The sequence below is a fragment of the uncultured Streptomyces sp. genome (assembly GCF_947488945.1).
In the GTDB taxonomy this organism is placed as follows: Bacteria; Actinomycetota; Actinomycetes; order Streptomycetales; family Streptomycetaceae; genus Streptomyces.
Genome location: NZ_CANLBS010000011.1, coordinates 1 through 57,671, shown reverse-complemented (window position 1 = coordinate 57,671; position 57,671 = coordinate 1). Strand labels below are relative to the sequence as shown.

Sequence of the window (57,671 nt, the reverse complement as noted above, 5' to 3'; positions counted from 1 at the left end):
GGGAGACCTTCACGCCCGTGTCGAGGCCGGAGGCGACCTCGACCGCCCAGGCGGCGGCCCCCGGCAGGTACTGGGCCTCGCGGGCGGCGAACGGGGCCCCCACGGCGTACGCGGCGGCGGGTGTGCGGGGCAGTGTGTCGGCGACCGCGTCGAGGAACGCGCCCACCAGGTGCACCGGCTCGGGCAGCAGCAGCGGGGTCGTGTCCGGCAGCGGGACGGCGTGCCCCTCGGGCGGCAGCGCGGCGGCGACGGCCCGCAGATGGGCGACGTCCTCGGCGTCGCGCGGCCCGGCCCGCCAGGCGTCGTGGCTGCCGGCGGTCAGGCCGGGCAGCAGCCTGCCGCGCGCCACCAGGCCGAGGGCGTGCAGGGCGGCGGCCCCCCAGCAGCGGGTGGCGGGGTGGACCGTGGTCCGCTCGCGGGCGGCCGCGAGCAGCGGCAGCGCGTCGGCGACGGACAGCAGCAGCGCGGGGACCGCGCGTCCGCGCACCCCGTCCGCGCCGTGCCGCCGCACGACGGTGATCTCGCCGACCGCCGGATCGTCGGGCCCGGGTGCCTCGGCAGCGCCCGCGGCCGGCAGGTGGTCCGCCGGGTCCCAGGGCCCGTCGCCCGGGTCCCAGAACGCGACCCGTCCGTCGCGCGGCACCTCGGCGGGCAGGAAGACGGCGGCACGCCGCAGCAGCGCGTCGACGTGTTCGTACACGGCTCCCGCTGCCATCGCCCGCCCCCTCCCGTCCTGTCCCCCACCTGGCCACTTCCTCTGCGTCGAGTCTAGGCGGGGGCTCTGACAACCCGTCCCGGCGAGGGCGGCGCGGGCCGGATGGCGGGCCGGGTGGGCGCGCCCTGTGGCAGGTGCCGACCGCAGGTGCCGACCGCAGTGTCGGCGGGGCCGTACCGGCCCGGCGGAGGCCCCGAGGCCCCGGCCGGGCTGTGGCACTTCCGGCGGTGCCCGCGGCTCAGTGCGCGACCGGGTGCCGGGTGACCGGCCCGACGTCGGGTGACGGCACGGTCCCGTTCCCGGGGGCGCGTCCGTCCAACGTCCGCGCCGCGTCCCCGGCCTCCCGCGGTCCGCCGCGCGCGGGTTCCGGCGCCGGCGTCCGCGCCGCCCGCGGTTCCCCCGCCGCCTGCGGCTGCTGGGCCCGTTCCAGGAAGCGCAGCAGCTCCACCGGGAACGGCAGCACCAGCGTCGAGTTCTTCTCCGCCGCCACCGCGACCACGGTCTGGAGCAGCCGCAGCTGGAGGGCCGCGGGCTGCCGGGACATCTCGCCGGCCGCCTCGGCCAGCTTCTTCGACGCCTGCAGTTCGGCGTCGGCGTTGATGACCCGGGCGCGCCGCTCACGGTCCGCCTCGGCCTGGCGCGCCATGGAGCGCTTCATCGTCTCCGGCAGCGAGACGTCCTTGATCTCGACCCGGTCGATCTGCACGCCCCAGCCGACCGCCGGGCTGTCGATCATCAGCTCCAGCCCCTCGTTCAGCTTCTCCCGGTTGGAGAGCAGGTCGTCCAGGTCGCTCTTGCCGATGATCGACCGCAGCGAGGTCTGGGCCATCTGGGAGACGGCGAACCGGTAGTCCTCCACCTTCACCAGCGCGCTCGCCGCGTCGACCACCTTGAAGTAGATGACGGCGTCCACCCGGACCGTGACGTTGTCCCGGGTGATGCCGTCCTGGGCCGGCACCGGCAGGGTCACGATCTGCATGTTGACCTTGCGGAGCCGCTCGATGCCCGGCAGCACCATGGTGAACCCCGGGCCGCGGACGTCGTCGCGGAGTCTGCCGAGCCGCAGCACCACGCCCCGTTCGTACTGCTTGACGACGCGCGCCGCCGCGGCGGCGTACAGGCCGCACACGGCGAGCAGCGCCACGATCGCGACCACGAGTTCCTGGACCATGACGGCCCCCTGACGCGACAGGGACGCGTACGCCCCAATTGATTGCCTTATCACACGGTATGTCTGATGAGTGTGTCGGGGGAAGCCCTGCGGGGTACCCGTCGGGCCGGATGTCGCCCGGTCGGCTTCCTCCGGGTGCCGGGGCAGGCCGGGGCGGGCAGGGTGGCCACGCCAGCACGCCGAGCAGACGAGGATCCGCCCATGTCCGTGACCGCGCCCGTACGCCGCCGCCCCTCCCCCTCCCGCGCCGCAGCCGCCGCGGTGCTCCTGGCGCTCGCCGTGTCGGGCTGCTCGGGGCTCGGCCGGACGGCGGTGGGACCGATCACCTACGTCACCGAGCGGGACAAGGAGATCAGCGTGATGAGCCCGACGGTGCGCGGCTGCCACCGGATGGCGCCGGCCGGGGTGAAGGCGATCGAGAACGGCTCGCTGGTCGACATGGTGCTGTACCGCACCCGCGACTGCACGGGCGGCGGGACGACCTACGTCTCCCGGTCGTTCTCCGACGAGAAGGCCCCCCGCTCGCTGCCGTGGCGGAGCTACACCTTCGTCCACTGACGGGCGCCGATCCACTGACGGGGTCCCGGTGCCGCCCCTGCCGGACGCGTGACACCGGCGGGCGGGCGGGTCCATGCTGGAGGGTGAGGCGATGCCCATGCGTACCGGCAATGAACCCGTCACCGCCCGCAGCCCGCTGCGGATGCGACTCTGGCTGAGCCTGTGGGCCGCGGTCTGGGCCCTGTTCGGACTGGCCGCGTTCGTCTGGGCGGGCCGCCCCGGGTGGGCGGCGGCCTGCGGGGTGCTGCTGGCGGTCACCGTGACCGACCTGGCACTGATCGTGCGCCACATGAGGCAGGGCGCGCACTTCCAGCCGGGCCGGGACGTCCCGCCTTACGAACCGGTGCGCGAGGACGGCGCGCGGGGCCGCCGACAGCCGGTGCCGGGCGACCGGGACGGGACCCGGCCGCCGGAGCGGTGACACCCCCGGCCCCTCCCCGGCCGGGGAGGACGCCGCCGGGCGCGCGGCGTCCCCGTCAGCCCTCGCGGTCGTCGAAGCGCGCGGCCTTGAGGTACTCCGGGTTCGGGTCGAGCGCGGCGGCGAGCCGGAAGTGCCGGGTGGCCTGCTCCTCGCGGCCGGCCCGCTGGAAGGTGCGGGCGAGCGCGAAGTGCGCGAACGCGTTGTCCGGCTCGCGCTCCAGGACCAGTTCGAACTCCAGCTCGGCCGGGCGCAGTTGGGCGGCGGCGAAGAAGGCGCGGGCGCGCAGCAGGCGGGCCGCGGTGTTCTCCGGGTGGGCCGCGATCACGGAGTCGAGCAGCTTGACCGCACCGCGTGGATCCCGTGCGGCCAGCAACTGCTCGGCCGCGCGGAAATCGATGACATGGGTTTCCGGGTTCCTCTCGGGCACGGACTCATCCTTCCCTTCGCTCGCACGGTTTCAACGTCCGGCGGTCGTCAGCTGTTCCGCGGCCCCTCGCGTGCGGGGGGGCCGCGTTCAGCCGGCGGCGCGCCGGACCAGTTCGTCCCACACGGCCCGGACCCGGGGCTCCAGCTGTGCCAGGGAGCCGTCGTTGTCGATCACCAGGTCGGCGACGGCGAGCCGCTTCTCACGGTCGGCCTGTGCGGCCATCCGCGCGCGGGCGTCCGCCTCCGTCATGCCGCGCAGCCGTACCAGCCGGTCGAGCTGCGTCCGGGGGGTGGCGTCGACCACCACCACCAGGTCGTAGAGCGGGGCCAGTCCGTTCTCGGTGAGCAGCGGAACGTCGTGGACGACCACGGAGGCGGGGTCCGCCTCGGCTTCCAGGGCGGCGGAACGGTCGCGGACCAGCGGGTGCACGATCGCGTTGAGCGCGGCGAGCGCGTCCGGGTCGGCGAAGACGACCGAGCCGAGCGCGGGGCGGTCCAGCGAGCCGTCCTCGGCGAGCACGCCGGGTCCGAACTCCTCCACGACGGCGGCAAGGCCGGGGCTGCCGGGTTCGACGACCTCGCGGGCGATCCGGTCGGCGTCGATCAGCACGGCTCCGTACGAGACGAGCAGCCGCGACACTTCACTCTTGCCGGCGCCGATCCCGCCGGTCAGGCCCACCTTCAGCATGGGGCGCAGCCTACGGCCTGGCCCCCGCGGGCGTCTCCCCCGTCCGGGGACGACGACGGCGTCCGTCGCGGTGCCCGGCCGTCATGACCGGGCACCGCGACGGACGCCGTGCGACGCCCTCGGAGGATCGCCCTCAGAGATCGCCCTCGCGCTCGGCGAGGAAGCGCTCGAACTCCTGACCGATCTCGTCGGCGGAGGGCAGGTCGACCGGTTCGGCGACCAGGTTGCCCCGGGTCTCGGCGCCGGCGATCGCGTCGTAACTGTGCTCCAGACCCTCGACCAGCGAGACGAGTTCGTCGTCGCCCTGGCCGATCTGGCGCTCGATCTCGGTCTGGGTGCGCAGCGCCTCGTTGCGCAGGGCGTGCCCGACGCTCGGCAGCACCAGGCCGGTCGCGGCGGTCACGGCTTCCAGGGCGGTGAGCGCGGCGTCCGGGTAGGAGGAGCGGGCGACGTAATGCGGCACGTGGGCGGCGACGCCGAGCGTGTCGTGGCCCGCCTCGGTCAGGCGGTACTCCACCAGTGCGGCGGCGGAGCCGGGGACCTGGGCCTCGTCGAACGGGCTGCGGTGGCCGGGCATCAGGTCGGTCCGGTTCCCGTGCGGGGTGAGGCCGACCGGCCGGGTGTGCGGGACGCCCATCGGGATGCCGTGGAAGGTGACGGCCAGCCGGACGCCGAGCCGTTCCACGATCTGCTCGACGGCGGCGGAGAAACGCTCCCACTCGACGTCGGGTTCGGGCCCCGAGAGCAGCAGGAACGGGGCGCCGGTGGCGTCCTGGACCACCCGGACGTCGAGCGTCGGGGTCTCGTAGGCGCTCCAGCGGTCGCGCTTGAACGTCAGCAGGGGGCGCCGGGCACGGTAGTCGACGAGGCGGTCGTGGTCGAAGCGCGCGACCACCTGGTGGGGCAGCGTGTCCAGCAGCCCGTCCACGATCTGCTCGCCGGTCTCACCTGCGTCGATGTACCCGTCGAAGTGGTAGAGCATGACCAGGCCGGCCGACTCCTGGGCCAGCGCCATGTCGACGACCGCCAGCCCTTCCGGCTCCCATTCGTACAGACTCTGCGGATCAAGCACGGTTACCGCTCCTCCTCGTGTTCATGGGGAAGAACACCCGAAGGGGTACGGGCATTCCCCGCCCGTACCCCTTTCACCGGACCGTTACGCGCGATCGGGCGCGCCGGTCCGGTCCGGCCGTCAGGCCAGCACGCGGCTGTGGAGTTCGGTCACCGCCTTGCGGGCCGAGGTGAAGGCGCCGTGCTGCCAGGCGTCGGTGTGGCTGAGGTAGTCGCCGGCGAAGTAGACGCGGCCCGCCGCCTTGTTGAGCGGGGCGAACGCCGGGGCGTCGGGGCCGCCGGAGAGCGAGTGCCAGGCGGTCTCCAGGTGCGGGGTCTGGCGCCAGTGGTGGGAGAAGGACGCGGCGAGCTCGGTGCGGTACTTCTCACCGTGGATCTTGACGCCCTGGGCGACGGCCCGCTTCTCCCGCTCCTTCGGAGGCAGGGCCGCGTAGGAGTCGGCCTGGGAGCCGTAGTTGTAGTAGCCGACGATGAGACCGCGGTCGCCGTTGTGCCCGTAGGACGGGTACCAGATGTGGGACAGGTCGAGGTCGGTCTCGGTGATGCCGCCGTAGATCCGGTGGTCCGTCTCCCACCAGCGGCTGCGGTACTCCAGGCCGATCTTGCCGGCCGAGGCCGGCCGGCAGGCCTCCAGCGCGCTCTGCACGGCGGAGCCGAGGTTGTGGGAGGTCTTGGCGAGGATGTTGGGCGGCAGCGCGGCGATGCAGTAGTCCGCCTCGATGGCCCGGGTGCGGCCGTCCTGCCGGTAGGTGACGGTGACTCCGTGCGCGGTGTCCTCGATGTTCGTGACGGCGGCGCCGGTGCGGATGCGGCGGCTGCCTATCGCCCTGGTGAGGGCGGCCGGTATCCGGTCCATGCCGCCGACCGGCTGGAACATCAGCATCGCCTGGTCGTACTCGAACTCGAAGGAGAAGTAACGGCCGACGTTGCTGGCGAAGACCTCGGAGGCGGAGGGGACCCCGCCGAGCACCTCGCCGGGGGTGCCGGCCGCCGCCGGGTCCACGGTGTAGCCGCGGCGCGGGCTGCCGGTGTACGCGAGCGAGTCGCCGATGTCACCGAAGTCCTTCAGGAACTCCAGCAGCCGCTCCTGGTCCTCGGCGGTGATCTGCCGGTCCAGGGCGCCCTTGTCGGTGGCCTTGGCGAGCAGTTCGGAGACGTAGCCGTACACGTCCGCCTTCGCGGTGCGGTAGCGCACCGGGGCCTTCATGCCGGCACTCTCGTTGTAGATGTAGGCGTTGGCGTTGACATTGGTGAACACCTCGACGGGCACGCCGAGTTCGCGGCAGTAGTCGAGGGTGACCATCCACTGCGGGATGCGTCCGGGGCCGGCGTTCATGTAGACGCCGTCCTTGAACGCGGCGGTCTGCTTGTGCCCGTAGAGGTCGGTGGTGGAGTCCCCGCCGCGGACCGTGAAGTTCCGGCCGCCGGTGCGGTCCCGGGCCTCCAGGACCGTACAGTCGTAACCGGCCTTGCCCAGTTCGTACGCGGCTGCGAGGCCTGCGATGCCTCCGCCGACGATGACGATCCGGGCTGCGGCGCGGCCCGCCAGGTGGAAGTCGCTCTTGCTGGGGGCGCGGTACGCGGGCTCGCGGCTCGCGGCCTGCGCGGTCGGGGCGAGGCCGAGCGCGCCCATGGTGGCGAACATGGCGCCGGCTCCGCCGGTCACGCCGACCTGGCGCAGGAAGTTCCGACGGCTCGAACCGGTGGCGGGCGATTCGGAGTTGGGCGTGCTGAGCGTGGAAGACATGTCCCGGCTCCTCTGGTGATCACGTTGTCGCCCGGATCCTGACAAGGGCGTGTTACGAGCCGTCAGTTACTCGTGTATCCCACACGTTTCCGTTCCCTCCGCGCCCCGGACCCCCATTGGTCCAGACCTTGACACCCGGTGCGCGCGCTCCTACGTTCACCGGGCACGCGTTCACGCCCCCGCCCCTGAAGCCCCGCTCCCGCACCGGACACCCCCCGCATCCTCACGGGAAGGCACCCCCATGCGCACCCGCACCCTGCTCGCCGTCCTGCTGGCCACGGCCGCCGCCGGCCTCGCGCCCGCTCCCGCCCAGGCCCGCACCGCCGCGGTCCTCGACGTCTCGACCGCGTCCCAGCTGAAGGCGGCCCTGCTCGCGGTCGCCCCGGGCGACACGATCCATCTGGCGGACGGCACGTACACCGGGAACTTCAAGGCGCTCGTCCCCGGCACCGCCGCGGCCCGGATCACCCTCACCGGATCCGCCGGGGCGGTGCTCACCGCCGGAGGCGGTTACGGCCTGCATCTCAACGGCGCCTCCTACTGGACCGTGCGGGGCGTCACCGTCACCGGCGGCCAGAAAGGCATCGTGACCGACGCGGCGAACGGGGTGGTCATCGAGTCGGTGACCGTCCACGACCTCGACATGGAGGGCGTGCACTTCCGCAAGTCCAGCAAGGACGGCGTCCTGCGCGACTCCCGCATCCACCACACCGGGCAGGACGGCCGGGGCATGGGCGAGGGCGTCTACGTCGGCACGGCCGGCGATCTCACCGACCGGAGCGACCGGGCGCAGATCCTCGGCAACACGATCGGGCCCGCAGTCGGCGGGGAGAACGTCGACATCAAGGAGGGCACCACCGGTGCGCGGATCGCCGGCAACACCTTCGACGGCACCGGGCTGACCGGCGCGAACTACGACGATTCCTGGGTCGACGTGAAGGGCAACGGCGTGCTGGTGGAGAACAACAGCGGAACCGCCACGACCAACAACGGCTACGAGACCCACACCCAGCAGCCCGGCTGGGGCTGCGGCACGGTCTTCCGGGGCAACCGGTCCGACCTGACCGGGGCGACCGGCCCGGACCGGCTGGCCGTCCACGTCACCGCGAACAGCGCGGGCTGCCCGACGACCGTGTACGCCGACAACACCGTCACCGGCGGCAACGGGCTCACCGACATCGCCGTGACCCCCTGAGCCCTCCCGGACCCGCCCCGGCCCGTCGGGGCACACGCGTGAGGCCCGCCCCCCGAAGGGGACGGGCCTCACGGTGTACCTACCGCTGCCGCTGTCCGTCAGCAACTGTGGTCAGAGCGTCAGCTCTGGCCGCCGGCGAGCTTCTCGCGCAGCGCGGCCAGGGCCTCGTCCGACGCCAGGGCGCCGGAGTTGTCCGCCGACTCCGAGGAGTACGAGCCGCCGCCGCCACCGGCGCCGCCGGAGGCAGCCGGGGCGCCGGCCGGGGCGGCAGCGCCCTCGGCAGCGGCGGCCTCGTCGGCCTCGCGGGACTTGATGACCTGGGCCTGGTGCTGCTCGAAGCGCTGCTGCGCCTCGGCGTACTGCGTCTCCCAGACCTCGCGCTGGGACTCGAAGCCCTCGAGCCAGTCGTTGGTCTCGGGGTCGAAGCCCTCGGGGTAGATGTAGTTGCCCTGGTCGTCGTAGGACGCGGCCATGCCGTAGAGGGTCGGGTCGAACTCGACCGAGGCCGGGTCGCTGCCGAAGGACTCGTTGGCCTGCTTCAGCGAGAGGCTGATGCGGCGGCGCTCCAGGTCGATGTCGATGACCTTGACGAAGATCTCGTCGTTGACCTGGACGACCTGCTCCGGGATCTCCACGTGGCGCTCGGCCAGCTCGGAGATGTGGACCAGACCCTCGATGCCCTCGTCGACGCGCACGAACGCACCGAAGGGAACGAGCTTGGTGACCTTACCCGGGACGACCTGGCCGATCTGGTGCGTCCGGGCGAACTGCTGCCACGGGTCTTCCTGCGTCGCCTTGAGCGACAGGGAGACGCGCTCGCGGTCCATGTCGACGTCGAGGACCTCGACGGTGACTTCCTGGCCGACCTCGACAACCTCGGACGGGTGGTCGATGTGCTTCCAGGACAGCTCGGAGACGTGCACGAGACCGTCGACGCCACCCAGGTCCACGAAGGCACCGAAGTTGACGATCGAGGAAACGACGCCGGAGCGGACCTGACCCTTCTGGAGGGTCGTGAGGAACGTCTGGCGCACCTCGGACTGGGTCTGCTCGAGCCAGGCGCGGCGGGACAGGACCACGTTGTTGCGGTTCTTGTCCAGCTCGATGATCTTGGCCTCGAGCTCCTTGCCCACGTAGGGCTGGAGGTCGCGGACACGACGCATCTCGACGAGGGACGCCGGCAGGAAGCCACGGAGGCCGATGTCGAGGATGAGACCACCCTTGACGACCTCGATGACGGTACCGGTGACGATGCCGTCCTCTTCCTTGATCTTCTCGATGGTGCCCCAGGCGCGCTCGTACTGGGCGCGCTTCTTCGAGAGGATCAGGCGGCCTTCCTTGTCCTCCTTCTGGAGAACAAGGGCTTCGATCTCGTCGCCGACCTTGACGACCTCGTTCGGGTCGACGTCGTGCTTGATCGAGAGCTCGCGGCTCGGGATGACACCTTCGGTCTTGTAACCGATGTCGAGGAGAACCTCGTCCCGGTCAACCTTGACGATCACACCGTCAACGATGTCGCCGTCGTTGAAGTACTTGATCGTCTCGTCGATCGCCGCGAGGAACGCGTCCGCGTCGCCGATGTCGTTGACCGCAACCTGCGGAGTGGTGGCGGTGGTCTCGGTGCTGCTCGTCATGTGGGAAAGGGCTCCGGTACGGACAGTGAGTCGTAGGTACTGCTACGCCGAAAGCCCGTATCGCCTCTGCAGAAGCCGGACAGCCTGGAAAGCACCTGTCCCGCGGAAGCGGGGAGGCGCCTCGACAACCGAGGAGCATGCAACAGACGCGAGCGCGGCCTGCTAGGTCTGAGGCGCGCAGGCTCGCAGCGCAACTTGTAGCATACGGGGACAGCCGGACAGGGTCAATGCGCGAAGGCGCACACCCGGGGCGCAACCGCCCGTTCCGGCACAACTCAGCTTCTGCGAGACCGCGTCGGCCCCGGGACACAGGTTTCGCGCGCGCGTCGCCGCGGCACGGCCGGCCTCCGGCACGCGGCCGCGGCCTCCCGGGAGAGACCCGCCGTGCGCGGTGGGTGAAGGCAAACTACAACGACGGACACGATGAGCCAAGAGACCCGTGGGACAGAACCCGAAGCGACCCGCCGCACCGCCGGCGAGGACGAGAGCAGCAGGGCGAGCCGGGGGTGGTGGGACCGCAACGCCGACGAGTACCAGAGCGACCACGGCTCCTTCCTCGGCGACGACCGGTTCGTCTGGGGCCCGGAGGGGCTCGACGAGGCGGACGCCGGGCTGCTCGGCCCGGCCGGCTCGCTGCGCGGCCGGGACGTCCTGGAGATCGGCGCCGGAGCCGCGCAGTGCTCCCGCTGGCTCGCGGCGCGGGGCGCCCGGCCGGTGGCGCTCGACCTCTCGCACCGCCAGCTCCAGCACGCGCTGCGGATCGGCGGCGACGTGCCGCTGGTGGAGGCCGACGCCGGAGTCCTCCCCTTCCGCGACGGCTCCTTCGACCTGGCCTGCTCCGCCTACGGGGCGATCCCGTTCGTCGCCGACCCGGTCCGCGTCTTCCGCGAGGTCCACCGGGTGCTGCGGCCCGGCGGCCGGTGGGTCTTTTCCGTGACGCACCCGATCCGCTGGGCGTTCCCCGACGAGCCGGGCCCCGAGGGCCTGTCCGTCGCCGCCTCGTACTTCGACCGGGTCCCCTACGTCGAGCAGGACGAAAGCGGCGACGCCGTGTACGTCGAGCACCACCGCACGCTCGGCGACCGGGTGCGCGACGTGGTGGCCGGCGGCTTCCGACTGCTGGACCTCGTCGAGCCGGAGTGGCCCGACTGGAACGACCAGGAGTGGGGCGGCTGGTCCCCGCTGCGCGGCCATCTGATCCCCGGCACCGCGATCTTCGTCTGCGTCCGCGACTGATCACCGCGTGCCGCCGTCCACCGCCGGGTGCCGGGCGGCGCCCGGCACCCGGCGGTGGACACTGGGGACGTGATCCGTACCGCCGCCCTGGACCAGTTGCCCGTACGCTCCGCCGTCCCCGCCCTGCGGCGGGCGCTCGACGGGCGGGGCGTCGCCGTGCTGTGCGCGCCGCCCGGGACCGGCAAGACGACCCTGGTGCCGCTGGAACTGGCCGGGCTGACCGGCGGCGGCCCGGTCCGCCGGGTGCTGGTCGCCGAACCCCGCCGGATCGCCGCCCGCGCCGCCGCCCGCCGGATGGCGTGGCTGCTCGGCGAGCAGCCGGGCGGCTCGGTCGGCTTCACCGTGCGCGGCGAGCGGGCGGTCGGCCCGCACACCGTGGTCGAGGTGGTGACCACGGGCGTGCTGCTCCAGCGGCTCCAGCGCGACCAGGAGCTGACCGGCGTCGACGCGGTGATCCTCGACGAGTGCCACGAGCGCCACCTGGACGCCGACACCGCGGCCGCGTTCCTCCTGGACGTGCGCGCCACCCTCCGGCCCGACCTGCGGCTGGTCGCCGCGTCCGCCACCACCGACGCCGGGGGCTGGTCCCGGCTGCTGGGCGACGCGCCGGTCGTCGAGGCGCACGGCGTCTCCCACCCGGTGGAGGTGGTCTGGGCCCCGCCGCCGGCCCCCGTACGGCCGCCGCACGGGATGCGGGTCGATCCGGCGCTGCTGGCGCACGTCGCCGCGACCGTCCGCCGGGCGCTCGCCGAGCGCACCGGGGACGTCCTGTGCTTCCTGCCCGGCGTCGGCGAGATCGGCCGGGTGGCCGGGCAGCTCTCCGGTGCCGGTGCGGAGGTCCTCCAGGTGCACGGGCGGGCCCCGGCCGCCGTGCAGGACGCGGTGCTGGCCGGGTCGGACGGCCGGCGCCGGGTGGTGCTGGCGACGTCGGTCGCGGAGTCCTCGCTGACGGTGCCGGGCGTCCGCGTCGTGGTGGACTGCGGGCTGGCCCGCGAGCCGCGCACCGACCACGCCCGCGGGCTGAGCGCCCTGACCACCGTGCGCGCCTCGCAGGCCGCCGGCCGCCAGCGGGCCGGACGTGCGGGCCGCGAGGCGCCGGGGACCGTCTACCGGTGCTGGACGCAGGCCGAGGACGGGCGGCTCGCCCGCTTCCCGTCGCCGGAGATCGCCGTCGCCGACCTGGCGGCGTTCGCCCTCGCCGCCGCCTGCTGGGGCGACCCGGACGCCTCCGGGCTCGCCCTGCTCGACCCGCCGCCCGCCGGGGCGATGGCCGCCGCCCGCGAGGTGCTGACGGCCGTCGGCGCGGTGGACGCCGACGGTAGGGCCACCGGGCGCGGGGTCCGCATGTCGAGGCTCGGCCTGCATCCGCGGCTGGCCCGCGCCCTGCTCGACGGGGCCGCGGAGATCGGCGGCCGGCGCACCGCCGAGGTGGTCGCGCTGCTCGGCGAGGAACCGCCCCGCGACTACGGCGACGACCTGGCGGCCGCCCTGCGCACCGCCCGGCGCGGACAGGACGGCTACGCGGCGCGCTGGCAGCGCGAGGTGCGCCGCCTCACCTCGGCCCTCGGCACCGACGGCAGGGGATCCGGACGGGGCCCGGACGCGGCGCCGGGCGACGACGCGGCGGTCGGCCTGGTCGCCGCGCTGGCGTTCCCCGAGCGCGTCGCCCGCGCCCGCGGCGACGGCGCGTTCCTGATGGCCTCGGGCACCGGCGCGGAACTCGGCGAGGGGTCGCGGCTGCGCAGCGCGCCGTGGCTGGCGGTCGCCGTCGCCGACCGGCCGGCGCACGCGGCCGCCGCCCGGGTGCGGCTGGCGGCGGTGGTCGACGAGGCCACCGCGCTGCGCGCGGCCGGGCATCTGCGGTTCCGGGGCGAGGAGGTCCGGTGGGCCGACGGGGACGTGCTGGCCCGGTCGGTGGACCGGCTCGGCGCCGTCGAGCTGACCGTGCGCCCGCTGAAGCGTCCCGACCCGGACCAGGTCCGCGCGGCGCTGCTGGAGGGGCTGCGCCGGGAGGGCGCCGGGCTCCTGCGGTGGTCCCGCGACGGGGCGCAGCTGCGGGCCCGGCTGGCGTTCCTGCACCGGGTGCTGGGGCCGCCGTGGCCGGACGTCTCGGACCCGGCGCTGCTGGAGCGGGCGGACGAGTGGCTGGAGCCGGAACTCTCGCGCGCCCGCCGCCGGGACGACCTGGGCCGGATCGACGCGGCCCAGGCGGTGCGCCGGCTGCTGCCGTGGGCGACGGGCGAGGCGGCCCGGCTGGACGAGCTGGCGCCGGAGCGGATCGAGGTGCCCAGCGGCTCGCGGATCCGGCTGGACTACGGCGGCGAGCAGCCCGTACTGGCCGTGAAACTCCAGGAGTTGTTCGGGCTGGCCGAGACGCCGCGGGTGGCGGGGGTGCCGGTGCTGGTGCACCTGCTGTCACCGGCGGGCCGACCGGCGGCGGTCACCGCCGACCTGGCCTCGTTCTGGCGCGACGGCTACCAGGCGGTCCGGGCGGAGCTGCGCGGCCGGTACCCGAAGCACCCGTGGCCGCAGGACCCCTCGACGGTCGCGGCGACCCGCCACACCTCGGCGCGGGCCGCGCGGGGCTGACCGGCCGCGCCGGGCCGACGTACGCGAGGACGGCCCCGGCGTGCGCCGGGGCCGTCCTGGTGCGTGGTGCGCGGCCGTCAGGGGGTCGCGGAGGCCGCGGGCGACGCGGACGCCTCGGGGGCCTCGACGGTGAGCTCGACGACGACGGTGCCGCCGCCCGCCGCGACCAGGCTCAGCCGGTAGGTCCCCGGCGCGGTGCCCGCGTGCAGCACCGGCAGGGTGAGCAGGCCGTCCTGGTCGGTGACGAGGCCGGACAGGGTGCGGACCGCTTCGCCGTCGGCGTCCTCGAAGTACGGGCCCTTGTCGTCCGTGACCGGCAGCAGTCCGCCGGTCAGGACCGTGGCGGTGACCGCCACGCCCGCCGCGACGGCTCCGCCGCGGGTGGCCTTGATCCCGACGCGGTCGGCGAACTCCGTCCCGGTGGCGGCGCTCAGCGCGGTGTCGCCGGTGCGGGCGAGGGCGTCGGCGTGCCGGGCGTTCACGGTCGCGAGATAGGTGAACGTCAGCTGCCTGGCGCCGGTGCCGACGACCGCGACGATCCGGAACGCCCCCGTGGTGTCGCCGGCCCGGATCACGGGGGCGGTGGCGACGCCGTCGGTGCCGGTGGCCGTCGTGGCGGTGGCAGTGCCGTCGGCGAAGCGGGCGTCGGTGTCGCCGGCGATCGTGAACGTCACCGGCGTCCTGGCGAACGCCTTGCCGGTGGTGCTCAGGGCGCGTACGGCGATCCGTCCCTCGAAGGCGTCGCCGGTGAGCGCGGTCAGCGCGCCCGTGCCGGCGTCGACGACGCTGCCGAGCGTCGAGGAGGCGGGCGGCGTCGGCGGGTTCGTCGGGGGCGGCACGGTGGGGAGGGTCGGCGTCGGCGTGGGGGTGCCGGGGGCGGACGGCGTCGACGGCGTGGACGGCGTCGGGGAGGGGCTCGGGGAGGCGGAGGGGCCGGAGCCGGGGGTGGACGTGCCGGAGGCCGGGGCGCCGGGCGTCGGCGTCGGGCCCGCGGTGGCGCGGCCGCCGCCGCTGGAGGTGACCGGCAGGACGCCGGTGCCGTCGGGCACCTCGTGCACGCCGTCCTGGTAGTACGCGAACCAGGTCCGCACGGTGCGCAGGTACTCGGTGGAGTGGTTGTAGCTGAGGACGGCACGGTCCAGGTCGGTGGCCAGACCGAGGTCGCGGCTCCCGGCGCAGAGGTAGCGTCCTGCGGCGAGCGCGGCGTCGTAGATGTTGTTGGGGTCCTTGCGCCCGTCGCCGTTGGCGTCCTGGCCCCAGGTGGCCCAGGTCTGCGGGATGAACTGCATCGGGCCGACCGCGCGGTCGTGGGTGGAGTCGCCGTCGTAGGCGCCGCCGTCGGAGTCCTTGATGAGCGCGAAGCCCTGGCCGTTGAGTGCGGGGCCGAGGATCGGGGAGAGCGTGGTGCCCCGCGCGTCGACGTTGCCGCCGCGCGCCTGTCCCGACTCGACCTTGCCTATCGCGGCGAGGAGTTGCCAGGGCAGCCGGCACGCGGCGTCGGTGCGCGCGAGGTCCGCCTCGGCCTGCTTGTAGGCGGCGAGCACGGTCGCGGGGATGCCCGATTCGGCGCTGCCGGTGAGGGGCAGGTCGACGGAGGTCTTCGGCTTCGAGGGCGTCGTCAGCGGCGGCAGGTCGGTGTAGTACCGCTCGTCGCCCGCTCCGTCGGACGCCGCGGTGTCCGGGCCGGACTCCGAGGCGGTCGACGGGTCGTCGGCGCCGGCCCGGTCCGCTCCGGGTGCGCCCGGAGCCTGCGAGGCGGCGAGCGCCGCCACCACGACCGCGGCCACCGCTGTGTTGGTGGCTCCCCGGCGCAGCCGGCGTCCGAATTGCGCTGCCATACGTATCGGTCCCTCCCCGTCGACGACTGTCCGCGCTCCCCAGCGCCTGGACTGAGGTGACCCTACGGCACGTTGGGGCGGGCCGACATGGCGGGCTGACCGGTTCTTACCGCTTTTTCACACGGCGCGGACGGTTCGCGGAGCCGGATTCGGCGGGCGTTGGGCGCGCGTTGTGCCGCCGTTGTGCGGTGCGTCCCGCCCCGGTGGCCGGGCGTCCGCCCGCAGGTCGCCGCCCCGTCACCCGGCAACGGCGGCGGGGCATGCAGGAGAGGGCGGTACCCGGCCGGAGAGCCGGGTACCGCCCCCGTGGGGACGCGCGTGCGGTCCTGCGGGTGCGGGACCGTCGCGGAGGTCAGTGCGCCGCCGACTCCCAGTCGCGGCCGACGCCGACCGACACGTCCAGCGGGGCGCGGAGTTCGACGGCGGAGGCCATCTGCTCGCGGACGATCCGCTCGACCTGCTCCCGCTCGCCCGCGGCGATCTCCAGGACGATTTCGTCGTGGACCTGGAGCAGCATCCGCGAGGTCAGCCCGGCCCCGGTCAGCGCCTCGTCCACCCGGAGCATCGCCACCTTGACGATGTCGGCGGCGGTGCCCTGGATCGGGGCGTTGAGCGCCATCCGCTCGGCGGTCTCGCGCCGCTGGCGGTTGTCGCTGTTCAGGTCGGGGAGGTACCGGCGGCGGCCGAAGACCGTCTCGGTGTACCCGGTGGCCCTGGCCTCCTCGACGACCCGGCGCAGATAGTCCCGCACCCCGCCGAACCGCTCGAAGTAGGTGTCCATCAGGCCGCGCGCCTCGCCGGCCTCGATGTTGAGCTGCTGGGACAGCCCGAACGCCGACAGGCCGTACGCGAGGCCGTAGGACATGGCCTTGATCTTGCGGCGCATCTCCGGGTCGACGGCCGACTTCTCGACGCCGAACACCTGCGAGGCGACCGTGGTGTGCAGGTCCTCCCCCGACGTGAACGCCTGGATGAGACCGGCGTCCTCGGACAGGTGGGCCATCACCCGCAGTTCGATCTGGCTGTAGTCCGCCGTCATCAGCGTCTCGAAGCCCTCGCCGACGACGAACCCGCGGCGGATCGCCCGCCCCTCGTCCGTGCGCACCGGGATGTTCTGCAGGTTGGGGTCGGTGGACGAGAGCCGGCCGGTCGCCGCGACGGTCTGGTTGAACGTGGTGTGGATGCGGCCGTCCGTCGCGATCGACTTGATCAGGCCCTCGACGGTGACCCGCAGCTTCGCCTGCTCGCGGTGGCGCAGCATGACGACGGGCAGCTCGTGCTCGGTCTGCGCCGCCAGCCAGGCCAGCGCGTCCGCGTCGGTGGTGTAACCCGTCTTCGTCTTCTTCGTCTTCGGCAGGGCCAGCTCGCCGAAGAGGACTTCCTGGAGCTGCTTGGGCGAGCCGAGGTTGAACTCGCGGCCCACCGAGGCGTGCGCCTCCTTCACCGCCTGCTGCACGGCTCCGGCGAACTGCTGCTCCATCGCCTCCAGATGGGCGCGCTCGGCGGCGATGCCGTGCCGCTCCAGCCGGGCCAGCAGGATGGAGGTGGGCAGCTCCATGTCGTGCAGCAGGTCCGTGGCGTTGACCTCCGCGAGCCGGGTGGTGAAGGCGCCGCCGAGGTCGAGGACGGCGCGGGCCTGCGACATCAGGGCGTCGGCCTCGGCCCGGTCGTCGGCGCCGAAGGCGAGCTGCCCGTCGGACGCTGCGGCGGGCGCCAGCTCCCGGCCGAGGTACTCCACGGCGAGGGCGTCCAGCGCGAAGGAGCGGCGGCCCGGCTTCACCAGGTAGGCGGCGAGGGCGGTGTCCATGGAGACGCCCTCGATGTGCCAGCCGTGCTCGGGGAAGACCCGCATCACGCTCTTGGCGTTGTGCAGGACCTTCGTGCGGGCCGGGTCGGCGAGCCAGCCGGTGAGGGCGCGCTCGTCGTCCGCGTCCAGCTCCGCCGGGTCCAGCCAGGCGGCGGCCCCGCCGGCGGCGGCGAGCGCCAGCTCGGTGACCCGGCCGGTGCCCAGCGCCCAGGTGTCCACGGTGGCGACGCCCAGCGGCTGCCCGCCGTGCTCGGCCAGCCACCCGGCGACCTGGCCGGTGGCGAGCACCGAACCGTCCAGCTCCACGCCGGCCGCCGGGGCCGGGGCCTCGTCCTGCGCCGCGCCGGGGTCGACCGCCATCAGCCGCTCGCGCAGGCTCGGGTTGCGGATCTCCAGCACGTCCAGCACCCCGGTGACCGCCGTACGGTCGTACGGGGCGCGCGCCAGGTCCTCGGGACCCTTGGGCAGCTCCACGTCCCGGACCATCTCGGTCAGCCGGCGGTTGAGCCGCACCGACTCCAGGTGGTCGCGGAAATTCTGCCCGGCCTTGCCCTTGACCTCGTCGGCGCGGGCCACCAGCTCGTCGAACGAACCGAACTGGTTGATCCACTTCGCGGCGGTCTTCTCGCCGACGCCGGGGATGCCGGGCAGGTTGTCCGACGGGTCGCCGCGCAGCGCGGCGAAGTCCGGGTACTGGGCGGGGGTGAGGCCGTACTTCTCCTCGACCTTGGCGGGCGTGAAACGGGTCAGCTCCGACACGCCCTTGGTCGGGTAGAGCACGGTGACGTTGTCCGTGATCAGCTGGAACGAGTCGCGGTCGCCGGTGACGATCAGCACCTCGAACCCGGCCGCCTCGGCGCGGGTGGCGAGCGTCGCGATGACGTCGTCCGCCTCGAAGCCGTCGACGGCGAACCGGTCGGCGCTCATCGCGTCGAGCAGTTCCCCGATCAGCTCCACCTGCCCCTTGAACTCGTCGGGGGTCTTGGAGCGGTTCGCCTTGTACTCGGGGAACTCCTCCGAGCGCCAGGTCTTGCGGGACACGTCGAACGCCACCGCGAAGTGCGTGGGCGCCTCGTCGCGCAGCGTGTTCGCCAGCATCGAGGCGAAGCCGTACACGGCGTTCGTCGGCTGCCCCGTCCCGGTCGTGAAATTCTCCGCGGGCAGGGCGAAGAACGCCCGGTACGCCAGGGAGTGCCCGTCCATGAGGAGCAGGCGCGGTCGGTTGTCTGCCGTCTTCTTCGATGCTGTCTCAGCCACGTCCCCGATCCTGCCACGGACCACCGACAATCCGGACCGCGTCACGCCCCGCGGCCACCGCGCACACCCCCGCCCCGCCGCCCAGGACCGCCCGGCGCACCGCCCACCGCGCCGCAGCGCCGTGACAAGATCGATGGCAGGTACAGCCGCTCGAAGGGGAGCATCATGGCCACCAAGCCCCCGACCGGAGACCCGGTCCAGGACGCCCCGCAGGTCGACGACGTCCAGCACGCCGCCGCCGGACTGCCCGCCGTCGCCCACAGCCTGATCATGGCCCGGCAGCAGATGGGGCTGCGGCGCACCGCCGCCACCCTCCTCAAGGTCAACCAGAAGAACGGCTTCGACTGCCCCGGCTGCGCCTGGCCGGAGGGCGACCGGCGGCACACCGCGGAGTTCTGCGAGAACGGCGCCAAGGCCGTCGCCGAGGAGGCGACGCTGCGCCGGGTGACCCCGGACTTCTTCGCCGCCCACCCCGTGTCCGACCTGGCCGGCCGCAGCGGCTACTGGCTAGGCCAGCAGGGCCGCATCACCCATCCCATGTACCTGGCCGAGGGCTCCGACACCTACGAGGCCGTCACCTGGGACCGCGCCTTCGCGATCCTCGCCGAGGAACTGAAGGCGCTCTCCTCCCCCGACGAGGCCCTCTTCTACACCTCCGGCCGCACCAGCAACGAGGCGGCCTTCCTCCTCCAGCTCTTCGCCCGCGAGTTCGGCACCAACAACCTGCCGGACTGCTCCAACATGTGCCACGAGTCCTCCGGCTCCGCGCTGACCGAGACCATCGGCATCGGCAAGGGCAGCGTCTCCCTCGACGACCTGCACGAAGCGGACCTGATCATCGTCGCCGGGCAGAACCCGGGCACCAACCACCCGCGGATGCTGTCCGCGCTGGAGAAGGCCAAGAGGGCCGGCGCGAAGATCATCTCGGTGAACCCGCTGCCCGAGGCCGGACTGGAGCGGTTCAAGAACCCGCAGACCCCGCAGGGCATGATCAGGGGCACCGCGCTGACCGACCTGTTCCTCCAGATCCGCATCGGCGGCGACCAGGCGCTCTTCCGCCTCCTCAACAAGCTGGTCCTGGAGACCGAAGGGGCCGTCGACACCGCCTTCGTCGCCGAACACACCCACGGCTTCGAGGAGTTCGCCGCCGCCGCCCGCGAGGCCGACTGGGACACCACCCTCGCCGCGACCGGCCTCGACCGCGCCGGCATCGAGCGCGCCCTCGCCATGGTCCTCGCCTCGAAGCGCACCATCGTCTGCTGGGCGATGGGCCTCACCCAGCACAAGCACTCCGTGCCGACCATCCGCGAAGTCGTCAACTTCCTCCTGCTGCGCGGCAACATCGGCCGCCCCGGCGCCGGCGTCTGCCCCGTGCGCGGCCACTCCAACGTCCAGGGCGACCGGACCATGGGCATCTTCGAGCGGCCCTCGGACGCCTTCCTCGACGCCCTCGACCGGGAGTTCGGCATCGTCTCCCCCCGCCACCACGGCTACGACGTGGTCCGCTCCATCGAGGCGCTGCGCGACGGCGAGGCCAGGGTCTTCTTCGCCATGGGCGGCAACTTCGTCGGCGCGACCCCCGACACGGACGTCACCGAGGCCGCGATGCGCCGCGCCGCGCTCACCGTCCACGTCTCCACCAAACTCAACCGCTCGCACGCCGTCACCGGCGCCCGCGCCCTGATCCTGCCGACGCTCGGCCGCACCGACAAGGACGTACAGGCCTCGGGCAAGCAGTTCGTCACCGTCGAGGACTCCATGGGCATGGTCCACGCCTCGCGCGGCAACCTCACCCCCGCGAGCCCGCACCTGCTGTCCGAACCCGCCATCGTCGCCCGCCTCGCCCGAGCCGTCCTCGGCCCCGCCTCCACCACCCCGTGGGAGGAGTTCGAGAAGGACTACGCGACGATCCGCGACCGCGTCTCCCGCGTGGTGCCCGGCTTCGAGGACTTCAACGCCCGGGTCGCCGCCCCCGGCGGCTTCCAGCTCCCGCACGCCCCCCGCGACGAACGCCGCTTCCCCACCGCGACCGGCCTCGCCAACTTCACCGCCGCACCCGTGGAGTACCCCGAACTCCCCGCAGGGAGGCTGCTGTTGCAGACCCTGCGCTCGCACGACCAGTACAACACCACCATCTACGGCCTCGACGACCGCTACCGCGGCATCAAGGGCGGCCGCCGCGTCGTCCTCGTCAACCCCGACGACGCCCGCGCGCTCGGCCTCGCCGACGGCGCCTACACCGACCTCGTCGGCGAATGGCGCGACGGCACCGAACGGCGCGCCCTCGGCTTCCGCGTGGTGCACTACCCCACCGCCCGCGGCTGCGCCGCCGCGTACTACCCGGAGACCAACGTCCTGGTACCGCTCGGCGCGACCGCCGACATCAGCAACACCCCGGCCAGCAAGTCCGTCGTCGTCCGCTTCGAGAACACCACGGGCTGACCCGCCCGCCACCGGCCCGCCCCTCGCGAGGGGCGGGCCGGGTCCGCTCGCTCAGACCGCCTCCGGCGCCGCCTCGACGGGGGCGTCCGCCGCCCGGCGCGGCCCCGGCAGCACCGCCCCGCCGGACACCGCACGCCGCTCCCGGCGCACCGCCACCGCCAGCCCCGCCGCGACGACGCCCGCCGTCACGAAGCCGTACCACGGTGTCGCCCCCGTCGGGTGCGTCACGAACACCAGCGCCGCCGACGCCACCGCGAGCCACCGGCCCGCCGTGCCGCGCCACCCGGTGGCCGCGACCACCACCGTCCCCCACAGCAGGTACCAGGGCTGCACCATCGGCGACAGCACCACCAGCGCCACCAGCCCCAGCCCCAGGGCGTGCACCGGCTCGGTCCGGCCCACCGCCGCCCGGCGCGCGAGCACCAGGATCAGCACCCCGGCGACCGCCAGACCCAGCGTCCCCACCGCCGACTTCACCGCCTGCGGATCGGCGCCCACCGCCGACCGCAGCAGCAGGCCGACCCCCAGCCCGACGTCGCTGGAGAGGGACAGCGCGGTGTGGATCGTCCCCGCCACGCTCTGCGTCCGCAGCCACCCGAACCCGGTACCGGCCAGCAGCGTCGTGCCCACCGCCACCGCCGAGGCGACCAGCCCCGGCCCCAGCAGTCCCTTCGCCACCCGGCGCGCCGCGGACCCGGCGGCCGCCCGGCCCACCACGACGCCGACGAACAGCAGCGCCACCGCCGCCGGCGACTTCACCAGCACCGCGAGCCCGATCAGCGCCGAACCGGCGACCCAGCGGCCGCGCAGCGCCAGCACCGCGCCGGCCAGCGTCAGGCCCGCCATCAGCCCGTCGTTGTGGATGCCGCCCACCACGTGGACCAGCAGCAGCGGGTTGAGCGCGGCCAGCCACAGCGCACCGCCCTCGCCGACACCGTGGTCCCGCGCCAGCCTGGCCACCGCCCACACGACGAGCACCAGCGACCCCACCGCGACGAGCCGCATCAGCAGCACCGCGGGAACGATCGCACCACCGGTCAGCCAGGCGGCGGCGCGCGCCAGCACGAGGAAGAACGGCCCGTAGGGGGCGGGGGTGTGCGTCCAGTGGTGGCCGACGCTCGCGGCGGCGTCACCGCCCCGCCCGGCCGGGTCCAGCACGGACGGCCCCTCGCCGTACACGTCGTGCCCCTCCAGCACCATCGCGCCCTGGGCGACGTAGCTGTACACGTCGGCGGAGTGCAGCGGCGGTACCACGAGCAGCGGCGCGGCCCAGCGGACGAGCGTGCCTCGGACGTCGCGGGCGGAGGGGTCCGTGCGCCCGTACCCCCACCAGGCGGCGACCAGCACCGCCAGCCCCGCGTAGGCGAGCAGCGTCGCCGCGGTGGTCACCGCCGGCCCCCGCGCCACCCACAGCCCCCACGGGTCGTGCGCGGGCAGCCGCCCCGCCGCCCAGCCGCCCGCGGCGACCGCGACGGCCCCGGCCATTCCCAGCCGCCGGTGATCCACGGCGCTCAGTGCCCACATGACAGGAAACCTATCGAACGCGCGTGACCGGCCGGGAAACCGGTGCCCCCTCTTCCCTGAGCGTTCGCTCAGCGTTCTGATAGGAACGGACGGCACAGCACCACACCCCGCAGACGAACGGAGCCGGCCCCATGGGCGAGCACACCGCACCCACGTTCCCGCAGGAGATCGTCGACGAGTACGCCGCACTCGGCATCGACCTCGACGCGCAGTTCTCCGCCGGACACCTCGGCACCCGCATGGGCATCAAGATCACCGAGGCGTCCGCCGAACGGGTCGTCGGCACCATGCCCGTCGAGGGCAACACCCAGCCCTACGGTCTCCTGCACGGCGGCGCCTCCGCCGTTCTCGCCGAGACCCTCGGCTCCGTCGGCGCCATGCTGCACGGCGGCGCGGGCAAGATCGCCGTCGGCGTCGACCTCAACTGCACCCACCACCGGGGCGTGCGCAGCGGCCTGGTCACCGGCGTCGGCACCCCCGTCCACCGGGGCCGCACCACCACCACGTACGAGATCGTCGTCAGCGACGAGGCCGGCAAGCGCGTCTGCACCGCCCGGCTCACCTGCCTGCTGCGCGACGCCCCCGCCCCCTCGGCCGGCTGATCCCGGCACATCCGCGGACCGGCCCGCCGCTGCGGACCCCGCCCGACGCACCCGCACCACGGCCCGGCGCCACGCTCCGCAGCGTGGCGCCGGGCATTTTCATGTCCCCTACACTCACACCGGGTTGACCACGGATCTCGACAACTCACGGCCACGGACAGTGACTTGTGAGCACCACCGCGGCCGTACCAACCACGGACGGCAGCACACACCCGCCCGACGTAACACTGCGTAACATTCGCGCAATGCGCGGGACCCCGCAGGACCACCCGCACCCCCCACCGCCCCACCCCGGCGCGCACCCCCCTACCCCGCACGCCCCCCATCCACGCGTCAGCACCAAGATCAGTCCAAGCCCCTTAACAGAGCTGCGCGTTCTCATCATGCGAGAAAAACCGGCGAGCGGAAAAACGGTACATGTCCACACAGTGGACGCACAGTCTCCCCGACGGCATAACAAGACAGTCACATCCTGACCCACACCCGTCCCCCACCCCACCGCCTGCGCCTAGAGTCACCGCCAGTCACCGCGCCGCCGGGCGCGACTGCACCACGGCCCTGTACCGAGACCAGTACGGCCCGGCGAACGACACGGCACCTCGAGCGAGGAGGCCGCGCCAGGGAAAGGACCTTTCGTGCGACACCGTTCTTTGCTCATCCTCACCGCCATGCTCACCACCGGAGCACTCACCCTCACCGCATGCGGATCGCGCGACGACGACAGCAGCGGCGACAAGGGCAGCGACGCCAAGACCACCGTCGTCATCGGCGTCGACGCCCCGCTGACCGGCTCCCTCTCCGCACTCGGCCAGGGCATCAAGAATTCCGCGGACCTCGCGGCGAAGACCGCCAACAAGAACAACGAAGTCCCCGGCATCGAATTCAAGATCGAAGCCCTCGACGACCAGGCCGTCCCCGCCTCCGGACAGGCCAACGCCACCAAGCTCGTCGGCAACAAGGACGTCATCGGCGTCGTCGGCCCCCTCAACTCCGGCGTCTCCCAGTCGATGCAGGGCGTCTTCCAGAAGGCCGGACTCGCCCAGGTCTCCCCCGCCAACACCAACCCCGCCCTCAGCCAGGGCGACGACTGGGCCACCCCCGGCGCCGCCAAGCGCCCCTTCGACACCTACTTCCGCACCTGCGCCACCGACGTCGTCCAGGGCAAGTTCGCCGCCCAGTACCTCTTCAACGACGCCAAGAAGAAGAAGGTCTACGTCGTCGACGACAAGCAGACCTACGGCGCCGGCCTCGCCGCCATCTTCACCGCCGAGTTCAAGCGCCTCGGCGGCCAGATCGCCGGCACCGACCACGTCACGGTCAAGGAGACCGACTTCTCCAGCACCGCCGACAAGGTCAAGGCCTCCGGCGCCGACTCCGTCTACTTCGGCGGCCAGTACCCCGAGGGCGGCCTGCTCTCCGACCAGATCAAGAAGACCGGCGCCAAGATCCCCACCATGGGCGGCGACGGCATCTACGACCCGGCCTTCATCAGCGCCTCCGGCGAAGCCAACGACGGCGACCTCGCCACCTCCGTCGGCTACCCCGTCGAAGCCCTGCCGACCGCCAAGACCTTCATCGCGGACTACACCGCCGCCGGCTACAAGGACCCCTTCGCCGCCTACGGCGGGTACTCCTACGACGCCGCCTGGTCCCTCATCCAGGCCGTCAAGGCCGTCGCCGCCGCCAACGACGGCAAGCTCCCCGAAGACTCCCGCACCAAGATCACCGAAGCCATGTCCAAGGTCTCCTTCGACGGCGTGACCGGCAAGGTCGCCTTCGACGAGTTCGGTGACACCACCAACAAGCAGCTCACCGTCTACGAGGTCAAGACCGGCGCCTGGAAGGACGTCAAGAGCGCCACGTTCGAAGACTGACCCACCCGCACCACCCCCACAGACCCACAACCGCGCGGGGGCGCAACAGCGCCCCCGCGCGGCGTCATATCCGACAAGCTCATCGGAGGCACTGCGGTGAACGAACTGCCGCAACAGCTGGCCAACGGCCTCGCACTCGGAGCCCTGTATGGCCTCATAGCCATCGGGTACACCATGGTGTACGGCATCGTCCAGCTCATCAATTTCGCCCACGGCGAGATCTTCATGATCGGGGGCTTCGGCGCCCTCACCACCTACATCGCGCTCCCCAGCGGAACGACGCTCCTGGTGGCCATCCCACTCATGATCGTCGGCGGCGCCCTCGCCTCCGTCGCCGTAGCCACCGCCGCGGAACGCTTCGCCTACCGACCCCTGCGCAGCGCCCCCCGCCTCGCCCCCCTCATCACCGCGATCGGCCTCTCGATCGTCCTGCAACAACTCGTCTGGGGCTTCTACCCCGACGCCAAGAAACCCCGAAGCTTCCCCGAATTCCACGGCGAATCCTTCAAGATCTTCGACAACCTCTACCTCCAGCGGGCCGACGCCTTCGTCCTCGTCCTCGCCCCCCTCTGCATGCTCGCCCTCGGCCTCTTCGTCGCCAAGAGCCGCAGCGGCCGCGCCATGCAGGCCACCGCCCAAGACCCCGACACCGCCAAACTCATGGGCATCAACACCGACCGCATCATCGTGATGGCCTTCGCCATCGGAGCCGCGTTCGCCGCCGTCGCCGCCGTCGCCTACGGCCTCGACAAGGGCCAGATCAACTTCGAGATGGGCTTCATCCTCGGACTCAAGGCCTTCACCGCAGCCGTCCTCGGCGGCATCGGCAACATCTACGGAGCCATGGTCGGCGGCGTCGTCCTCGGCCTCGCCGAAGCCCTCTCCATCGCCTACATCGAAGAAATCCCCGGCATGCAGCAGCTCGGCGGCGGCGCCTGGGCCAACGTCTGGGCCTTCGTACTTCTCATCGTCGTCCTCCTCGTCAGGCCACAAGGCCTGCTCGGCGAGCGCGTCGCGGACAGGGCGTGAAAGCCATGACCACCAACACCACCACCAACACCCCCACCGCGGCCGGCACCGCCACCACCCGCCTGCGCGCACTCACCGCACTCGGCGGACTCGCCACCATCGCCACCACGTTCCTCTCCTGGACGTACACCGACGAATTCCCCGGCGACCTCACCGTCTACGGCTACCCCGGCGGCCTCCAACTCCTCACCCTCACCGCCGGCCTCCTCGTCGTCCTCTACGCCCTCGCCGCACTCGACACCCGCGGCCTGCGCTGGCTCGCCCCCACCGGAACCACCAAAGCCCTCCAACTCCTCGCCCTCGGCGCCTTCGGCACCACCTGGTTCACCGTCATCGCCATCGCCGTCGAACTCGGCGGAGTCGTCAACCTCGAACCCGGCGGCTACATCGCGGCCCTGGCCTCCGCCATCCCGCTCGTCGCCTTCCGCCTCCCCGACGACACCCACAAGGCGACCCGACCCAAGGAACTCCCTTCCTGGGCCGAAATCCTCATCATCGTCGCCGCCTTCGGCACCGGACTCTTCGTCGTCACCTACGGCATCGACACCGAATACGCCGAACTCTTCACCGGCTACCTCATCACCGCCGGATTCGCCGTCGGCGCCCTCTTCAAAGCCGGCGTCATGGCCCGCCTCTCCGGCCTCACCACCAAGTACCGCTCCATCGCGGTCGCCGCGGCCTTCGTCGCCGCAGCCGCCTTCCCCTTCACCCAGAGCACCGACCAGTACACCCTCATCGCGGTCAACATCCTCATCTTCGCGACCGTCGCACTCGGGCTGAACATCGTCGTCGGCCTCGCCGGACTCCTCGACCTCGGATACGTCGCCTTCCTCGGCGTCGGCGCCTACACCGCCGCCCTCGTCTCCGGCACCACCGCATCCGCCTTCGACATCCACTTCCCCTTCTGGGCAGCCGTCCTCACCGGCGCCGCCGTCTCCCTCATCTTCGGCGTACTCATCGGCGCACCCACCCTCCGCCTCCGCGGCGACTACCTCGCCATCGTCACCCTCGGCTTCGGCGAAATCTTCCGCATCACCGTCGGCAACCTCGACGGCGTCTCCGGACCCCAGATCACCAACGGCCCCAACGGCGTGCCCAACATCCCCGACCTCGTCCTCTTCGGATACGACTTCGGCGAATCCCACACCGTCCTCGGTATCGAACTCGGCGGCTACGCCAACTACTACCTGCTCATGCTGCTCGCGATGATCCTCGTGGTCCTCGTCTTCAGCCGCGCAGGCAGCTCCCGCATCGGCCGCGCCTGGGTCGCCATCCGCGAGGACGAAACCGCCGCCACCGCCATGGGCATCAACGGCTTCCGCGTCAAACTCATCGCCTTCGCCCTCGGCGCCACCCTCGCCGGCCTCGCCGGCACCGTCCAGGCACACGTCCAGTCCACCGTCGTCCCCGAGATGTACGTCTTCGCCGGACCCGTGCCCCCCAACTCCGCCTTCCTCCTCGCCGCCGTCATCCTCGGCGGCATGGGAACCATCAGCGGACCCCTCATCGGCGCCACCCTCCTCTACATGATCCCGGCCAAACTCCAGTTCCTCCAGGACTACCAACTCCTCGGATTCGGCCTCGCCCTCATCCTGCTGATGCGCTTCCGCCCCGAAGGCCTCATCGCCAACCGGCGCGCCCAGCTCGAATTCCACGAGACCGGCCAACTCGACACCCCCGGGGGCACCCTCCCCGACAACGGCGTCGGCACCGTGAAGGCGGGGGCCTGAACACCATGACCACCACCACCGAAACCACCACCACCGTCCTCGACGCCAGCGGCGTCACCATGCGCTTCGGCGGCCTCACCGCCGTACGCGACGTCGACCTCACGGTCAACGCGGGCGAGATCGTCGGACTCATCGGCCCCAACGGCGCCGGCAAGACCACCTTCTTCAACTGCCTCACCGGCCTCTACGTCCCCACCGAAGGCAAGGTCAGCTACAAGGGCACCGTCCTCCCGCCCAAGCCGCACCTCGTCACCCAGGCCGGCATCGCCCGCACCTTCCAGAACATCCGGCTCTTCGCCAACATGACCGTCCTGGAGAACGTCCTCGTCGGACGCCACACCAGGACCAAAGAAGGCCTCTGGTCCGCCCTCCTGCGCGGCCCCGGCTTCAAACGCGCCGAAGCCGCCTCCCACGCCCGAGCCATGGAACTCCTCGAGTTCATCGGCCTCCAGGACAAGGCCGACCACCTCGCCCGCAACCTCCCCTACGGAGACCAGCGCAAGCTGGAGATCGCGCGCGCACTCGCCAGCGACCCCGGACTCCTCCTCCTCGACGAGCCCACCGCCGGCATGAACCCGCAGGAAACCCGCGTCACCGAAGAACTCATCTTCGCCATCCGGGACATGGGCATCGCCGTCCTCGTCATCGAGCACGACATGCGCTTCATCTTCAACCTCTGCGACCGCGTCGCCTGCCTCGTCCAGGGCGAAAAACTCGTCGAAGGCACCCCCGACGTCGTCCAGAGCGACGAACGCGTCGTCGCCGCCTACCTCGGCACCCCGTTCGAAGCCGCACCCGACAACACCGCGGCGGACACGACCGGCACGACCGGTGCGCCGGACGCGACCGACACGGCGGGCACGACCGACACCACCACCGGGACGCCCACCGACCCGGCACCACGCACCACCGGCACCACCAGCACCACCCGCCCGGAAGGGGAAGCCCAGTGACCGCACTGCTGGAAGTCGAAGACCTCCGCGTCGCCTACGGCAAGATCGAAGCCGTCAAGGGAATCTCCTTCACCGTCGAAGCCGGCCAGGTCGTCACCCTCATCGGCACCAACGGCGCCGGCAAGACCACCACCCTGCGCACCCTCTCCGGCCTCCTCAAGCCCTCCGGCGGCCGCATCCTCTTCGACGGGAAACCCCTCGCCGGCGTCCCCGCCCACAAGATCGTGGCACTCGGCCTCGCCCACTCCCCCGAAGGCCGCCACATCTTCCCCCGCCTCTCCATCGCGGAGAACCTCCAACTCGGCGCATTCCTCCGCACCGACAAGGCAGGCATCGAGAAGGACGTCCAGCGCGCCTACGACCTCTTCCCCATCCTCGGGGAACGCAGGAAGCAAGCCGCCGGAACCCTCTCCGGCGGCGAACAGCAGATGCTCGCCATGGGCCGCGCCCTCATGTCGCAGCCCAAGCTGCTCATGCTCGACGAACCCTCCATGGGACTCTCGCCGATCATGATGCAGAAGATCATGGAGACCATCGTCGAACTCAAGGCGTCCGGCACCACGATCCTGCTGGTCGAACAGAACGCCCAGGCCGCCCTCTCCCTCGCGGACCAGGGCCACGTCATGGAGGTCGGCAAGATCGTCCTCTCCGGCACCGGCGCGGACCTCCTGCACGACGAGTCCGTCCGCAAGGCCTACCTCGGCGAGGACTGACCCCCTGCGCCACCCACGCGAACGGGCCCGCCCGGGAGGTCTCTCCCGGGCGGGCCCGTCCACGTACCGCGCGCGCCGCCTACTCCGCGGCCTTCTTCTTCTCCTCGGCGTCCGCGATCAACGCCTCCGCGAGCTGCTGCATCGACATCCTGCGGTCCATCGACGTCTTCTGGATCCAGCGGAACGCCGCAGGCTCCGACAGCCCGTAGTCCGTCTGCAGGATGCTCTTCGCCCGGTCCACCAGCTTGCGCGTCTCCAGCCGCTGGGACAGGTCCGCGATCTCGCTCTCCAGCGCCTTCAGCTCCGCGAACCGGGACACCGCCATCTCGATCGCGGGCACCACGTCGCTCTTGCTGAACGGCTTCACCAGGTACGCCATCGCACCGGCGTCACGAGCCCGCTCCACCAGGTCGCGCTGCGAGAACGCGGTGAGCATCAGGACGGGCGCGATGGACTCCTCGGCGATCTTCTCCGCCGCGGAGATGCCGTCGAGCACCGGCATCTTCACGTCGAGGATGACCAGGTCCGGCTTGTGCTCCCGGGCCAGCTCCACGGCCTGCTGACCGTCCCCGGCCTCACCGACGACGGCGTAGCCCTCCTCCTCCAGCATCTCCTTGAGATCGAGGCGGATGAGCGCCTCGTCCTCGGCGATGACGACGCGGGTCGTCAGCGGCGGGACGTGCGACTTGTCGTCGTCGGCGGTAACGGGCTCGGGCGACTCGGGCGTGGTCACGGGGCTCCTCGGTAAGGACAGGCGTGCTGCTGCCAAGAGCCTACCTAGCTGCGACGGCCCGGGGGCAACCGGTACACTGCTGCCGAGCGACCTCGCCGGGTTGGTGGAATGGCATACACGGATGTCTCAAACACATCTGCCCGAAAGGGCTTGCGGGTTCGAGTCCCGCACTCGGCACTGAGAAGGACTTAAGCGGATTTCCACGTTCTCGTGGATTTCCGCTTTTTTGCTTCCAGATAGCACGACCGTCACGCACGGTAGCTGTATGAGCTTTCACGGTAGCGAGGTCCGTCAGAAGGCCCTGGACCTCATGAGTTCCGGCACGAGCGCTGCCGAGGCGGCTCGGCGCCTGAACGTGCCCCGCGGCACCGTCTCCTATTGGCTGCATAAAGAACGGGCCAGACTCGGTACGTGTCCCGGCCGTCATAAACACGCATGCCCCCGCTGCGACGCCGCCCCGCTGGATACGGCTGCCTACGCCTATCTGCTCGGCCTCTATCTGGGCGACGGCCACGTGAGCGTGTACGCGGGACACAGAGTCCCTAGCCTCACGATCACGCTCGATGACGCCTGGCCGGGCATTCAGGACGAGGCCGAGACGGCGATGCGCGCCGTGTTCCCCGCCAACGCCACGTGCCGGATCCGCAAGACCGGATGCCACAACATCAAGGTCTACTCCAAGTACCTGATCTGCCTCTTTCCCCAGCACGGCCCGGGAAGGAAGCACGAACGACGGATCGCCCTGGATCCCTGGCAGCAAGAGATCGTGGACGAGTATCCGTGGGGTTTCGTCCGCGGACTCATTCATTCCGACGGTTGCCGGATCACGAACTGGACCACTCGGCTCGTGGGCGGAGAACGAAAACGATACGAGTATCCCCGCTATGTGTTCGCCAACAAGTCCGACGACATCCGCGGCCTCTTCGGTGCGACCCTCACGGCCGTCGGCGTGGAGTGGACCACGCTGGCCAGAGGCAGCGATCCCTTCAACATCTCCGTAGCCCGACGGGCGTCCGTCGCTCTCATGGACGCGCACGTCGGGCCGAAGTACTGACGACCGGGGCCTACTTGGGGCTGTCGTCCTCGCCCACGTGATGCACCCGGACCAGGTTGGTGGAGCCCGCGATGCCGGGGGGTGAGCCGGCGGTGATGACGATGACGTCGCCCTTGCGGCAGCGGCCGATCCGCAGCAGCTCCTCGTCGACCTGGGCGACCATGGCGTCGGTGGACTCGACGTGGGGGCCGAGGAAGCTTTCGACGCCCCAGGTGAGGTTGAGCTGGGCGCGGGTGGCTTCGTCGGGGGTGAAGGCGAGGAGGGGGATGGGCGAGCGGTAGCGGGAGAGGCGTTTGGCGGTGTCGCCGCTCTGGGTGAAGGCGACGAGGAATTTCGCGCCGAGGAAGTCGCCCATCTCGGCGGCGGCGCGGGCGACGGCGCCGCCCTGGGTGCGTGGTTTGTTGCGGTCGGTGAGCGGGGGGAGGCCCTTGGCGAGGATGTCCTCCTCGGCGGCTTCGACGATGCGGCCCATGGTGCGGACGGTTTCGACGGGGTATGTGCCGACGCTGGTCTCGCCGGAGAGCATGACGGCGTCGGTGCCGTCGATGATGGCGTTGGCGACGTCGGAGGCTTCGGCGCGGGTGGGGCGGGAGTTGTCGATCATCGATTCGAGCATCTGGGTGGCGACGATGACCGGTTTGGCGTTGCGCTTGGCGAGTTTGACGGCTCGCTTCTGGACGATGGGGACTTGTTCGAGGGGCATTTCCACGCCGAGGTCGCCACGGGCGACCATGATGCCGTCGAAGGCCGCGACGATGTCCTCGATGTTGTCGACCGCCTGGGGTTTTTCGATCTTGGCGATGACGGGGAGGGTGCGGCCCTGCTCCTTCATGATGGCGTGGACGTCGTCGATGTCGCGTCCGCTGCGGACGAAGGAGAGGGCGACGATGTCGGCGCCGATGTCGAGGGCCCAGCGGAGGTCTTCGACGTCTTTGTCGGAGAGGGCGGGGACGGAGACGGCGACTCCGGGGAGGTTGAGGCCCTTGTGGTCGGAGACCATGCCGCCTTCGACGACGGTGGTGCGGACGCGGGGGCCGTCGACGGCGGTGACTTCGAGGGTGACGCGGCCGTCGTCGACGAGGATGCGTTCGCCGGGGGTGACGTCGGCGGCGAGGCCGTCGTAGGTGGTGCCGCAGATGGTGCGGTCGCCTTCGAGGGGTTCGACGGTGATGGTGAAGTCGTCGCCGCGTTCAAGGAGTACGGGGCCTTCGTGGAATCGCCCGAGGCGGATCTTCGGGCCTTGAAGGTCGGCGAGGATGCCGACGCTGCGGCCGGTTTCCTGAGCGGCGCGGCGGACGTGGTGGTAGCGCTGTTCGTGTTCGGGGTAGGTGCCGTGGCTGAGGTTGAAGCGGGCGATGTCCATGCCGGCTTCGACCAGGGCTTTGATCTGGTCGTACGTGTCGGTGGCTGGTCCCAGGGTGCATACGATTTTCGCTCGGCGCATGTTTCGAGCCTAGACCTTACCTACGAGTAGGTATTTCTGTCGGGGTGACTCCTCAACCACCTTTGGATGAAGGGTTGTTGATGACTGTTGAAGTGGGCGGGGCGTTGCTCCGATGAGCGTTTTTCCGCTTCTTCGCGGGGGTTGTTCGAGGGGTTTTCGGGGCGGTCGGGGGTGGGCGGGGGTGGTTTTCCGAACGTGCGTGGGTGGTTGCGTGCTGCGTTCGCCCTGGCTGCCGTCTTCGTGCGGTCATCGAAATGAAACCTGTGCGGGGTGTTGTCGGTGGTCGGGCTGCGCCAGAATCTACGCGCGTCATAGCTACGCGCGTCACGTGCGCGGGGCGGTCGTGGGCCCGGTGGGGTCGTGGCCGCGGGCGGGCGTCGTCCGACTGATCGAGGAGTCAAGAATGCCGTTGAACCGCAGGACTTTTCTGGGCCGTTCGGCCGCCGCGGGTGCGGGTGTGGCGATGGCGGGCGGCGTCGTCGCCGGGCAGGCGGGGGCCGCGGAGCGCGGGGGTCACGGGAGTGGTCACGGGGGTGGTCGTGCGAAGCGGTACTCGTTCACCGTGATGGGGACGACGGACCTGCACGGGAACGTCTTCAACTGGGACTACTTCACGGACAAGGAGTACGACGACTCGGCGCACAACGACATCGGTCTGGCGAAGATCTCGACGCTGGTGAACGAGATCCGGGAGGATCGCGGGCGCGGGAACACGTTGTTGATCGACGCGGGTGACACGATCCAGGGCACGCAGTTGTCGTACTACTACGCGAAGGTCGATCCGATCACGGCGCGGCGTGGTCCGGTGCATCCGATGGCGCAGGCGATGAACGCGATCGGTTATGACGCGGCGGCGTTGGGGAACCACGAGTTCAACTACGGGATTCCGGTGTTGCGGAAGTTCGAGGAGCAGTGTGATTTTCCGCTGCTGGGGGCGAACGCGCTGGACGCGAAGTCGTTGCGGCCGGCGTTCGCGCCGTACGTGATCAAGCGGTTGCGGACGCCGTTCGGACGGGATGTGCGGGTGGCGGTGCTGGGTCTGACGAATCCGGGGATCGCGATCTGGGACAAGGCGAACGTGAGCGGGAAGATGGTGTTCCCGGGGCTTGAGGAGCAGGCGGCGAAGTGGGTGCCGAAGCTGCGGTCGATGGGTGCGGACGTGGTGGTGGTGTCGGCGCATTCGGGTTCGTCGGGGACGTCGTCGTACGGGGACCAGTTGCCGTACGTGGAGAACGCGGCGGGTCTGGTGGCGGAGCAGGTGCCGGGGATCGACGCGATTCTGGTGGGGCACGCGCACGCGGAGATTCCGGAGTACTTCGTGACGAACGCGGAGACGGGTCGGCGGGTGGTGTTGTCGGAGCCGGCGAAGTGGGGGCAGCGGTTGACGTTGTTCGACTTCGATGTGGTGTGGGAGAGGGGGCGTTGGGCGGTCGAGAAGGTGGGTGCCCGGGTGCTGAACTCCAATGCGGCGGTGGAGGACCGGAAGGTCGTGCGGTTGTTGGAGGACGAGCACGCGAAGGTGGTGGCGTACGTGAATCAGGTGATCGGTACGTCGGTGGCGGCGATGTCGACGGTGGACGCGCCGTGGAAGGACGAGCCGCTCATCGATCTGATCAATCATGTGCAGGCGGAGACGGTGCGGGCGGCGCTGGCGGGCGGGGAGTTCTCGGGGTTGCCGGTGTTGTCGCAGGCGTCGTGTTTCTCGCGGACGGCGGCGATTCCGGCGGGCGAGGTGACGATCAAGGACGCGGCGGGGCTGTATCCGTTCGAGAACACGTTGGAGGCGCGGGTGATCACGGGTGCGCAGTTGAAGGATTATCTGGAGTATTCGGCGAAGTACTACGTGCGGACGGCGGCGGGGGTGCCGGTGGACACGTCGAAGCTGACGAACGCGGAGGGTACGCCGGATTACAACTACGACGCGGTGTCGGGTGTGACGTACGACGTGGACGTGGCGCAGCCGGTGGGTTCGCGGATCGTGGGGTTGTCGTTCGAGGGGGCGGCGGTGGATCCGGCGGCGCGGTTCGTGTTGGCGGTGAACAACTACCGGGCGAGTGGTGGGGGGAATTTCCCGCATGTGCCGGGTGCGGAGCAGGTGTGGGCGAATTCGGACGAGATCCGGAACACGATCATTCAGTGGGTGCGGGCGAGGGGTTCGGTGGATCCGGCGGAGTTCGCTTCGGTGGGGTGGCGTCTGACGCGTGAGGGTGTGCCGGTGTTCTAGGCGTCGGGCGTCCGCCGCGAGGCGTTCGTTTCGCGCAGGGGGCGCTGCGCGTAGGGGGCGCTGCGCGTTTCGTGTGGGGCATGGGTGGGGCGGTCGCTCCGGTCTTCGGGCCGGGGCGGCCGCCCTTTCTTCTTTTGTCCGGGGCGGGCCTCAGGTGTGGTGGGTGAGGGGGGTGGGGCCGGGGGTCTGCTGGGGGACGTGGGGGTGGGGCTGGAGGCCGAAGGTGGTGAAGGCGGTGCGTCGTGGGAGGGGGTAGGGGTTGGTGCCGGTGAGGTCGTTGAGGATGGTGGCGCTGCGGTGGGCGGCGAGGCCGAGGTCGGGGGCGCCGACGCCGTGGGTGTGGCGTTCTGCGTTCTGGACGTAGATGTGTCCGGTGATGGCGGGGGTGGTGGTGAGGCGGAAGTGTTCGTCGATGCGGGGGCGTCCGGCGGTGTCGCGGCTGATGTGGGGGGCGAGGCCTTCGAGGAGTGTGTCGAGGGGGCGTTCGCGGTAGCCGGTGGCGAGGACGACGGCGTCGGTGGTGAGGCGGCTGCGGGTGCCTTGGCGGGTGTGGTCGAGGTGGAGTTCGACGCGGGTGTTGGCGAGGCGGCCGGCGGTGCGGACGCTGACGCCGGGGGTGAGGGTGGCGTCGGGCCAGCCGCCGTGGAGGGTGCGGGCGTAGAGCTCGTCGTGGATGGCGGTGATGGTGTCGGTGTCGATGCCTTTGTGGAGTTGCCATTGGCGTCGGACGAGGTCGTCGCGGGTGGCTTCGGGGAGGGCGTGGAAGTAGCGGGTGTAGTCGGGGGTGAAGTGTTCGAGGCCGAGCTTGGAGTACTCCATGGGGGCGAAGGCTTCGGTGCGGGCGAGCCAGTGGAGTTTTTCGTTGCCGTGGGGGCGGGCGCGCAGGAGGTCGAGGAAGATCTCGGCGCCGGACTGGCCGGATCCGATGACGGTGATGTGTTCGGCGGTGAGGAGTTCGTCGCGGTGCTGGAGGTAGTCGGCGGAGTGGATGACGGGGACCGATGGGGCGTCGGCGAGGGGTTTGAGGGGTTCGGGTACGTGGGGTTCGGTGCCGATGCCGAGGGCGATGTGGCGGGTGTAGGCGCGGCCGAGGGCTTCGGCTTCGCCGTCGGGGGCGAGTTGGGTGAAGTCGACTTCGAAGAGGGCGCGTGTGGTGTTCCAGCGGACGGCGTCGACTTGGTGGCCGAAGTGGAGTCCGGGGAGTTGTTCGCTGACCCAGCGGCAGTAGGCGTCGTATTCGGCGCGGTGGGTGTGGAAGCGCTCGGCGAAGTAGAAGGGGTAGAGGCGTTCGCGGGTGCGGAGGTAGTTGAGGAAGGTCCAGGGGCTGGTGGGGTCGGCGAGGGTGACGAGGTCGGCGAGGAAGGGGACTTGGAGGGTGGAGCCGTCGATGAGGAGGCCGGGGTGCCAGCGGAAGGAGGGGTTCTGTTCGTAGAAGGTGGCGGCGAGGGGTTGGTGGTGGGCGGTGGTGTGGTGGACGCCGTGGGCGAGGGCGGCGAGGGAGAGGTTGAAGGGGCCGATGCCGATGCCGACGAGGTCGTGGGGGCGGTCGGGTTCGGTGGCGGGGTGGTCGGGGGTGGGCGGGGTCGGGGTGGGGTCGGTCATCGGGGCGTGTTGCCTTCCTTGAGCGGGGTGGTGGGGAGGGAGAGGCGGGTGACGTGGTCGATGAGGGTGTGGAGGTCGGTGGGGGTGGTGTGGGGGTTGAGGAGGGTGGCTTTGAGCCAGAGGCGTCCGGCGGCGTGGGCGCGGCCGAGTACGGCGGTGCCGTGGTCGAGGAGGGTGCGGCGGAGGGTGGCGACGGTGTGGTCGTCGGCGTGGGTGGGGCGGAAGAGGACGGTGCTGAGGGTGGGGCGGGCGTAGAGGTCGAGGCCGGGGGTGTCGTGGATGTGGTCGGCGAGGTGGTGGGCGGCTGTGAGGGTGCGGTCGATGAGGTCGGCGAGGCCGTCGCGGCCGAGGGCTTGGAGGGTGACGGCGATTTTGAGGGCGTCGGGTCGGCGGGTGGTGCGCAGGGAGCGGCCGAGGAGGTCGGGGATGCCGGCTTCGGTGTCGTCGTCGGCGTTGAGGTAGGGGGCGTGGTGGTGGAGGGGGGTGAGGTGGTGGGTGTGGGGGACGGCGAGGAGGCCGGCGGAGGCGGGTTGCCAGCCGAGTTTGTGGAGGTCGAGGGTGACGGTGTCGGCGCGGTGGAGGCCGTGGAGGAGGTGGTGGTGGGTGGGGCTGAGGAGGACGGGGCCGCCGTAGGCGGCGTCGATGTGGAGGGTGGCGCCGTGGTGGGCGCAGAGGTCGGCGATGGTGTCGAGGGGGTCGATGGCGCCGGTGTCGGTGGTGCCTGCGGTGGCGGTGACGAGGTGGGGGCCGGGGTGGTGGGTGAGGGCTTGTTCGAGGGTGTGGGGGTCGAGGGTGCCGGTGGGGGTGGGGAGGGTGTGGGGGGTGGGGAGGCCGAGGAGCCAGGCGGCGCGGTGGATGCTGTGGTGGGCGTTGGCGCCGGTGAGGGTGGTGAGGGTGGGGCCGTGGCGTTCGCGGGCGAGGAGGAGGGCGAGTTGGTTGGCTTCGGTGCCGCCGGTGGTGATGACGGCGTCGGGGGTGGGGGTGTGGGGGTAGATCTCGCGGGCGAGGGTGGTGGTGAGGTCGGCTTCGAGGGTGGCGGCGGCGGGTGCTTGGTCCCAGGAGTCCATGGAGGGGTTGAGGGCTGAGGCGGCGAGGTCGGCGGCTGCGGCGAGGGCGAGGGGTGGGGTGTGGAGGTGGGCGGCGCAGTGGGGGTGTGCGGGGTCTGCGGCGCCTTCGGCGAGGGCGGTGACGAGTCGGGTGAGGGCGTGGTGGGCGCCGGTGCCGTGGTCGGGGAGTAGGGGGTGGGTGTGGGTGCGGGTGTGGCGGGTGGTGGTGTCGGGGCCGCCGGCGGGGAGGGGGCCGTTGCGTCGGGTGGCGCCGTCGGTGAGGGCTTGGAGGACGGTTTCGAGGAGGGGCCGCAGGTGGGCGGGGCCGGTGGTGCCGCCGGCGAGGGGTGGGAGGGGCATGGGTGTGGTGGTCCTTCGGGTGGGTGGTGGTGGGCGTGTCAGCGTGTCCGTTTTCGGGGTGCTGCGGCCGGAGGGATCAACGATCGGGACTCGAAAGGGGTACTGGTGGGCGGTGTGGCGGGGCGGGTGGGGGTGGGGCTGGTAAGGGGTGCACTGGTGTGCGGGGGTGGGGGTTGTGGTGGCTGGCGGGGGCGGGCGTGTCGGGGTGCGGGGGTGTGGTGGGCCGGTGGGGTGGGGGTGCGGGGGGTTGGGGACGGGTAGGTAGGGGGCGTTTCCGGGCGGGTGCGGTGGGTGGGAGGTCGTGTGGTGGCGGTGGGTGTGGAATCGGTGGAGTCGGTGGAGCAACTGGCTCTGGTCTGGCGGGAGATGGTGCTGGACCGGGATCCGGGTGCGGATGTGCGGGATCTGCCGGGGGTGGCGGTGCGTTGGGCGGACTGCCGGTTCGCGTTCTGGAACTGCGTCACGCTGACGGAGGCGGGGGTGGACGCGGGGTTGCTGGCGCGGCGGCTGGGTGAGGCGGCGGACGTCATGCGCGGGAAACGGCATCCGGGCTTCCTGTGGGTCTTCGAGGACCTTCTCGACGACGGGGCGCGGGTGGCGTTGGGGGCGGCGGCGGAGCGGGCGGGGCTCGTGCGGGCCTTTCCGGGGACCGGTATGGCGGGTGACCTGCTGCCGGTTCCGGAGCCGGTGCATCCTGATCTGTCGTTCGTGCGGGTGACGACCGACGATCATCTTCAAGCGTATGCCGACCTCAACTCCCGTGCCTACGGGATGCCGTTGGAGGCGGGGCGGGACGGTCTGGCGGGTTCGGCGCTGTGGAAGGGCGGGGTGTTCGCGTATCTGGGGCTGCGGGAAGGGGTTCCGGTGACGTGTGCGGGTGCGGTGGAGTCGGCGGGGCGGGTGTTCGTGGCGCTGGTGGCGACGGATCCGGTGTGGGAGCGGCGGGGTTACGGGGAGGCGGTGACGCGGATGGCGCTGTGTGCGGCGGGCCGGGCGACGGGGCTGAGGCGGGCGGTGCTGCATGCGACGGTGGCGGGTGCGCCGGTGTATCCGCGGATCGGGTTCCGGCCGAACTCGGCGATCGGCTTCTTCGCATTGCGGGGGTGAGGTGGCGGGGTGTGGCCGGGGGCGCTTCGCCGGTGCCCTGTCCGCCCCCGTGCGGCGGTTCTCGTGGGAGGTACGGCCCCGCCGGGCTCTCTCCAGCGGGTGCGGGCATGCCGACGCCCGGCCCTCTCCCCCGCGGGTGCGGGTGTGGGGGCCGGGCGTCGGTGGTGGGGTGGGTCAGGCGGTGGTGCGTACGGCGAGGGTCCGGCGGAGGTCGTCGAGTTCGTCGACGAGCCGGCGGCGCAGGGCGGGGGTGAGGTCGGGGTCGTCGAGGGCGCGGGTGCCGAGGTCGAGGGCGGCGGGGTCGACGGCGTGGGCGGGGAAGGCGTAGCGGCCGGCGGCGGTGGCGATGGCGGGGCCGCGGCGGGCGGCGAGCCCGGTGGCGTCGGCGTAGTAGCGGGTGACGTAGTCCTCGACGAGGGCGGTCTGTTCGGGCTGCCAGAAGCCTTGGGCGGTGGCGGCGAAGAGGTAGTTGGAGAGGGTGTCGTCTTCGAACAGGGCGTGCCAGGCCGTGGCTTTGGCGGTGGCGTCGGGGAGGGCGGCGCGGCAGCGGGCGGCGCCTTCTTCGCCGGTGGCGCTGGGGTCCTGGGCGAGTTCGGCGTCGATGGCGGCTTCGTCGGTGGCGCCGAGGACGGCGAGGCGGGTGAGGATGCGCCAGCGGAGTTCGGGGTCGAGTTCGGGTCCGCCGGGGGCGGAGCCTTCGGCGAGCCAGTTCTGGATGGTGTCGGGCTGGGTGGCGGCGTCGATGTAGTGGCGTACGGCGACGAGGCGACGGCCGGGGTCGTTTCCGTCCTCGGTGCGGCGGATGAGGTCGCGGCAGAGGTCGGTGAGGGTGGCGAGGGCGGCGGGGCGGCGGTCGGGGGTGGTGTAGCGGTCGGTGACCTGGTGGGCGGCGAAGGAGAGGACGCCCTGGACGAGGGCGAGGTCGCTTTCGTGCGGGAGGTGGGTGCGGGCGAGGGCGAGGTAGTCGGCGGGGGGCAGGTCGCCGTCGCGGACCATGTCGCGGGCGGTGTTCCAGATGACGGCTCTGGTGAGGGCGTCGGGTACGCCGCAGAGGGTGCGGGTGACGGTCTGCCAGGATTCGGGGTCGAGGCGGACCTTGGCGTAGGTGAGGTCGTCGTCGTTGAGGACGACGAGGGCGGGGCGGCGGCCGGGGAGGGTGAGGGGGCCGTCGGTCTGGGGGAGGTCGATCTCGATGCGGTTGCGCAGGACGAGGCGGTCGGGTCCGGCCTGGGTGTCGAGGGTGTGGTCGTAGAGGCCGACGGCGACGCGGTGGGGGCGGGTGCCGTGGTGGCCGACGGTGAGGTTCCAGGAGCTTCCGGCGGGTTCGGCATGGGCGGTGAGGGTGTCGATGCCGGTGGTGCGGAGCCAGTGGTCGGCCCAGCCGTGGACGTCGCGGTCGGTGGCGGAGGCCAGGTTGTCGATGAAGTCGGCGAGGGTGGCGTTGGCGAACTTGTGCCGGGCGAAGTGGGTGTTGATGCCGGCGAGGAAGTCCTTTTCGCCGATCCAGGCGACGAGTTGGCGCAGTGCGGAGGCACCCTTGGCGTAGGAGATGCCGTCGAAGTTGATGAGGGCGGAGGCGGTGTCGGGGACGGCGTCGGGGTCGGGGGCGACGGGGTGGGTGGAGGGGCGCTGGTCGGCGTCGTATCCCCAGCCCTTGCGGTCGACGCCGAAGTCGACCCAGGTGTCGGTGAAGGGGGTGGCTTCGGCGAGGGTCTGGTAGCCCATGTATTCGGCGAAGGACTCGTTGAGCCAGATGTCGTCCCACCAGGTGAGGGTGACGAGGTCGCCGAACCACATGTGGGCCATTTCGTGGGCGATGACCATGCCGCGGGTCTGGCGTTCGGTGGCGGTGACGGCGGAGCGGAAGACGAACTCGTCGCGGAAGGTGACGAGTCCGGGGTTCTCCATGGCGCCGGCGTTGAATTCGGGGACGAACGCCTGGTCGTAGGAGTCGAAGGGGTAGGGCTCTTCGAATTTGGCGTGGTAGCGGTCGTAGCAGGCGCGGGTGAGGTCGAGGATCTCGTCGGCGTCGGCGTCGAGGTGGGGGGCGAGGGAGCGGCGGCAGTGGATGCCGAAGGGCAGGCCGGCGTGTTCGGTGGTGACGGAGTGCCAGGGGCCGGCGGCGACGGCGACGAGGTAGGTGGAGATGAGGGGGGTGGTGGCGAGGGTCCAGTGTCCGTCGCCGGTGTGCCGGGCGATGCCGTTGCCGAGGACGGTCCAGCCTTCGGGGGCGGTGACGGTGAGGTCGAAGACGGCTTTGAGGTCGGGTTGGTCGAAGGCGGCGAAGACGCGCTGGACGTCGTCCAGGAAGAGCTGGGTGTAGACGTACGTCTCGTCGTCGGTGGGGTCGGTGAAGCGGTGCATGCCCTCGCCGGTGCGGGAGTAGCGCATGGCGGCGTCGACGCGCAGTTCGTGGGGGCCTTCGGCGAGGCCGGTGAGGGGGTACCGGTTGTCGTCGAGGAGGCCGGGGTCGAGGGGCTGCCCGTCGAGGGTGAGGGAGCGCAGGGTGGCCGGTTTGAGCTCGACGAAGGTGTCACCGGTGGTGCGGGCGGTGAACTCGACGACGGTGCGGGAGTCGAAGGTGTCGTCCCCGGTGGTGAGGTCGAGGGCGATCGTGTACCGCTGTACGTCGATGGTGTGGGCTCGGGTCTGCGCTTCGTCGCGCGTCAGTACGGACATCGCTCCATGCTGCCGTACGGGCCGGGGGGCGCGCAGCCGGGTTCCTGCGGGGGTGCGCGGGGGGTGCGCCGCCGTGACGGTGCGGGGTGGGACGGTCACGGGCGGCGGGTGGGTGCGGGTCCGGGGCGCGGTGGGGTGGGGTGCGGCGGGCCCGGTGTGCGGTCAGGCGTCGCGGGTGTCTTCGGCGATCCGTTCGTGGTGGCGGATCACTTCGGCGACGATGAAGTTGAGGAGCTTCTCGGCGAAGGCGGGGTCGAGCCGCGCGCTGGTGGCGAGTTCGCGCAGGCGGGTGATCTGGCGGGCTTCGCGGGCGGGGTCGGCGGGCGGCAGGTGGTGGGCGGCCTTGAGGTGGCCGACCTGCTGGGTGGCCTTGAACCGTTCCGCGAGCATGTGGACGACCGCGGCGTCGATGTTGTCGATGCTCGCTCGGAGGCGGTCGAGTTCCTCGCGGACAGTGGGGTCGATGTCGCTCGTGCTCATGGGGGTCGAGCTTAGGGCAGGGGCGGGGCGGGGTGTGCGGGGCCCGTGGCGTGCGGGCGGGGTGTGGTCACAGGACGGTGGCGGGGTGGCCGGGGCCGGGGACGCGGTCGTTCCAGCCGCCGGGGACGGTGCGGCTCTGCTGGGCCCGGAAGCGTACGGGGGCGGTGCCGACGCGGCGGGCGAAGAGGCGGGAGAAGTAGGCGGGGTCGTCGTAGCCGACGCGGCGGGCGACGGCGGCGACGGGCAGCCGGGTGGTGGCGAGGAGTTCCTTGGCGCGGCCGAGGCGGACGGCGAGGAGGTAGTCCTTGGGGCCGCAGCCGGCGCTGCGGTGGACGGCGGCGCGGAGTTCGGCGGGGGTGAGGCCGTGGCGGGCGGCGTGGTCGGCGACGGTCAGGGGCAGGCAGGCGTCGCGCTCGAGGGCTTGCAGGAGGGGGTCGCCGCCGGGTCCGGTGCCGGCGCGGGCGCGGCGCAGGCCGACGAGGAGTTCGTGGACGGCGGCGGCCGTCTCGACTTGGAGGAGGGGGTTGCCGGCGTGGGCGGCGCGGACGATGCGGGCGACGGTTTCGCGGACGGCTGCGGTGCCGGAGAGGGGGACGAGGGGGCGGGTGGGGTCGAGGTAGCCGAGTTCGGTGTAGGCGTCGGTGGCGGGTCCGGTGAAGTCGACGAAGGACTCGTCCCAGCCGGTGGTGGGGTCGGCGCCGTAGTGGTGGGGGACGCCGGGGGTGAGCTGGATGAGGGCGGGGCCGGTGACGGGGACGCGGTGGCCGTCGGGCTGGACGAGCCAGCCGGTGCCGTGGTGGACGACGACGGCGACGTGGTGGTCGAGGGTGCGGGGGCCGACGGGGGGCAGGGGGCCGTGCTGGAGGCCGACTCCGAGGCAGACGAGGCCGAGGCGCCGGTGGGCGGGGCTGGGGGTGAAGAACCGCGTCCAGGTCCGGTATCCGGTGGGTCTGTCGGGTCGCCCGCTCATGGTGTTCCTCCTCGTGGTGCGGCTGGTGCCGCTTCCCCGTCGCGGTTGCCCCCTCGTTGTGTCCAACCGGCGGTGACCTTTGTCCATGGATTGTCCGACGGGGAGGGGTGAAGCTGCGTTCCGGGGTGCCCGTCCGGGTACGGCCCGTGACGCGGCTCGGAGCAGGAGTGGCCGATGAGTGACTTCACCGTGGGGGACGACGACTTCCTGGTCGACGGCCGACCGGTTCGGCTGCTGTCGGGGGCGCTGCACTACTTCCGGGTCCACGAGGAGCAGTGGGACCACCGGTTGTCGATGCTGCGGGCGATGGGGCTGAACTGTGTCGAGACCTATGTGCCGTGGAATCTGCACGAGCCCCGGCCGGGTGTCTTCGAGGACGTGGCGGCGCTGGGCCGGTTCCTGGACGCGGCGGGCCGGGCGGGGCTGTGGGCGATCGTGCGGCCGGGGCCGTACATCTGCGCGGAGTGGGAGAACGGTGGGCTGCCGGGGTGGGTGACGGCCCGGTTCGGGCGGCGGGTGCGGACGCGGGACACGGAGTACGGGGCGGCGGTGGAGCGCTGGTTCCGGGTGCTGCTGCCGCAGGTGGTGGAGCGGCAGATCTCCCGCGGCGGCCCGGTGATCATGGTGCAGGCGGAGAACGAGTACGGCAGTTACGGCTCGGACCAGGTGTATCTGGCGTGGCTGGCGGGGTTGTTGCGAACGTGCGGGGTGAGTGTGCCGCTGTTCACGTCGGACGGTCCGGAGGATCACATGCTGACCGGCGGTTCGGTGCCGGGGCTGCTGGCGACGGCGAACTTCGGCTCGGGGGCCCGGGAGGGTTTCGGGGTGCTGCGGGGGCACCGGCCGAAGGGTCCGCTGATGTGCATGGAGTTCTGGTGCGGGTGGTTCGAGCACTGGGGGGCCCGGCCGGTGGTGCGTGATCCGGGGCAGGCGGCCGAGGCGCTGCGGGAGGTCCTGGAGTGCGGGGCCTCGGTCAACGTCTACATGGCGCACGGGGGGACGAACTTCGGGGGCTGGTCGGGGGCGAACCGTTCGGGGCCGTTGCAGGACGGGGCGTTGCTGTCGACGGTGACGAGTTACGACTACGACGCGCCGGTCGACGAGTACGGGCGTCCGACGGAGAAGTTCTGGCAGTTCCGCGAGGTGCTGGCGCCGTATGCCGCAGGGCCGCTGCCGGACGTGCCGGCCGCGCCGGTGGGCATCGCGGGTCGGGTGCGCGCGGAGCTGACCGGGTGGGCGCCGATGGGGGCGGTGCTGGAGGCGCTGGGCGATGCGGAGACGGAGCCGTCGGGGGTGCCGCCGACGTTCGAGGACCTGGGTGTGGAGCGGGGGCTGGTGCGTTACCGGGTGTCGGTGCCGGGGCCGCGCCGGCCGTACGCCCTGGGGTTGTCGGGTTTGCGGGACCTCGCGACGGTGTTCGTGGACGGGGTGCGGGCGGGGGTGTGCACGGAGGAGAGTCCGGTGCTGCCGGAGCCGGTGGCGGGTCCGGCGGAGGTGGAGCTGTGGGTGGAGTCGCTGGGGCGGGTCAACTACGGTCCGCGGGTGGGTGAGACGAAGGGCGTCACGGTCGGGGTGATGCACGAGCGGCAGTACCTGCACGGGGTGCGGGCGCGGGCGCTGCGGCTGGAGTCCTTCGAGTGCCGGGAGGCGGTCGGCGCGGTGCGCTTCGGCGCGGTTCCCGGTGCAGGCCCGGCGACTGACGGGGCGTCGGACACGCGGGGTCTGTACCGCGGGTCGTTCGGGCTGGACGCGGCGCCGGGCGCCGGGGGTCACGCGGGCGTCGAACTGCCGGGGTGGAAGCGCGGGTTCGTGTGGGTGAACGGGTTCGCGCTGGGCCGGTACTGGTCGGTGGGTCCGCAGTCGACGCTGTACGTGCCGGGGCCGGTGCTGCGCGAGGGTGTCAACGAGGTGCTGGTGCTGGAGCTGGACGAGGTGGCCGCCGGGGCGCGGGTGGAGTTCGGTCCGGGGCTGCCGGTGCGGACGGGCGCTGCGGGGGCGGACGCGGACTGAGCCCCGGCTCCCCCGCCGGCGCCGGGAGGCGCGCCTACAGTGGAGGGCTGAGGGGGTGGGCGCGGTGCCGGACGGCGTGGGTGGCCCGGTGGAGCACGGGTTCGTGCATCTGCGGGCCGTGCGGGCGGCGATCGGCGCGCTGTACGGGCGGATGTCGGGCGACGGGGTGCGCGCCTACGCCACCAGTCTGCCGCCGGCCGGGGTGGCGTTCTCGGACGCCGACGACCTGCATCTCGGTGCGCAGCGGGTGGCGCGGGCGCTGGTGCGGCATCTGCGGCTGCCGGACGCGCGGATGGTGGTGGGCTTCCGGGCGATGGAGCACGCGGCGTCGGTCGAACTCACCGCCGGACCGGAGTACTTCATCGAGCTGAACGACCGCTTCCGTACCCGTCGGCGGGACGTCGGGGCGGCGTTGGCGCACGAGATCACCCATGTGCTGCTGCACCGGCTCGGTCTCGAACTGCCCGGTACCAGGGACAACGAGATACTCACCGACACGGTGGCGACGTATCTCGGGGCGGGGTGGCTGCTGCTGGACGCCTTCCGGGAGGACGCGGTGTCGAGCCAGAAGCTGGGCTATCTCACGCCGGAGGAGTTCGGGTACGTGCTCGCCCTGCGGGCGGAGGCGTTCGGCGAGGACCCCTCGCCGTGGTTCACCAGCCCGCAGGGGTACGCGGCGTACACGCGGGGCCGGGCGCGGGCCGAGCAGGACGCGCGGTGTCCGCCGCTGACGGTGGCGGGGCGGGCGGGCCGGTTGCGTTACGCCGCCGACCGGCACCGGGCGAGGACCCGTCCCCGGCCGCCCGCGCCGGGGGCGGCGTACGCGTTCGGTGCGGGGGCCGACGGGGAGTTGGGAGTGTCGTTCCCCTGTCCGACGTGCTGCCGGCGCGTCCGGGTGCCGGTGCGCGGCCGGGTGCGGGCCAGGTGCGGGCTGTGCGGGACGGTCCTGGAGTGCGACACCTGAGGGGTGCGGCAGCGGCACTGGAGGCGGCACCGGGGGGTGTGGCGGCAGTGCTGGGGATGCGGCCGGCCGGCGCGCGAAGGCCCCGGGAGAGCGTGGCCGGAGACGGCTGCGCGCCGGTCCGGAAGCCCGCTGCACCCTGTGACCGCGCGGCAGAGCGGGGACCGGTAGGACGCCGCCCCGCGGGAGGCGGCATTCCTGCGGCCCCGCCTGCGCCGCGCCTTTCGCGCAGGCTGTGGAAGACGGCTGCCGGAGCGGAGGGCCGTGCTCCGGTCCCGGCGGCGGCCGGGTCGTGGGTGTTCCGCCGCACGGTGCCGCTCACGGGCGGGGTGCTGGTGCGGTGGATCCTCTCGGTGTGAGGGTGGGGGTGGGGACCTGGAGCGCTTCGACCTGTGTGCCGCCCTCGATCAAGGAGAAGAGGGTTCGGGACACTTCCGCACCGAAGTGATGTACGTCGTGGCTCATCGCCGACAGGGTGGGGTGGGTGATCCTGCACAGTTGGGAGTCGTCCCACGCGAGCAGGGAGACGTCGTCCGGGACGACGACGCCCATCTCCGCCGCGACGCCGGCGCCCGCGACCGCCATGATGTCGTTGTCGTAGATGATGGCGGTCGGTCGGTTCGCCGCGAGGAGGAGGGACCGCGTCGCGCGCGCGCCTTCTCTTCCGTCGAAACCGGTCGCGATCTGCCGTCCTTCCTCCAGCCCCAACTCGCGCATGGTCGAGGTGAAGGCCGCGGCTCGGATGGCGCTGTGCCCGAACCTGGCCGGCCCGCCCACCCGTGCCAGGCGCCGGTGCCCCAGGGCGGCCAGGTAGCGGACGGCCTCGGCTGTCGCGGTGGCGTCGTCCGTCCATACTGCGGGAAAGGAACCGGTCAGCGAGGGGTGCCCGACGGCCACCGCCGGGAGGCCGACGGCCTGGAGCGCCGGAACCCGCGGATCGTTCTCCTCGAAGTCGACCAGAACGGCACCGGCGATCGTCTGACTGCGCCACCAGGTCCTGTACAAGTCGATCTCCTCGTCGACGTCGCGCACCAGCCTGAGGAGCAGCGAGCACGACCGTTCGGCCAGGACGCTCTCGATTCCGGAGATGAAGTCCATGTAGAACGGTTCGAGCCCCAGCAGCCGGGCGGGACGGCACAGGGCCAGGCCGATGATGTCGACGCGCTGGCTCGAGAGGCTGCGGGCCGTCTGGTTCGGTGCCCAGCCGAGGTCTCTGGCGGCTTCGAAGATCCGCTCGCGCGTCGCGTCGGAGACGCCCGGTTTGCGGTTGAACGCCAACGAGACCGCACCCTTGGAGACGCCGGCCCGGGCCGCGACGTCCTTGATGGTGATGCGGGCACTCACGGGGTGTCCACGCAGAACAGGGCGGCCCGAACGTCGTCCGTGCTCACGCTGCCACAACCGTCGACACGGATCCGGGCCTGTTCTCCGGCCAGCAGGGTGACCAGTCCCCGGTCGGCGCGTGCGGTGGGGCCGAGCCGGTCGGCCTGGAGGAGGAGGTCCCTGACGAGGGTACGCGCGTTCACCACGACGTCGACCTTACCGTCGTCGCCCGCGACCGGTTCCAGGGAAACGTCGTAGTCGGGCCGCACGTAGGAGAACTGCTTGTCCGGTACCGGGAAGTGCAGGGCACGCAGACCGTCCGCGTCGGCGGTGACGAACTCCTTGGTGGTGTGCTGTTCGGGTACGAGTCCGGTCGGGGCCGGGAGCCGCAGGACGGAACGCGGGGCGACGACCACGTCCTGCGAGCTGCGGCCGAGGGTGGTGCCGTCCGCTTCCATGCGGCGCAGGGACACCGTGGTGCGCCACTCGGTCGCGGACTGGTTGATGAGCGCGAGGACCAGTCCTTCCTCCGCGGGCTGGAGGGTCAGGAGCCGGTCGGCGTACACGCGGCGCAATTCGTGGTGGAGCGGCTTGGGGCGGCCGTCCCCGTCGATCGCGGCCCAGGAGCTCACCGGCCAGCAGTCGTTGAGCTGCCAGACCACGGTGCCGGCACAGGTGGGCCAGTGGGAGCGCCAGTGTTCGATGCCCGCGGCCACGGCTCGGGCCTGGACGACCTGGGTCAGGTAGTGCCAGCGGTCGAAGTCGCCGGTCGGCAGGGCGAAGTGGCGAGCGACTCCGCGGTCGAGCTTGCCGTTGCCGTCCTCGGCCTTCTGGTGGTGCAGCATTCCGGGGGAATCCGGGGCGAGTTCCTCGTCGGTGAGCGCGCGGCGGAGCGTAGCCATGGCGGGCGGCGCCTGCCATCCGAACTCGGCGACGAACCGGGGCACGTTCGCGCGGTACTCGGCGTAGTCCTGCCGGTTCCACACCTCCCACGAATGGTGGGTGCCGTGGTCCGGGTCGTTCGGGTGGTGGTCCCACGACCCGGACCACGGGCTGCCCGCGGTGTAGGGGCGGGTGGGGTCGAGTTCGGCGACCAGGCGGGGCAGCAGGCCGAGGTAATAGCCCTCGCCCCAGGAGTCGCCCGCGAGTTCGGGCTCCCAGTCCCAGTCGCGGAAACCCCAGAGGTTCTCGTTGTTGCCGTTCCACAGGACCAGGCTGGGGTGCGGCATCAGGCGGACAACGTTGTCGCGGGCTTCCGCCTCGACCTCTCCCCGGAGCGGCTGCTCCTCGGGGTAGGAGGCGCACGCGAAGAGGAAGTCCTGCCAGACCATCAGCCCGAGTTCGTCGCAGACGTCGTAGAAGGCATCGTCTTCGTAGATGCCACCTCCCCAGATGCGTACGAGGTCGACGTTGGCGTCGGCCGCCTGGCTCAGTCGGGTGCGATAGCGCTCGGGGGTGACGCGCGAGGGGAACACGTCGTCGGGGATCCAGTTGACCCCCCGGGCGAATATGCGCTCGCCGTTGACGACGAGGGTGAAGCCCGAGCCCCGTTCGTCGGCCGTGCGGTCGAGTTCGACGGTGCGGAAACCGATGCGACGGCGCCAGACGTCCAGCTGTCCGTCTCCGTCGGAGAGAGTGACGTCGAGGTCGTACAGCGGTTGGTCCCCGTATCCGCGCGGCCACCAGAGCCGTGGTTCGTCCACGGTCAGCCGCAGTACGACCTCGTCGCCGTCGAAGTGGGCCTCCGCGTGCTCCCCGGCGACCGTGGCACTCGCCGAGAGGCTCCTGCCCGCCCCCCGCTCCGTGCGTTCCACCCGGAGCCGGACCTCCACGCTGCCCGCGCCTTCGTCGACGGTGACCTGCGGGCGGACGGAGGAGATCCGTGCCGTCGACCAGTGCTCCAGCCGTACGGGCCGCCAGATGCCCGCGGTGACGAGCGTGGGCCCCCAGTCCCACCCGAAGCTGGAGGCCATTTTGCGGATGTACTGGAACGGCTCGGGGTAGACGTTGGGCCGGTCACCGGTCACCGCCCGGACCGCTTCGGCCTCGTCGTAGGCGGAAGTGAACCGCACTTCCAGCTCTCCGGCCGCTCCGGTGACGTCGAACCGGTGGACGCGGTGCATGTTGCGGGTACTGCCGACTTCGCGGCCGTCGAGAGTGATCTGGGCCGCGGTGTCCAGACCCTCGAAGACGAGATCGGTGCGCTCGTGACCGCTGTCGTGCGACAGGGCGGTCACGTAGGACCACGCGCGTCGGCCCACCCAGGCGACTTCGGTCTCGTTGCGGTCGAGGAACGGGTCCGGGATGAGTCCGGCGGCCAGCAGGTCGGTGTGGACACAGCCGGGGACCTTCGCCGGCAGCAGCCGTTGGCCGTGGCGCAGGCTCCAGCCGTCGGTGAGCGGGGTGACGTCCTTCATGTGCGGCTCCAATCGCCCGAGTTCGCGTGCTCTCAGTTGGATGACGGCACTCAACTTAACCCGCTCGGTGATCACTGTCCATAAACCGGTTGAGTCACGGATTCGCCACACGAGGCGCGGTCAACGGGCGCAGAATGCACGCGATCGCAACGTGAGGTAACGATTGGGCATCGCCACGGAAATGAGAGCTTTACCGGTTCACACGCGCCCTGTCATAGTGCCAACATCCCACCGCAGACCCGAGCCGCCATCCGAGGAGTTGGGCACATGGGGAACACGAAGACACGTACGGGCGCACTTCTGGTCGTCGCGACACTCGCCGTGACCGGTTGCAGCGGCGCCGGGGCGCCGTCGACCGAGACGGCGACGGCGCCCTCCGATCCGGGGAAGGCGACCGGCAGCATCACGGTCCTCACCCAGCGGACGGACCTCGTCCAGAGCGGGGCGATGGACGCGTACGCCGCGGAGTTCAACAAGATCTACCCGAAGGTCAAGGTGAAGTTCGAGGGCCTGACCGACTACGAGGGCGAGGTCAAGATCCGGATGAACACCGAGGACTACGGGGACGTCCTCATGATCCCGGCCTCCGTCTCCAAGAACGACTACCCCAAGTTCTTCGCCCCGCTGGGCGGCGCCGTCAAGATGGCGGACAAGTACCGCTTCAGCGACAAGTCCTCCGTCGGCAACAAGGTCTACGGAATCGCGCAGTTCGGCACCGCCAACGGCTTCGTCTACAACAAGGCCCTGTGGAAGAAGGCCGGTGTCACCACCTGGCCCACCACGGCGGAGGAGTTCCTGGCGGGACTGGGAGCGATCAAGGCCAAGACGGGGGCGACCCCCTACTACACCAACTTCAAGGACGGGTGGCCGTTGGTCCAGTGGACGACCAACATCGGCTCGGTCAGCTGCGACGAGGACGCCACCAACAAGCTCGCGGGCCCCGTCTCCCCGTGGAAGCAAGGCGGTGAACTCCGAGTGATCGACACCCTGCTGCACGACATCGTGAAGGGAGGGTTCTCGGAGAAGGACCCCAACACCACCAACTGGGAAGCGTCCAAGGCCATGCTCGCCAAGGGCGAGATCGGCACCATGATGGTGGGCTCCTGGTCCATCACGCAGATGCAGGACGCGGCCGAGAAAGCGGGCGAGAACCCCGACGACATCGGCTACATGCCTCTCCCGGTCCTCAAGGGCGAGGGCTACTGCGCCACCCTCGTCTCCGACTACCAGCAGGCGGTGAACGCCCACTCCGCACACAAAGAGGCGGCCCGCGCCTGGATCGACTGGTTCACCGAGAAGTCGGGCTATTCGGCCAAGGAGGGCGCGGTCCCTACCCTCAAGTCGTCGCCGATGCCGGGTACCCTCAAGGATTTCGTTGACAACGATGTCACCTTCGTGGAGCGCTCGGAGACCGGCACGGGCAAGGTCAACGACATCGACAATGCGGCCGAGATCGGGCTCAACAAGCCCGACTACCGGCAGAAGTTGATCGACATCGCTCGCGGGGCCCAGAAGGGCAGCCTCGAGGAGTACTTCTCCGGCCTCGACAAGCGGTGGGACGAGGCAGCGAAGACCGTCGGGTCCTGAACCGGCGGGTAGGGGCCCCGGCCGCACGACCGGCCGGGGCCCTGCCCGCCCGCGCGCAAGGAACGAGACGCGGACGAAGAAAGGCCCGATATGACGAAAACGACCGAAGTGCCGGGCGCGAAGGCGCACCTTGCCGCACCTTCGCTGCACGGGACCACCGCAGGCAGTCGCACCGCAGCGCTCCACCGGCCGCCGGCACGACTACTGCGCCGAGCAACACCTTGGCTCTTCCTGCTGGCGCCGCTGGCGCTCCTGATCACGTTCACCTACGTCCCCGTGGCGAACATGATCTATTACAGCTTCACCGACTGGGACGGCATCAGCCCCGACCGCAACTTCACCGGGGCGGACAACTACGTCCAGATCCTCACCCGCCCCGAACTGTTCCGCGTCTTCTTCGTCAGCCTCTACTACCTGGCGGCCTCAGGGGTGCAGATAGCCGTCGCCCTGTACTTCGCCACGGTGCTCAGCTTCGATCTGCGGTTCCGCAACCTGTTCAAGGGCCTGCTCTTCTTCCCCTACCTCATCAACGGTGTGGCGATCGGATTCGTCTTCCTGTACTTCTTCCAGGACGGCGGCACCCTGGACTCGGTCCTCTCCTGGTTCGGAGCGGGAACCGACCACGCGTGGCTGGGCGACCCCACCTCGGCGAACACGTCGCTCGCCGGCGTCTCCGTCTGGCGCTTCACCGGCCTGAACTTCGTCCTGTTCCTCGGCGCCATCCAGTCGATCCCCGGCGAACTCTACGAAGCCGCCCAACTCGACGGCGCGACCCGCTGGCAGCAGTTCCGCAGCATCATCGCCCCGAGCATCAAACCCATTCTCAGCCTGAGTGTCATCCTGGCGATCTCCGGCTCACTCGCCGTCTTCGAGATCCCCTACATCATGACCGGTGGCGCGACCGGTACGTCGACGTTCGTCATCCAGACGGTCAAGCTCGCGTTCCAGTTCAACAAGACCGGGCTGGCCTCCGCGGCCGCCGTCGTGCTGCTGCTGATCATTCTGTTGATCACCTGGATCCAGCGCCGGCTCGTGCCCGACGAAAAGGTGGACCTCGTATGACCACGGCCCAGCAGACCACCGCCCCCGCACGCAGCCCCCGCTCCGCCGGGCTGCGCAGCCGTCTCGGGCAGACACTCGTCTACCTGTCCCTCGTCGTCGCGTCGCTGGTGGTGCTCCTCCCGCTCGCCGTCGTCCTCCTCACGTCCCTGAAGACGTCCGCGGAGGCGAGCGGGAGCAACGCCCTGTCGCTTCCCGGCAACTGGCTCAACTTCGACAACTATGCGACCGCGTTCTCCGACGGGCACATGCTGACGGCGTTCGGCAACACGGCCTTCATCCTGCTGTTCTCGATCACCGGTACCGTGATCATCGGCTCGATGACGGCCTACGCGATCGACCGCTTCCGCTTCCGGGCCAAGAAGCTCGTCATGGCCCTCTTCCTCGTCGCCACCCTCGTTCCCGGCGTGACCACGCAGGTCGCGACCTTCCAGGTCATCAACAGTTTCGGACTGTTCGATACGCGGTGGGCCCCGATCCTGCTCTACATGGGCACCGACATCGTCTCGATCTACATCTTCCTGCAGTTCATCCGCGGCATCCCGGTCTCCCTCGACGAAGCCGCGCGGTTGGACGGTGCGAACTCGTTCACCGTCTACCGCAAGGTCATCTTCCCGCTGCTCAAGCCGGCGATCGCGACCGTGGTGATCATCAAGGGGATCACCGTCTACAACGACTTCTACATCCCTTTCCTTTACATGCCCTCCCAGGAGCTCGGCACGATCTCCACGGCGTTGTTCCGCTTCAAAGGCCCTTTCGGGGCCCACTGGGAGAACATCTCGGCGGGAGCCGTCCTCGTCATCGTTCCCACCTTGATCGCGTTCCTCTTCCTCCAGCGTTACATCTACAACGGCTTCGCCCAGGGTGCGACGAAGTAGTACGGGCACTGCCCCTCCGAGGCCCGCTTCGCGTCGGCGGCGGGGACCTGCTCCGGGCGCGGACGACGGGGAAGGATCGAGCCCTTCGAACGGGAGAGACCCGACGCGTGGCGAGGTGACACCTCAGCGCCAACCCGGTCCTTCGGCACACGGGCGTCCGTGTGCCGAAGACGGCGCACCCGATGTGCCGTCAGGGGCAGTGCCCTTCACGAGGCGGCGCCGACGTGCTTCTGCGCGCGTGCCGTTGGCCGTGCCGGCCGCGGACCCCGGCCACAGGACGCATGCCCGCTCCCCCACGGCACGGCCTTCACAGAACTGTGCCGACGCGTCGCACACGACCACCGACAACGGCCCTGCCGCGGTCCCGGAGCCAGGTCCTGCCCGCTACGAACCCTTCGCTCTTCGCCCTTCTCCCGCGTGGCGGCCACCCGGACCGGCACCTGCCCCTTTGCCGGCGCCCCCCGGTGCAGACCCACGACGGTGCTGACACGGCGCGACGGACGCATGGCTCACGATCGAGCGGGCGGAATGCGTACGCGTATCCGTCCCGGTCCTTCTACGGAGTAAAGGCGCGCGGTCCTGCACCAGCAAGGCCGGGTGCATCCGACGAAATCGGGGTCGGGGAACGACCCGGTGCCTCTTCCGGCTCCGGTCCGACCCGGGTCTGATCACGGAGTCGACCGTCTCCCGAAAATCCGCCGAGAGAGCAGCCGAATGGCGACGTGCATTCCCGTGCTCGTCAGCACCTCGCGGAAACCCGTTGGAGCCAAACCGGTTCAGCTCACCCGCGGACCGTATGCGTGCACGGAGGGCGATTCCTTCTTCGCTCCACGCGTACCAGCGTCGACGGTCGCCCGGAAGGCTTCGCCCTCGCCCCGGACGGTCAGGCGCTCCCCCGGGGCACAGGCGGAGGCCCTCGGCCCCAGATCCAGGGAGCCGCGTGCGCTGCGTCGCCACCGCCTCCGCCAGTGACGCCGGGGCGGCGAGAAAGGCCGGGAACACGGCTTCGAGGGCGGCCTCTTCGGGCTCCTCGCGCAAAGCTCGCGCGTGCGGGGCGAGTTCGGGGAGGCCGAGCGTTTCGAGCAGGTCGGCGCAGGACGGGGGCGGCCTGAAGCCACAGAGGCCCTCGAAGGCGCTGAGCGCCACGACCATCTCCGGTTCGTGGTTGCCGTCCCGGTAGTTGCGGTGCGGAGCGTCGAGCGGGACGCCCCGGGCGTTCTCGATCCTGTGCCCGACGGCGGCCTGAGCCAGGTCCGGGTGCACCTGGAGGGAGAGCGGCGCCCCGACGGCCAGCAGCTTCAGGAGGAAGGGGAGGCGAGGCCCGAACCTGCGCGGTGTCGCCTCACCGAGTTCGGCGGACGGCCGTGCGCGGATCACTGCGTCGAGCGGTTCAGGACCGGAAGCACGGTGCAGCCGTGAGGGGGCCGCGGGATGCGCCCCCATCCACAGCTCAGCCTGTGGCGTGCCGTCGGAAGCGGCTCCCATCAGGTGGGGCAGCGCGGTGGTGGAGCCCCAGGGGTAGGGACGGACGGACGGTGTTCACGAGTCGATCCACACGTGCTCCTTTCCCGGGTCGCCGCCGGCCCGCGGCGCTGTCAGACGTGCGGCATCCCCGCCGGAGCCAGGGTGCCGGCGGAGGCCGTGGCCGCCGCACCGATGAGCCCGGCGTCCAGCGCCAGGCCGGCGGGGACCACGGAGATGTCGCGAGTGAAGTCGAGGACGGCGTAGTCGCTCAGGTACCGCTGCAGCGGAGAGAACAGGATCTCTCCCGCCTGGGCCACGCCTCCCCCGATGACCACCCGCTCCAGCTCCACGAGTGCCGCGGTCGCCGCGATCGCCGCCGCCAGCGCCCGTGCCGATCTCCGATAGGCGGCGAGGGCGCGCTCGTCGCCCTCGCGGGCCGCCGCGGCGACGGCGGCGGCGGTCGGCGGCATGCCCGGCTCGGCCGTCCACCCCAGGGCACGGGCATGGGCGGCGATCGCCGTTCCGCTCGCCAGACTCTCCACGCACCCCGGGGCCCCGCAGGCGCAGCGCGGTCCCTCGTGATCGACGGTCATGTGGCCGATGTGTCCCGCGTTGCCGGTGCGGCCCGTGTGCACCTTCCCATCGAGGATCAGCCCGCCCCCGACGCCGGTCGACACCACCATGCACAGGGCGTTGTCGCACCCGCGGGCCGCACCGAGCCAGTGCTCCGCCGCTGTCATCGCGACGGCGTCCCCGACCAGGACGGGATGGATTCCCCGGGGGAGCCGGGGATGTGTGCGCACGAGATCGACGAGCGGAAACCCGCGCCAACCGGGGATGTTGACAGGACTGACCGTGCCCGCGACGGTGTCGACCGGCCCCGCGCTGGCGATGCCCATGCAGGACAGCCCGTCCCAGTCCGGGTGGGTCGCCAGTTCGTCCAGCACCGCCGTGACGACGGCAGCAAGATCGGCGGCAGGTCTCGTGGCCGGGGTCGCGTGCTGCGTCCGCGCGAGGAGGCGGCCGTCCCGGTCGAGGAGCGCCCCTGCGATCTTGGTGCCGCCGATGTCGAGTGCTCCGTACACCGTCACGTTCCCGCCCTTCCCGGTTGGAGTGCCCGATCTCTCGGGATCGTCACTGTGCCCGATCCTGACAACGTTGTCTAGTAAACTGGTTTAGTCGAGTAAGTGTTTCGCAAAATCCTGTGGGCGCGGCGACCCGCAGCAATGGACATCTTTCTCCCGTCGAACCGGGGCGGAGCCGTGACGCCGGCTCTCACCGTGCCGCCGTCTTCAGGAAATCGCTGGTCGCGGCGGGGGAAGTCGGAGGAATTCCGACGCGTGTCCCGCGTACGTGAACCCGAAGGATCGGCACGCGCACCACACATGCGCTTGAACAGGGGCCGAAACACCGATTGACACCTCTCTTGACATGACTGGAACATCCGGTGCCTCATGTGGGGGCGGCATCCGGCCCCTTGCTGATCCGGGCCCCTCCGCGACTGAGGTCGGGCCGGGGTCACTCATGTCCGTGGATGCTGTGCGGTACCGCCGCACCGCCTCCGGGCCGATGTCGCTCGCACCTCTCGTTCACCACCCTCACCCAGGGCGACGACAACGTTGTCTGCCGAATGGGCGCCCTCCCGTCCCCCGTACCTCCGGGGGACGGGAGGGCGTGCACAGCCTTCGGTCGAGTCGTAGGAGAAGCCGCCCGGGCCGCAGGTGATCTTCCCGGACCCGCCGGGGCCGTCCGGCCCCCCGTTTGAGGAGAGTCATGCAACCACCCCAGAGAAGCGTTCTGTGTACGGTCCTCGCCCTGGCCGTAGCCGGCCTGGTCGGTGCCGTGCTCGCCGTCTTCGGCACGACCACCACCGCGGAAGCCGCGACGGGACTGCGCGTCACCGACGGCCGCCTGTACGAGGCGAACGGGACCGAGTTCGTGATGCGTGGCGTCAACCACGCACACGCCTGGTACCCCGCCGAGACCGGCTCGCTCGCCGACATCGCGGCCACCGGAGCCAACACGGTCCGCATCGTCCTCAGCAGCGGTGACCGCTGGACCCGGACCAGCGCGTCCGAGGTCTCCTCCCTGGTCGGCCGGTGCAAGGCGAACAAGCTGATCTGCGTGCTGGAGGTGCACGACACGACCGGCTACGGAGAGGACGGCGCCGCCGCGTCGTTGGACCAGGCCGCCAACTACTGGATCGCCGTCAAGGGCGCCCTGGAGGGGCAGGAGAACTACGTCGTCATCAACATCGGCAACGAGCCCTTCGGCAACACGGGCTACAGCGCCTGGACCGCAGCCACCAAGAGCGCGATCGGCAAGCTCCGCGGCGCCGGCCTCCACCACGCGCTGATGGTCGACGCACCCAACTGGGGCCAGGACTGGTCCAACACCATGCGGAGCAACGCCGCCTCCGTCTTCGCCTCCGACCCCGACCGCAACACGGTCTTCTCGATCCACATGTACGGGGTGTACGACACCGCCGCCGAAGTACGGGACTACCTCGGTCACTTCGTGAACAACAAACTGCCGATCGTGGTGGGTGAGTTCGGTGACGCGCACAGCGACGGCAATCCGGACGAGGACGCCATCATGGCGACGGCGCAGTCCCTGAAGGTGGGATACATCGGCTGGTCCTGGAGTGGGAACGGCAGCGGAGTCGAATACCTGGACATGGTCAACGGCTTCGACGCGGACGCGCCCACCAACTGGGGCAAGCGCTTCCTCTCCGGGGCCAACGGCATCTCGACCACGTCCGCGCGCGCGACCGTCTACGGTGGCATCCCGGGCAACGGCGGCAGCGGCACCGCCCCGAACGGCTACCCGTACTGCGTCTCCGGTGCCTCGGACCCCGACGGTGACGGCTGGGGCTGGGAGAACAACCGCTCCTGCGTGGTCCGCGGCAGTTCGGCGGACACCGGCAACGGCGGCAGCGGCACCGCCCCGAACGGCTACCCGTACTGCGTCTCCGGCGCCTCGGACCCCGACGGTGACGGCTGGGGCTGGGAGAACAACCGCTCCTGCGTGGTCCGCGGCAGTTCGGCGGACAC

41 protein-coding genes, 1 tRNA gene and 1 pseudogene (1 of these 43 running past the window's edge) are annotated in these 57,671 nt (G+C 71.4%); 22 read left to right on the top strand and 21 right to left on the bottom strand.

The window, feature by feature from the left end; translation table 11 throughout:
- Positions 1 to 715, bottom strand: partial view of a DEAD/DEAH box helicase gene (locus Q0994_RS18915; protein WP_299536324.1) — the 5' portion only. It extends 2,240 nt beyond the left edge of the window; the window shows 715 of its 2,955 coding nt (coding positions 1-715); its start codon is at positions 713 to 715; its stop codon lies beyond the left edge, outside the window.
- Between the two features lie 238 nt (positions 716 to 953).
- Entirely contained in the window at positions 954 to 1,886 is a 933-nt protein-coding gene (locus Q0994_RS18910) for a slipin family protein (protein WP_299536322.1), read from the bottom strand.
- A gap of 201 nt (positions 1,887 to 2,087) precedes the next feature.
- Here Q0994_RS18910 and Q0994_RS18905 point away from each other — a divergent pair, with 201 nt between their 5' ends.
- A complete protein-coding gene (locus Q0994_RS18905; protein WP_299536320.1) occupies positions 2,088 to 2,444 on the top strand; it encodes a hypothetical protein in 357 nt (118 codons plus the stop codon).
- A gap of 73 nt (positions 2,445 to 2,517) precedes the next feature.
- Positions 2,518 to 2,865, top strand: a complete 348-nt coding sequence (locus Q0994_RS18900) for a DUF6343 family protein (RefSeq protein WP_299536318.1) — start codon at positions 2,518 to 2,520, stop codon at positions 2,863 to 2,865.
- A gap of 55 nt (positions 2,866 to 2,920) precedes the next feature.
- On the opposite strand, the gene Q0994_RS18895 is transcribed toward Q0994_RS18900, so the two are convergent.
- The 4 genes from Q0994_RS18895 to Q0994_RS18880 all read right to left on the bottom strand — a co-directional run bounded on the left by Q0994_RS18895 (position 2,921) and on the right by Q0994_RS18880 (position 6,695).
- The gene (locus Q0994_RS18895) at positions 2,921 to 3,292 is read right to left on the bottom strand and encodes a tetratricopeptide repeat protein (protein ID WP_299536317.1); all 372 of its coding nucleotides are present in this window, start codon (positions 3,290 to 3,292) and stop codon (positions 2,921 to 2,923) included.
- Between the two features lie 87 nt (positions 3,293 to 3,379).
- Positions 3,380 to 3,979, bottom strand: coding sequence for a dephospho-CoA kinase (coaE, locus tag Q0994_RS18890; RefSeq protein WP_299536315.1), 600 nt, complete (start codon positions 3,977 to 3,979; stop codon positions 3,380 to 3,382).
- A 133-nt stretch (positions 3,980 to 4,112) separates the two neighbouring features.
- A complete protein-coding gene (locus Q0994_RS18885; RefSeq protein WP_299536313.1) occupies positions 4,113 to 5,051 on the bottom strand; it encodes a PAC2 family protein in 939 nt (312 codons plus the stop codon).
- A gap of 120 nt (positions 5,052 to 5,171) precedes the next feature.
- Complete coding sequence (locus Q0994_RS18880; RefSeq protein ID WP_299536764.1) at positions 5,172 to 6,695, bottom strand: FAD-dependent oxidoreductase; 1,524 nt, start codon at positions 6,693 to 6,695, stop codon at positions 5,172 to 5,174.
- A gap of 343 nt (positions 6,696 to 7,038) precedes the next feature.
- Between Q0994_RS18880 and Q0994_RS18875 the strand changes: the two genes are divergently transcribed.
- The gene (locus tag Q0994_RS18875) at positions 7,039 to 7,992 is read left to right on the top strand and encodes a right-handed parallel beta-helix repeat-containing protein (RefSeq protein WP_299536312.1); all 954 of its coding nucleotides are present in this window, start codon (positions 7,039 to 7,041) and stop codon (positions 7,990 to 7,992) included.
- 119 nt (positions 7,993 to 8,111) lie between these two features.
- Here the strand turns inward: Q0994_RS18875 and rpsA are convergent, their stop codons facing one another.
- Entirely contained in the window at positions 8,112 to 9,626 is a 1,515-nt protein-coding gene (gene rpsA / locus Q0994_RS18870) for a 30S ribosomal protein S1 (protein ID WP_299536310.1), read from the bottom strand.
- 423 nt (positions 9,627 to 10,049) lie between these two features.
- On the opposite strand from rpsA, the gene Q0994_RS18865 reads away from it, so the two are divergent.
- Both Q0994_RS18865 and hrpB read left to right on the top strand, forming a co-directional pair.
- The gene (locus Q0994_RS18865; protein ID WP_299536308.1) at positions 10,050 to 10,862 is read left to right on the top strand and encodes a class I SAM-dependent methyltransferase; all 813 of its coding nucleotides are present in this window, start codon (positions 10,050 to 10,052) and stop codon (positions 10,860 to 10,862) included.
- Between the two features lie 69 nt (positions 10,863 to 10,931).
- A complete protein-coding gene (hrpB, locus tag Q0994_RS18860) occupies positions 10,932 to 13,451 on the top strand; it encodes an ATP-dependent helicase HrpB (RefSeq protein WP_299536305.1) in 2,520 nt (839 codons plus the stop codon).
- Between the two features lie 77 nt (positions 13,452 to 13,528).
- Here hrpB and Q0994_RS18855 read toward each other — a convergent pair whose 3' ends face one another.
- Together Q0994_RS18855 and polA are read right to left on the bottom strand one after the other, a co-directional pair.
- Positions 13,529 to 15,289, bottom strand: coding sequence for a lytic transglycosylase domain-containing protein (locus Q0994_RS18855; protein WP_299536302.1), 1,761 nt, complete (start codon positions 15,287 to 15,289; stop codon positions 13,529 to 13,531).
- A 352-nt stretch (positions 15,290 to 15,641) separates the two neighbouring features.
- Positions 15,642 to 18,353 carry a DNA polymerase I gene (gene polA, locus Q0994_RS18850; RefSeq protein ID WP_299536300.1) on the bottom strand — a complete coding sequence of 904 codons (2,712 nt, stop codon included), beginning with the start codon at positions 18,351 to 18,353 and terminating at the stop codon, positions 15,642 to 15,644.
- Positions 18,354 to 18,518: 165 nt separating this feature from the next.
- Between polA and Q0994_RS18845 the strand changes: the two genes are divergently transcribed.
- Positions 18,519 to 20,795, top strand: a complete 2,277-nt coding sequence (locus Q0994_RS18845) for an FdhF/YdeP family oxidoreductase (RefSeq protein ID WP_299536299.1) — start codon at positions 18,519 to 18,521, stop codon at positions 20,793 to 20,795.
- 51 nt (positions 20,796 to 20,846) lie between these two features.
- Here Q0994_RS18845 and mptB read toward each other — a convergent pair whose 3' ends face one another.
- Complete coding sequence (gene mptB, locus Q0994_RS18840; protein ID WP_299536297.1) at positions 20,847 to 22,319, bottom strand: polyprenol phosphomannose-dependent alpha 1,6 mannosyltransferase MptB; 1,473 nt, start codon at positions 22,317 to 22,319, stop codon at positions 20,847 to 20,849.
- A 131-nt stretch (positions 22,320 to 22,450) separates the two neighbouring features.
- Between mptB and Q0994_RS18835 the strand changes: the two genes are divergently transcribed.
- From Q0994_RS18835 to Q0994_RS18810, 6 genes are all read left to right on the top strand, one after another.
- Positions 22,451 to 22,921, top strand: coding sequence for a PaaI family thioesterase (locus tag Q0994_RS18835; RefSeq protein WP_299536295.1), 471 nt, complete (start codon positions 22,451 to 22,453; stop codon positions 22,919 to 22,921).
- Positions 22,922 to 23,556: 635 nt separating this feature from the next.
- Positions 23,557 to 24,795 carry a branched-chain amino acid ABC transporter substrate-binding protein gene (locus Q0994_RS18830; protein WP_299536293.1) on the top strand — a complete coding sequence of 413 codons (1,239 nt, stop codon included), beginning with the start codon at positions 23,557 to 23,559 and terminating at the stop codon, positions 24,793 to 24,795.
- Positions 24,796 to 24,891: 96 nt separating this feature from the next.
- Positions 24,892 to 25,824: a branched-chain amino acid ABC transporter permease gene (locus tag Q0994_RS18825; protein WP_299536291.1), complete on the top strand. Its 933-nt coding sequence runs from the start codon at positions 24,892 to 24,894 to the stop codon at positions 25,822 to 25,824.
- A gap of 5 nt (positions 25,825 to 25,829) precedes the next feature.
- Entirely contained in the window at positions 25,830 to 27,554 is a 1,725-nt protein-coding gene (locus Q0994_RS18820) for a branched-chain amino acid ABC transporter permease (protein WP_299536289.1), read from the top strand.
- Between the two features lie 5 nt (positions 27,555 to 27,559).
- Positions 27,560 to 28,507 (top strand): ABC transporter ATP-binding protein, encoded by a 948-nt coding sequence (locus Q0994_RS18815; RefSeq protein WP_299536287.1) that lies wholly within the window; start codon positions 27,560 to 27,562, stop codon positions 28,505 to 28,507.
- A complete protein-coding gene (locus tag Q0994_RS18810; RefSeq protein WP_299536285.1) occupies positions 28,504 to 29,220 on the top strand; it encodes an ABC transporter ATP-binding protein in 717 nt (238 codons plus the stop codon). The genes Q0994_RS18815 and Q0994_RS18810 overlap by 4 nt, the downstream gene beginning before the upstream one ends.
- 79 nt (positions 29,221 to 29,299) lie before the next feature.
- On the opposite strand, the gene Q0994_RS18805 is transcribed toward Q0994_RS18810, so the two are convergent.
- Positions 29,300 to 29,953, bottom strand: a complete 654-nt coding sequence (locus Q0994_RS18805; protein ID WP_299536283.1) for an ANTAR domain-containing response regulator — start codon at positions 29,951 to 29,953, stop codon at positions 29,300 to 29,302.
- A 94-nt stretch (positions 29,954 to 30,047) separates the two neighbouring features.
- On the opposite strand from Q0994_RS18805, the gene Q0994_RS18800 reads away from it, so the two are divergent.
- A tRNA-Leu gene (locus tag Q0994_RS18800) sits at positions 30,048 to 30,130 on the top strand.
- 88 nt (positions 30,131 to 30,218) lie between these two features.
- Entirely contained in the window at positions 30,219 to 31,007 is a 789-nt protein-coding gene (locus Q0994_RS18795; RefSeq protein ID WP_299536282.1) for a helix-turn-helix domain-containing protein, read from the top strand.
- A gap of 10 nt (positions 31,008 to 31,017) precedes the next feature.
- On the opposite strand, the gene pyk is transcribed toward Q0994_RS18795, so the two are convergent.
- On the bottom strand, positions 31,018 to 32,451 hold the full coding sequence (gene pyk / locus Q0994_RS18790) for a pyruvate kinase (protein WP_299536280.1): 1,434 nt from the start codon (positions 32,449 to 32,451) through the stop codon (positions 31,018 to 31,020).
- Positions 32,452 to 32,854: 403 nt separating this feature from the next.
- Between pyk and Q0994_RS18785 the strand changes: the two genes are divergently transcribed.
- Positions 32,855 to 34,675, top strand: a complete 1,821-nt coding sequence (locus Q0994_RS18785; RefSeq protein ID WP_299536273.1) for a bifunctional UDP-sugar hydrolase/5'-nucleotidase — start codon at positions 32,855 to 32,857, stop codon at positions 34,673 to 34,675.
- A gap of 150 nt (positions 34,676 to 34,825) precedes the next feature.
- On the opposite strand, the gene Q0994_RS18780 is transcribed toward Q0994_RS18785, so the two are convergent.
- Together Q0994_RS18780 and Q0994_RS18775 are read right to left on the bottom strand one after the other, a co-directional pair.
- A complete protein-coding gene (locus tag Q0994_RS18780; protein WP_299536270.1) occupies positions 34,826 to 36,277 on the bottom strand; it encodes a lysine N(6)-hydroxylase/L-ornithine N(5)-oxygenase family protein in 1,452 nt (483 codons plus the stop codon).
- The gene (locus Q0994_RS18775; protein ID WP_299536268.1) at positions 36,274 to 37,683 is read right to left on the bottom strand and encodes an aminotransferase class V-fold PLP-dependent enzyme; all 1,410 of its coding nucleotides are present in this window, start codon (positions 37,681 to 37,683) and stop codon (positions 36,274 to 36,276) included. Before Q0994_RS18775 ends, Q0994_RS18780 begins: the two co-directional genes overlap by 4 nt.
- Before the next feature lie 366 nt (positions 37,684 to 38,049).
- Here Q0994_RS18775 and Q0994_RS18770 point away from each other — a divergent pair, with 366 nt between their 5' ends.
- Positions 38,050 to 38,790 carry a GNAT family N-acetyltransferase gene (locus Q0994_RS18770; RefSeq protein WP_299536762.1) on the top strand — a complete coding sequence of 247 codons (741 nt, stop codon included), beginning with the start codon at positions 38,050 to 38,052 and terminating at the stop codon, positions 38,788 to 38,790.
- 174 nt (positions 38,791 to 38,964) lie between these two features.
- Here the strand turns inward: Q0994_RS18770 and pepN are convergent, their stop codons facing one another.
- The 3 genes from pepN to Q0994_RS18755 form a co-directional block, all read right to left on the bottom strand.
- A complete protein-coding gene (pepN, locus tag Q0994_RS18765) occupies positions 38,965 to 41,469 on the bottom strand; it encodes an aminopeptidase N (protein ID WP_299536266.1) in 2,505 nt (834 codons plus the stop codon).
- A gap of 162 nt (positions 41,470 to 41,631) precedes the next feature.
- On the bottom strand, positions 41,632 to 41,949 hold the full coding sequence (locus Q0994_RS18760) for a chorismate mutase (RefSeq protein ID WP_299536264.1): 318 nt from the start codon (positions 41,947 to 41,949) through the stop codon (positions 41,632 to 41,634).
- Positions 41,950 to 42,016: 67 nt separating this feature from the next.
- Positions 42,017 to 42,919 carry an AraC family transcriptional regulator gene (locus Q0994_RS18755; RefSeq protein ID WP_299536263.1) on the bottom strand — a complete coding sequence of 301 codons (903 nt, stop codon included), beginning with the start codon at positions 42,917 to 42,919 and terminating at the stop codon, positions 42,017 to 42,019.
- A 174-nt stretch (positions 42,920 to 43,093) separates the two neighbouring features.
- Between Q0994_RS18755 and Q0994_RS18750 the strand changes: the two genes are divergently transcribed.
- Entirely contained in the window at positions 43,094 to 44,929 is a 1,836-nt protein-coding gene (locus Q0994_RS18750) for a beta-galactosidase family protein (protein ID WP_299536261.1), read from the top strand.
- Between the two features lie 64 nt (positions 44,930 to 44,993).
- Positions 44,994 to 45,893, top strand: a complete 900-nt coding sequence (locus Q0994_RS18745; RefSeq protein WP_299536760.1) for a hypothetical protein — start codon at positions 44,994 to 44,996, stop codon at positions 45,891 to 45,893.
- Between the two features lie 315 nt (positions 45,894 to 46,208).
- Here the strand turns inward: Q0994_RS18745 and Q0994_RS18740 are convergent, their stop codons facing one another.
- Together Q0994_RS18740 and Q0994_RS18735 are read right to left on the bottom strand one after the other, a co-directional pair.
- Positions 46,209 to 47,234, bottom strand: coding sequence for a LacI family DNA-binding transcriptional regulator (locus Q0994_RS18740; RefSeq protein WP_299536259.1), 1,026 nt, complete (start codon positions 47,232 to 47,234; stop codon positions 46,209 to 46,211).
- Entirely contained in the window at positions 47,231 to 49,630 is a 2,400-nt protein-coding gene (locus Q0994_RS18735; protein WP_299536257.1) for a glycoside hydrolase family 2 protein, read from the bottom strand. The genes Q0994_RS18740 and Q0994_RS18735 overlap by 4 nt, the downstream gene beginning before the upstream one ends.
- 267 nt (positions 49,631 to 49,897) lie before the next feature.
- On the opposite strand from Q0994_RS18735, the gene Q0994_RS18730 reads away from it, so the two are divergent.
- From Q0994_RS18730 to Q0994_RS18720, 3 genes are all read left to right on the top strand, one after another.
- Positions 49,898 to 51,217, top strand: a complete 1,320-nt coding sequence (locus Q0994_RS18730; RefSeq protein ID WP_299536255.1) for an ABC transporter substrate-binding protein — start codon at positions 49,898 to 49,900, stop codon at positions 51,215 to 51,217.
- 90 nt (positions 51,218 to 51,307) lie between these two features.
- Positions 51,308 to 52,279, top strand: a complete 972-nt coding sequence (locus Q0994_RS18725) for a carbohydrate ABC transporter permease (RefSeq protein ID WP_299536253.1) — start codon at positions 51,308 to 51,310, stop codon at positions 52,277 to 52,279.
- Complete coding sequence (locus Q0994_RS18720) at positions 52,276 to 53,154, top strand: carbohydrate ABC transporter permease (RefSeq protein WP_299536251.1); 879 nt, start codon at positions 52,276 to 52,278, stop codon at positions 53,152 to 53,154. The genes Q0994_RS18725 and Q0994_RS18720 overlap by 4 nt, the downstream gene beginning before the upstream one ends.
- A 978-nt stretch (positions 53,155 to 54,132) precedes the next feature.
- Here Q0994_RS18720 and manA read toward each other — a convergent pair.
- Both manA and Q0994_RS18710 read right to left on the bottom strand, forming a co-directional pair.
- Positions 54,133 to 54,651 (bottom strand): annotated as a pseudogene (gene manA / locus Q0994_RS18715) (mannose-6-phosphate isomerase, class I); the annotation flags it as partial.
- 98 nt (positions 54,652 to 54,749) lie between these two features.
- Positions 54,750 to 55,709 (bottom strand): ROK family protein, encoded by a 960-nt coding sequence (locus Q0994_RS18710; protein ID WP_299536249.1) that lies wholly within the window; start codon positions 55,707 to 55,709, stop codon positions 54,750 to 54,752.
- Between the two features lie 682 nt (positions 55,710 to 56,391).
- On the opposite strand from Q0994_RS18710, the gene Q0994_RS18705 reads away from it, so the two are divergent.
- Positions 56,392 to 57,671: cellulase family glycosylhydrolase (locus Q0994_RS18705; RefSeq protein ID WP_299536247.1), on the top strand; the 1,280-nt coding region annotated here is incomplete at its 3' end.

What these genes read in the sequence shown, in the direction of transcription:
- Q0994_RS18910 (WP_299536322.1), bottom strand. Translation starts at nt 1,886, where the DNA reads ATGGTCCAGGAACTCGTGGTCGCGATCGTGGCGCTGCTCGCCGTGTGC.
- Q0994_RS18905 (WP_299536320.1), top strand. Translation starts at nt 2,088, where the DNA reads ATGTCCGTGACCGCGCCCGTACGCCGCCGCCCCTCCCCCTCCCGCGCC.
- Q0994_RS18900 (WP_299536318.1), top strand. Translation starts at nt 2,518, where the DNA reads ATGCTGGAGGGTGAGGCGATGCCCATGCGTACCGGCAATGAACCCGTC.
- coaE (WP_299536315.1), bottom strand. Translation starts at nt 3,979, where the DNA reads ATGCTGAAGGTGGGCCTGACCGGCGGGATCGGCGCCGGCAAGAGTGAA.
- Q0994_RS18880 (WP_299536764.1), bottom strand. Translation starts at nt 6,695, where the DNA reads ATGTTCGCCACCATGGGCGCGCTCGGCCTCGCCCCGACCGCGCAGGCC.
- Q0994_RS18875 (WP_299536312.1), top strand. Translation starts at nt 7,039, where the DNA reads ATGCGCACCCGCACCCTGCTCGCCGTCCTGCTGGCCACGGCCGCCGCC.
- rpsA (WP_299536310.1), bottom strand. Translation starts at nt 9,626, where the DNA reads ATGACGAGCAGCACCGAGACCACCGCCACCACTCCGCAGGTTGCGGTC.
- Q0994_RS18865 (WP_299536308.1), top strand. Translation starts at nt 10,050, where the DNA reads ATGAGCCAAGAGACCCGTGGGACAGAACCCGAAGCGACCCGCCGCACC.
- Q0994_RS18855 (WP_299536302.1), bottom strand. Translation starts at nt 15,289, where the DNA reads ATGGCAGCGCAATTCGGACGCCGGCTGCGCCGGGGAGCCACCAACACA.
- Q0994_RS18845 (WP_299536299.1), top strand. Translation starts at nt 18,519, where the DNA reads ATGGCCACCAAGCCCCCGACCGGAGACCCGGTCCAGGACGCCCCGCAG.
- mptB (WP_299536297.1), bottom strand. Translation starts at nt 22,319, where the DNA reads ATGTGGGCACTGAGCGCCGTGGATCACCGGCGGCTGGGAATGGCCGGG.
- Q0994_RS18835 (WP_299536295.1), top strand. Translation starts at nt 22,451, where the DNA reads ATGGGCGAGCACACCGCACCCACGTTCCCGCAGGAGATCGTCGACGAG.
- Q0994_RS18820 (WP_299536289.1), top strand. Translation starts at nt 25,830, where the DNA reads ATGACCACCAACACCACCACCAACACCCCCACCGCGGCCGGCACCGCC.
- Q0994_RS18815 (WP_299536287.1), top strand. Translation starts at nt 27,560, where the DNA reads ATGACCACCACCACCGAAACCACCACCACCGTCCTCGACGCCAGCGGC.
- Q0994_RS18795 (WP_299536282.1), top strand. Translation starts at nt 30,219, where the DNA reads ATGAGCTTTCACGGTAGCGAGGTCCGTCAGAAGGCCCTGGACCTCATG.
- pyk (WP_299536280.1), bottom strand. Translation starts at nt 32,451, where the DNA reads ATGCGCCGAGCGAAAATCGTATGCACCCTGGGACCAGCCACCGACACG.
- Q0994_RS18785 (WP_299536273.1), top strand. Translation starts at nt 32,855, where the DNA reads ATGCCGTTGAACCGCAGGACTTTTCTGGGCCGTTCGGCCGCCGCGGGT.
- Q0994_RS18780 (WP_299536270.1), bottom strand. Translation starts at nt 36,277, where the DNA reads ATGACCGACCCCACCCCGACCCCGCCCACCCCCGACCACCCCGCCACC.
- Q0994_RS18775 (WP_299536268.1), bottom strand. Translation starts at nt 37,683, where the DNA reads ATGCCCCTCCCACCCCTCGCCGGCGGCACCACCGGCCCCGCCCACCTG.
- Q0994_RS18770 (WP_299536762.1), top strand. Translation starts at nt 38,050, where the DNA reads ATGGTGCTGGACCGGGATCCGGGTGCGGATGTGCGGGATCTGCCGGGG.
- pepN (WP_299536266.1), bottom strand. Translation starts at nt 41,469, where the DNA reads ATGTCCGTACTGACGCGCGACGAAGCGCAGACCCGAGCCCACACCATC.
- Q0994_RS18760 (WP_299536264.1), bottom strand. Translation starts at nt 41,949, where the DNA reads ATGAGCACGAGCGACATCGACCCCACTGTCCGCGAGGAACTCGACCGC.
- Q0994_RS18755 (WP_299536263.1), bottom strand. Translation starts at nt 42,919, where the DNA reads ATGAGCGGGCGACCCGACAGACCCACCGGATACCGGACCTGGACGCGG.
- Q0994_RS18750 (WP_299536261.1), top strand. Translation starts at nt 43,094, where the DNA reads ATGAGTGACTTCACCGTGGGGGACGACGACTTCCTGGTCGACGGCCGA.
- Q0994_RS18735 (WP_299536257.1), bottom strand. Translation starts at nt 49,630, where the DNA reads ATGAAGGACGTCACCCCGCTCACCGACGGCTGGAGCCTGCGCCACGGC.
- Q0994_RS18730 (WP_299536255.1), top strand. Translation starts at nt 49,898, where the DNA reads ATGGGGAACACGAAGACACGTACGGGCGCACTTCTGGTCGTCGCGACA.
- Q0994_RS18725 (WP_299536253.1), top strand. Translation starts at nt 51,308, where the DNA reads ATGACGAAAACGACCGAAGTGCCGGGCGCGAAGGCGCACCTTGCCGCA.
- Q0994_RS18720 (WP_299536251.1), top strand. Translation starts at nt 52,276, where the DNA reads ATGACCACGGCCCAGCAGACCACCGCCCCCGCACGCAGCCCCCGCTCC.